57 protein-coding genes (2 of these 57 cut by a window edge) are annotated in these 56,314 nt (G+C 65.7%); 37 read left to right on the plus strand and 20 right to left on the minus strand.

From position 1 onward, the window contains the following. The 18 genes from HL666_RS12150 to HL666_RS12235 form a co-directional block, all read left to right on the plus strand. Positions 1-387, plus strand: the final stretch of a protein-coding gene (locus HL666_RS12150) for an SMP-30/gluconolactonase/LRE family protein (RefSeq protein WP_172181782.1). 495 nt of this gene lie to the left of the window's left edge; only the last 387 of its 882 coding nucleotides appear in the window; the start codon falls outside the window, past its left edge; its stop codon occupies positions 385-387. A 107-nt stretch (positions 388-494) separates the two neighbouring features. Continuing rightward, positions 495-1,565: a multiple monosaccharide ABC transporter substrate-binding protein gene (gene chvE / locus HL666_RS12155; RefSeq protein WP_172112189.1), complete on the plus strand. Its 1,071-nt coding sequence runs from the start codon at positions 495-497 to the stop codon at positions 1,563-1,565. Between the two features lie 124 nt (positions 1,566-1,689). Beyond that, entirely contained in the window at positions 1,690-3,240 is a 1,551-nt protein-coding gene (gene mmsA, locus HL666_RS12160) for a multiple monosaccharide ABC transporter ATP-binding protein (RefSeq protein ID WP_172181615.1), read from the plus strand. A gap of 21 nt (positions 3,241-3,261) precedes the next feature. Beyond that, the gene (mmsB, locus tag HL666_RS12165; protein WP_172112187.1) at positions 3,262-4,452 is read left to right on the plus strand and encodes a multiple monosaccharide ABC transporter permease; all 1,191 of its coding nucleotides are present in this window, start codon (positions 3,262-3,264) and stop codon (positions 4,450-4,452) included. A 642-nt stretch (positions 4,453-5,094) separates the two neighbouring features. Then, complete coding sequence (locus HL666_RS12170; protein ID WP_172181617.1) at positions 5,095-5,418, plus strand: STAS domain-containing protein; 324 nt, start codon at positions 5,095-5,097, stop codon at positions 5,416-5,418. Between the two features lies 1 nt (position 5,419). Then, positions 5,420-5,785 (plus strand): response regulator, encoded by a 366-nt coding sequence (locus HL666_RS12175; protein WP_172112185.1) that lies wholly within the window; start codon positions 5,420-5,422, stop codon positions 5,783-5,785. Then, positions 5,776-7,830: a chemotaxis protein CheA gene (locus tag HL666_RS12180; protein WP_172181619.1), complete on the plus strand. Its 2,055-nt coding sequence runs from the start codon at positions 5,776-5,778 to the stop codon at positions 7,828-7,830. Before HL666_RS12175 ends, HL666_RS12180 begins: the two co-directional genes overlap by 10 nt. Next, positions 7,820-8,350, plus strand: a complete 531-nt coding sequence (locus HL666_RS12185) for a chemotaxis protein CheW (RefSeq protein WP_172112183.1) — start codon at positions 7,820-7,822, stop codon at positions 8,348-8,350. Before HL666_RS12180 ends, HL666_RS12185 begins: the two co-directional genes overlap by 11 nt. A 192-nt stretch (positions 8,351-8,542) precedes the next feature. Beyond that, positions 8,543-10,948 (plus strand): methyl-accepting chemotaxis protein, encoded by a 2,406-nt coding sequence (locus HL666_RS34410; protein ID WP_376698591.1) that lies wholly within the window; start codon positions 8,543-8,545, stop codon positions 10,946-10,948. Between the two features lie 45 nt (positions 10,949-10,993). Beyond that, the gene (locus HL666_RS12195; RefSeq protein ID WP_172181621.1) at positions 10,994-11,818 is read left to right on the plus strand and encodes a CheR family methyltransferase; all 825 of its coding nucleotides are present in this window, start codon (positions 10,994-10,996) and stop codon (positions 11,816-11,818) included. After that, the gene (gene cheD / locus HL666_RS12200) at positions 11,815-12,456 is read left to right on the plus strand and encodes a chemoreceptor glutamine deamidase CheD (RefSeq protein WP_172133510.1); all 642 of its coding nucleotides are present in this window, start codon (positions 11,815-11,817) and stop codon (positions 12,454-12,456) included. Before HL666_RS12195 ends, cheD begins: the two co-directional genes overlap by 4 nt. Positions 12,457-12,465: 9 nt before the next feature. After that, complete coding sequence (locus HL666_RS12205; protein WP_172133511.1) at positions 12,466-13,524, plus strand: protein-glutamate methylesterase/protein-glutamine glutaminase; 1,059 nt, start codon at positions 12,466-12,468, stop codon at positions 13,522-13,524. A gap of 3 nt (positions 13,525-13,527) precedes the next feature. Then, positions 13,528-14,652: a methyl-accepting chemotaxis protein gene (locus tag HL666_RS12210; RefSeq protein ID WP_246741524.1), complete on the plus strand. Its 1,125-nt coding sequence runs from the start codon at positions 13,528-13,530 to the stop codon at positions 14,650-14,652. 9 nt (positions 14,653-14,661) lie between these two features. Then, the gene (locus HL666_RS12215) at positions 14,662-14,961 is read left to right on the plus strand and encodes an STAS domain-containing protein (protein WP_172181623.1); all 300 of its coding nucleotides are present in this window, start codon (positions 14,662-14,664) and stop codon (positions 14,959-14,961) included. Positions 14,962-14,967: 6 nt separating this feature from the next. Then, the gene (locus HL666_RS12220; RefSeq protein ID WP_172181625.1) at positions 14,968-15,606 is read left to right on the plus strand and encodes an ATP-binding protein; all 639 of its coding nucleotides are present in this window, start codon (positions 14,968-14,970) and stop codon (positions 15,604-15,606) included. Further along, entirely contained in the window at positions 15,603-16,892 is a 1,290-nt protein-coding gene (locus HL666_RS12225; protein ID WP_210261849.1) for a PP2C family protein-serine/threonine phosphatase, read from the plus strand. Before HL666_RS12220 ends, HL666_RS12225 begins: the two co-directional genes overlap by 4 nt. Before the next feature lies 1 nt (position 16,893). After that, entirely contained in the window at positions 16,894-17,250 is a 357-nt protein-coding gene (locus HL666_RS12230; RefSeq protein ID WP_172114065.1) for an Hpt domain-containing protein, read from the plus strand. Further along, complete coding sequence (locus tag HL666_RS12235) at positions 17,232-19,613, plus strand: ATP-binding protein (protein WP_246741525.1); 2,382 nt, start codon at positions 17,232-17,234, stop codon at positions 19,611-19,613. The genes HL666_RS12230 and HL666_RS12235 overlap by 19 nt, the downstream gene beginning before the upstream one ends. A gap of 85 nt (positions 19,614-19,698) precedes the next feature. Here the strand turns inward: HL666_RS12235 and HL666_RS12240 are convergent, their stop codons facing one another. The 5 genes from HL666_RS12240 to HL666_RS12260 form a co-directional block, all read right to left on the minus strand. Then, complete coding sequence (locus HL666_RS12240) at positions 19,699-21,315, minus strand: rhodanese-like domain-containing protein (RefSeq protein ID WP_172181627.1); 1,617 nt, start codon at positions 21,313-21,315, stop codon at positions 19,699-19,701. Positions 21,316-21,506: 191 nt separating this feature from the next. Beyond that, entirely contained in the window at positions 21,507-21,761 is a 255-nt protein-coding gene (locus HL666_RS12245) for a hypothetical protein (RefSeq protein WP_172181001.1), read from the minus strand. Position 21,762: 1 nt separating this feature from the next. Continuing rightward, positions 21,763-22,281 carry a hypothetical protein gene (locus tag HL666_RS12250; protein WP_172181802.1) on the minus strand — a complete coding sequence of 173 codons (519 nt, stop codon included), beginning with the start codon at positions 22,279-22,281 and terminating at the stop codon, positions 21,763-21,765. Positions 22,282-22,283: 2 nt separating this feature from the next. Beyond that, entirely contained in the window at positions 22,284-22,664 is a 381-nt protein-coding gene (locus HL666_RS12255) for a hypothetical protein (RefSeq protein WP_172181629.1), read from the minus strand. Positions 22,665-22,829: 165 nt separating this feature from the next. After that, complete coding sequence (locus tag HL666_RS12260; RefSeq protein ID WP_172114197.1) at positions 22,830-23,234, minus strand: nuclear transport factor 2 family protein; 405 nt, start codon at positions 23,232-23,234, stop codon at positions 22,830-22,832. 174 nt (positions 23,235-23,408) lie between these two features. Between HL666_RS12260 and HL666_RS12265 the strand changes: the two genes are divergently transcribed. Both HL666_RS12265 and HL666_RS12270 read left to right on the plus strand, forming a co-directional pair. Continuing rightward, positions 23,409-24,983 carry a flavin monoamine oxidase family protein gene (locus tag HL666_RS12265; protein WP_246741526.1) on the plus strand — a complete coding sequence of 525 codons (1,575 nt, stop codon included), beginning with the start codon at positions 23,409-23,411 and terminating at the stop codon, positions 24,981-24,983. Between the two features lie 25 nt (positions 24,984-25,008). Then, complete coding sequence (locus HL666_RS12270; RefSeq protein ID WP_172181633.1) at positions 25,009-26,724, plus strand: ATP-binding protein; 1,716 nt, start codon at positions 25,009-25,011, stop codon at positions 26,722-26,724. A gap of 225 nt (positions 26,725-26,949) precedes the next feature. Here HL666_RS12270 and HL666_RS12275 read toward each other — a convergent pair whose 3' ends face one another. Continuing rightward, complete coding sequence (locus HL666_RS12275) at positions 26,950-27,591, minus strand: glutathione S-transferase family protein (protein ID WP_172114198.1); 642 nt, start codon at positions 27,589-27,591, stop codon at positions 26,950-26,952. A gap of 194 nt (positions 27,592-27,785) precedes the next feature. Here HL666_RS12275 and HL666_RS12280 point away from each other — a divergent pair, with 194 nt between their 5' ends. Beyond that, complete coding sequence (locus HL666_RS12280) at positions 27,786-28,235, plus strand: Rieske (2Fe-2S) protein (protein ID WP_172181635.1); 450 nt, start codon at positions 27,786-27,788, stop codon at positions 28,233-28,235. 385 nt (positions 28,236-28,620) lie between these two features. On the opposite strand, the gene HL666_RS12285 is transcribed toward HL666_RS12280, so the two are convergent. From HL666_RS12285 to HL666_RS12310, 6 genes are all read right to left on the minus strand, one after another. Further along, positions 28,621-28,860 (minus strand): hypothetical protein, encoded by a 240-nt coding sequence (locus tag HL666_RS12285; protein ID WP_172181637.1) that lies wholly within the window; start codon positions 28,858-28,860, stop codon positions 28,621-28,623. Positions 28,861-28,880: 20 nt separating this feature from the next. Beyond that, on the minus strand, positions 28,881-29,198 hold the full coding sequence (locus HL666_RS12290; RefSeq protein WP_172181639.1) for a hypothetical protein: 318 nt from the start codon (positions 29,196-29,198) through the stop codon (positions 28,881-28,883). Next, positions 29,195-29,932, minus strand: coding sequence for an ankyrin repeat domain-containing protein (locus HL666_RS12295; protein ID WP_311975757.1), 738 nt, complete (start codon positions 29,930-29,932; stop codon positions 29,195-29,197). The genes HL666_RS12290 and HL666_RS12295 overlap by 4 nt, the downstream gene beginning before the upstream one ends. 79 nt (positions 29,933-30,011) lie before the next feature. Further along, entirely contained in the window at positions 30,012-31,658 is a 1,647-nt protein-coding gene (locus tag HL666_RS12300; protein ID WP_172181643.1) for a nitroreductase family protein, read from the minus strand. Between the two features lie 319 nt (positions 31,659-31,977). Further along, positions 31,978-32,181 (minus strand): hypothetical protein, encoded by a 204-nt coding sequence (locus HL666_RS12305; protein ID WP_172181645.1) that lies wholly within the window; start codon positions 32,179-32,181, stop codon positions 31,978-31,980. Between the two features lie 4 nt (positions 32,182-32,185). Continuing rightward, positions 32,186-33,148, minus strand: a complete 963-nt coding sequence (locus HL666_RS12310; RefSeq protein WP_172181647.1) for a PDR/VanB family oxidoreductase — start codon at positions 33,146-33,148, stop codon at positions 32,186-32,188. 255 nt (positions 33,149-33,403) lie between these two features. On the opposite strand from HL666_RS12310, the gene HL666_RS12315 reads away from it, so the two are divergent. Continuing rightward, complete coding sequence (locus tag HL666_RS12315) at positions 33,404-34,564, plus strand: PcfJ domain-containing protein (RefSeq protein ID WP_172181649.1); 1,161 nt, start codon at positions 33,404-33,406, stop codon at positions 34,562-34,564. Between the two features lie 40 nt (positions 34,565-34,604). Here the strand turns inward: HL666_RS12315 and HL666_RS12320 are convergent, their stop codons facing one another. Continuing rightward, a complete protein-coding gene (locus tag HL666_RS12320; RefSeq protein WP_172181651.1) occupies positions 34,605-35,885 on the minus strand; it encodes a gallate dioxygenase in 1,281 nt (426 codons plus the stop codon). A gap of 132 nt (positions 35,886-36,017) precedes the next feature. On the opposite strand from HL666_RS12320, the gene HL666_RS12325 reads away from it, so the two are divergent. Next, a complete protein-coding gene (locus tag HL666_RS12325; RefSeq protein ID WP_172133525.1) occupies positions 36,018-36,974 on the plus strand; it encodes a LysR family transcriptional regulator in 957 nt (318 codons plus the stop codon). Positions 36,975-37,015: 41 nt separating this feature from the next. Then, positions 37,016-37,735 (plus strand): class I SAM-dependent methyltransferase, encoded by a 720-nt coding sequence (locus HL666_RS12330; RefSeq protein WP_172114081.1) that lies wholly within the window; start codon positions 37,016-37,018, stop codon positions 37,733-37,735. Between the two features lie 35 nt (positions 37,736-37,770). On the opposite strand, the gene HL666_RS12335 is transcribed toward HL666_RS12330, so the two are convergent. Continuing rightward, positions 37,771-38,250 (minus strand): VOC family protein, encoded by a 480-nt coding sequence (locus HL666_RS12335; protein WP_172114082.1) that lies wholly within the window; start codon positions 38,248-38,250, stop codon positions 37,771-37,773. 383 nt (positions 38,251-38,633) lie between these two features. Here HL666_RS12335 and HL666_RS12340 point away from each other — a divergent pair, with 383 nt between their 5' ends. Beyond that, positions 38,634-39,530, plus strand: a complete 897-nt coding sequence (locus HL666_RS12340) for a peptidoglycan-binding protein (RefSeq protein ID WP_172114083.1) — start codon at positions 38,634-38,636, stop codon at positions 39,528-39,530. 120 nt (positions 39,531-39,650) lie between these two features. Next, the gene (locus HL666_RS12345) at positions 39,651-40,352 is read left to right on the plus strand and encodes a peptidoglycan-binding domain-containing protein (protein WP_172114084.1); all 702 of its coding nucleotides are present in this window, start codon (positions 39,651-39,653) and stop codon (positions 40,350-40,352) included. Between the two features lie 148 nt (positions 40,353-40,500). Here HL666_RS12345 and HL666_RS12350 read toward each other — a convergent pair whose 3' ends face one another. Further along, the gene (locus HL666_RS12350; RefSeq protein ID WP_172181002.1) at positions 40,501-40,893 is read right to left on the minus strand and encodes a hypothetical protein; all 393 of its coding nucleotides are present in this window, start codon (positions 40,891-40,893) and stop codon (positions 40,501-40,503) included. 415 nt (positions 40,894-41,308) lie between these two features. Here HL666_RS12350 and HL666_RS12355 point away from each other — a divergent pair, with 415 nt between their 5' ends. From HL666_RS12355 to HL666_RS12375, 5 genes are all read left to right on the plus strand, one after another. Next, positions 41,309-41,917 carry a nuclear transport factor 2 family protein gene (locus HL666_RS12355; protein WP_172114085.1) on the plus strand — a complete coding sequence of 203 codons (609 nt, stop codon included), beginning with the start codon at positions 41,309-41,311 and terminating at the stop codon, positions 41,915-41,917. 165 nt (positions 41,918-42,082) lie between these two features. After that, positions 42,083-42,646, plus strand: a complete 564-nt coding sequence (locus tag HL666_RS12360) for a hypothetical protein (RefSeq protein ID WP_172181653.1) — start codon at positions 42,083-42,085, stop codon at positions 42,644-42,646. A gap of 236 nt (positions 42,647-42,882) precedes the next feature. Beyond that, complete coding sequence (locus HL666_RS12365; protein WP_172181655.1) at positions 42,883-43,926, plus strand: aromatic ring-hydroxylating dioxygenase subunit alpha; 1,044 nt, start codon at positions 42,883-42,885, stop codon at positions 43,924-43,926. Positions 43,927-43,931: 5 nt separating this feature from the next. Beyond that, positions 43,932-44,687 carry a GntR family transcriptional regulator gene (locus HL666_RS12370; protein WP_172114088.1) on the plus strand — a complete coding sequence of 252 codons (756 nt, stop codon included), beginning with the start codon at positions 43,932-43,934 and terminating at the stop codon, positions 44,685-44,687. A gap of 11 nt (positions 44,688-44,698) precedes the next feature. Further along, the gene (locus tag HL666_RS12375) at positions 44,699-45,679 is read left to right on the plus strand and encodes a PDR/VanB family oxidoreductase (RefSeq protein ID WP_172181657.1); all 981 of its coding nucleotides are present in this window, start codon (positions 44,699-44,701) and stop codon (positions 45,677-45,679) included. A 12-nt stretch (positions 45,680-45,691) separates the two neighbouring features. Here HL666_RS12375 and HL666_RS12380 read toward each other — a convergent pair whose 3' ends face one another. Together HL666_RS12380 and HL666_RS12385 are read right to left on the minus strand one after the other, a co-directional pair. Next, entirely contained in the window at positions 45,692-46,345 is a 654-nt protein-coding gene (locus tag HL666_RS12380; RefSeq protein WP_172114090.1) for a hypothetical protein, read from the minus strand. Positions 46,346-46,480: 135 nt separating this feature from the next. Further along, entirely contained in the window at positions 46,481-47,515 is a 1,035-nt protein-coding gene (locus HL666_RS12385) for a uroporphyrinogen decarboxylase family protein (RefSeq protein WP_172181804.1), read from the minus strand. 153 nt (positions 47,516-47,668) lie between these two features. Here HL666_RS12385 and HL666_RS12390 point away from each other — a divergent pair, with 153 nt between their 5' ends. The 3 genes from HL666_RS12390 (at position 47,669) to hemC (ending at position 51,574) form a co-directional block, all read left to right on the plus strand. Further along, positions 47,669-48,862, plus strand: a complete 1,194-nt coding sequence (locus HL666_RS12390) for an acetate/propionate family kinase (RefSeq protein ID WP_172181659.1) — start codon at positions 47,669-47,671, stop codon at positions 48,860-48,862. Positions 48,863-48,955: 93 nt separating this feature from the next. Continuing rightward, a complete protein-coding gene (locus HL666_RS12395) occupies positions 48,956-50,581 on the plus strand; it encodes a GMC family oxidoreductase (RefSeq protein ID WP_172181662.1) in 1,626 nt (541 codons plus the stop codon). Positions 50,582-50,596: 15 nt separating this feature from the next. Further along, positions 50,597-51,574 (plus strand): hydroxymethylbilane synthase, encoded by a 978-nt coding sequence (gene hemC / locus HL666_RS12400; RefSeq protein ID WP_172181664.1) that lies wholly within the window; start codon positions 50,597-50,599, stop codon positions 51,572-51,574. A 4-nt stretch (positions 51,575-51,578) separates the two neighbouring features. On the opposite strand, the gene hemE is transcribed toward hemC, so the two are convergent. Continuing rightward, positions 51,579-52,610: a uroporphyrinogen decarboxylase gene (gene hemE / locus HL666_RS12405; RefSeq protein ID WP_172181806.1), complete on the minus strand. Its 1,032-nt coding sequence runs from the start codon at positions 52,608-52,610 to the stop codon at positions 51,579-51,581. A 199-nt stretch (positions 52,611-52,809) separates the two neighbouring features. Here hemE and HL666_RS12410 point away from each other — a divergent pair, with 199 nt between their 5' ends. Together HL666_RS12410 and HL666_RS12415 are read left to right on the plus strand one after the other, a co-directional pair. Beyond that, positions 52,810-53,052, plus strand: a complete 243-nt coding sequence (locus HL666_RS12410) for a hypothetical protein (protein WP_172114094.1) — start codon at positions 52,810-52,812, stop codon at positions 53,050-53,052. A 170-nt stretch (positions 53,053-53,222) separates the two neighbouring features. Then, positions 53,223-55,133 (plus strand): diguanylate cyclase, encoded by a 1,911-nt coding sequence (locus tag HL666_RS12415; RefSeq protein ID WP_172181666.1) that lies wholly within the window; start codon positions 53,223-53,225, stop codon positions 55,131-55,133. A gap of 13 nt (positions 55,134-55,146) precedes the next feature. Here HL666_RS12415 and HL666_RS12420 read toward each other — a convergent pair whose 3' ends face one another. Together HL666_RS12420 and trhO are read right to left on the minus strand one after the other, a co-directional pair. Next, positions 55,147-55,380 (minus strand): SlyX family protein, encoded by a 234-nt coding sequence (locus HL666_RS12420; protein WP_172114096.1) that lies wholly within the window; start codon positions 55,378-55,380, stop codon positions 55,147-55,149. Next, on the minus strand, positions 55,377-56,144 hold the full coding sequence (gene trhO, locus HL666_RS12425) for an oxygen-dependent tRNA uridine(34) hydroxylase TrhO (protein ID WP_172133540.1): 768 nt from the start codon (positions 56,142-56,144) through the stop codon (positions 55,377-55,379). Before trhO ends, HL666_RS12420 begins: the two co-directional genes overlap by 4 nt. A gap of 132 nt (positions 56,145-56,276) precedes the next feature. On the opposite strand from trhO, the gene ggt reads away from it, so the two are divergent. Then, positions 56,277-56,314, plus strand: the beginning of a protein-coding gene (gene ggt / locus HL666_RS12430) for a gamma-glutamyltransferase (RefSeq protein ID WP_172114098.1). The gene runs 1,549 nt beyond the window's last position; only the first 38 of its 1,587 coding nucleotides appear in the window; its start codon is at positions 56,277-56,279; its stop codon lies off the right edge, out of view.

Here is a 56,314-nt window from a genome sequence, read left to right on the forward strand (position 1 = left end):
GAGAACGTGCTCTACCGCGTCGCGCTCGATCCGCACACCGGCCTGCCGCGCGGCGAGCCGGAGGTGCTGCTGCGCCATACCGGCGTTGGCGGCCTCGACGGCGCCGTCGTCGATGCCGAGGGCCGCATCTGGAACGCGCGCTGGGGCGGTGGTTGTGTCGACGTCTATAGCCCGCAAGGCGAGCATCTGCACTGCATCGCAGTTCCGGCCAGCCAAGCGAGTTGTCCCGCTTTCGTCGGCCCCGATCTGTCACGCCTGCTGGTCACCTCGGCCTGGCAGGACATGGACTCCGCGGCCAAGGCGGCCGACCCCGGCCATGGCCAGACGTTTCTGCTCGACGTCGGCGCCCGCGGTCGCGCCGAGCCCGACGTCGTGCTGTCGATCTGAGAGGAGGAACATTCAGTCAAGCGTCGTTCAGCCTAACAGCTAACTGGTATCAAGATACGCAATCGCCTAGTCTTGTCGAAATTCGAAAATCCAAGAGGGAGTGAAGCATGCTGAATTTCAAGACCATCATGGCCGCCGCACTGGCCGGCCTCGGCGCCCTGGCGCTGTCGAGCGCCGCCATGGCCCAGAGCAAGGGGACCGTTGGCATCGCGATGCCGACCAAGTCGTCCGCGCGCTGGATCGACGACGGCAACAACATCGTGAAGGTGCTGAAGGAGCGCGGCTACGCCACCGACCTGCAATATGCCGAGGACGACATCCCGAACCAGCTCTCGCAGATCGAGAACATGGTGACCAAGGGCGCCAAGGTGCTGGTCATCGCCGCGATCGACGGCACCACGCTGTCGGACGTGCTGAAGCAGGCCAAGGCCAAGGGCATCACCGTGATCGCCTATGACCGCCTGATCCGCGACACGCCGAACCTCGACTATTACGCGACCTTCGACAACTTCCAGGTCGGCGTGCTGCAGGCGCAGTCGATCGTCGACAAGCTCGGCCTGAAGGACGGCAAGGGTCCGTTCAACATCGAGCTGTTCGGCGGCTCGCCGGACGACAACAACGCCTACTTCTTCTACAACGGCGCGATGTCGGTGCTGCAGCCCTACCTCGACTCCGGCAAGCTCGTGATCGGTTCCGGCCAGAAGGGCATGGACAAGGTCGCGACCCTGCGCTGGGACGGCGCCACCGCCCAGGCCCGCATGGACAACCTGCTGAGCGCCTTCTACGGCAAGAAGCGTGTCGACGCGGTGCTGTCGCCCTATGACGGTCTCTCGATCGGCATCATCTCCTCGCTGAAGGGCGTGGGCTATGGCAGCGCCGACCAGCCGATGCCGGTGATCTCGGGCCAGGACGCCGAGGTGCCGTCGATCAAGGCGATGCTGCGCGGCGATCAGTACTCGACCATCTTCAAGGACACCCGCGATCTCGCCAAGGTGACCGCCGACATGGTCGATGCCTCGCTGGCCGGCAAGGAAGTCCCGGTCAACGACACCAAGACCTACAACAACGGCGTCAAGGTCGTGCCGTCCTATCTGCTCAAGCCGGTCGTGGTCGACAAGAGCAACTGGGAGAAGGTCCTGGTCGACAGCGGCTACTACAAGAAGTCGCAGTTCCAGTGATCCCGGTCTAACAATCGAACAACCCCCTCCCCGGTCTCCGGGGAGGGGGATATCTTATTGGAGCTCGCGCGGCGGGGGCGAGCGGCGTCACAACAGAGTGGCGTCAGAACAGAGACATGAGACGATGACCGCAATCCTGGAAATGCGCAACGTCAGCAAGAGCTTTGGCAACGTCCAGGCCCTGCGCGACGTCAGCTTCACCGTCGAGCCCGGCGAGATCCACGCGCTGGTCGGCGAGAACGGCGCCGGCAAGTCGACCCTGATGAAGGTGCTGAGCGGCGTGTATCCGCACGGCCGCTACGAAGGCCAGATCATCTTCGAGGGCGAGGAGCGAAAGTTTCGCGACATCAATGATTCCGAGGCGCTCGGCATCATCATCATCCACCAGGAGCTCGCGCTGATCCCGCTGATGTCGATCGCCGAGAACATCTTCCTGTCGCACGCCCCGTCGCGCTTCGGCGTCATCGACCGCGACGAGGTCTACCGCCGTACCCAGCAATTGCTGGCCCAGGTCGGCTTGAAGGAATCGCCGGACACGCTGATCACCGATCTCGGCGTCGGCAAGCAGCAACTGGTCGAGATCGCAAAGGCGCTGTCCAAGCGCGTCAAGCTTTTGATCCTGGACGAGCCGACCGCCAGCCTCAACGAGGCCGACAGCGCCGCGCTGCTCGACCGCCTCGTCGCCTTCCGCGAGCAGGGCATCTCCTCGATCCTGATCACGCACAAGCTCAACGAGGTCTCCCGCGTCGCCGACCGCATCACCGTGCTGCGCGACGGCCGCAGCGTCGACGGCATCGACTGCCGCGCCGAGCCGGTGCTGGAGGACCGGATCATCAAGAGCATGGTCAACCGCGACATGGCGCACCGCTTTCCCGAGCGCCAGCCGAAGATCGGCGAGCCGGTGTTCACCGTCGAGAATTGGTCGGTGTTCCATCCGCAGCATCCTGAGCGCCGCGTCATCAAGAACGTCGATTTCCAGGTCCGCCGCGGCGAGATCGTCGGCATCGCCGGGCTGATGGGCGCCGGCCGCACCGAATTCGCAATGAGCCTGTTCGGTCGTTCCTGGGGCGTCAACATCAGCGGCCGCGCCCGTCTGGAAGGCCACGACGTCAATCTCACCAGCGTGCCGGCCGCGATCGATGCCGGCCTCGCTTATGTCACCGAGGACCGCAAGCAGCTCGGCCTGATCCTGGCCGACGACGTTCGCAAGAACATCACGCTGGCCAGTCTCGCCCAGGTCGCGCCGAAGGGCGTGATCGACGACATCGCCGAGCTCAAGGCCGCCTCAGGCTACCGCGGCCGCATGCGCATCCGCTGCTCTGACGTCTACCAGGAGGCCGGCCAGCTCTCCGGCGGCAACCAGCAGAAGGTCGTGCTGTCGAAATGGCTGATGACCGATCCCAAGGTGTTGATCCTGGACGAGCCGACCCGCGGTATCGACGTCGGCGCCAAATATGAGATCTACTGTATCATCCAGGAGCTTGCGGATGCCGGCCGGGGTGTGGTGGTGATCTCGTCGGAAATGCCGGAGCTGCTCGGAATCTGCGACCGGATCTGCGTCGTGAATGACGGCGCCTTCGTCGGCGAGTTCGCAGGCCCGGACGCGACGCAGGAAAAGATCATGCGCGCCATCATGCGCAACGAAGCCCTTACGAACCAGGAGACGGCCGCCTGAGCGGCCGGGAGGACACCAGCCATGACCGACAAGACGGTTTCACTCCCGGAAGAGAAGCCCCATAGCGGCTTTCTGAAGAACAATCTGCGCAGCTACGGCATGCTGATGTCGCTGTTCGTCATCATGCTGTTCTTCCAGATCATGACCGACGGCACGTTGCTGCAGCCGCTCAACTTGACCAACCTGGTGCTGCAGAACAGTTACATCGTCATCATGGCGCTGGGCATGCTGCTGGTCATCGTGACCGGGCATATCGACCTCTCGGTCGGCTCGGTCGCAGGCTTCGTCGGCGCGGTCGCGGCCGTGCTGATGGTGCGCTATCACATCGACTTTCCGCTTGCCATCATCGCCTGCCTGATTGTCGGCGCCGCGATCGGCGCGGCGCAGGGCTATTGGGTGGCCTATTTCGGCATTCCCTCGTTCATCGTCACGCTTGCCGGCATGCTCGTGTTCAAGGGCCTGGCACTGGCGCTGCTGCAGGGCCAATCGGTCGGCCCGTTCCCGGCAACGTTTCAGAAGCTGTCGTCGGGCTTCATCCCGGAGCTGTTTCCCGGCGCTGCCCATCTCAATCCGACGTCGCTCGCGATCGGCGCGGTGCTGACGCTGATCCTGGTCTATGCCAGCGTGAAGGGCCGGGCGCGCGAGGTCGAGCATGGCATCGAGGTCGAGCCGTTCGGCGTGTTCGCCGCCAAGAACATCGTGCTGGCCGGCGTGCTGATGTACTTCACCTACCTGATCGCCTCGCATCGTGGCCTGCCCAATGTGCTGGTCATCATGACCGCGCTGATCGCGCTGTACGGCTTCATGACGCGGCGTACCGTGGTCGGCCGGCAGATCTACGCGGTCGGCGGCAACGCCAAGGCGGCCAAGCTGTCGGGCATCAAGACCGAGCGGCTGGTGTTCCTGACCTTCGTCAACATGGGCGTGCTCGCGGCGCTGGCGGGCCTGATCTTCGCGGCCCGCCTCAACACCGCGACCCCGAAGGCGGGCCTCGGCTTCGAGCTCGACGTCATCGCGGCCTGCTTCATCGGCGGCGCCTCGGCCTATGGCGGCGTCGGCCGGGTCGGCGGCGCCGTCATCGGCGCCATGATCATGGGCGTGATGAACAACGGCATGTCGATCCTCGGCATCGGCATCGACTATCAGCAGGTCATCAAGGGCCTGGTGCTGCTCGGCGCCGTCTGCATCGACGTCTACAACCAGCGCCGCTAGCAACTACGAAACTCCTTCCCGGCGCGTCGACGGTTTGCAGCTGCGGGGAGGGGGAGCCACGACCGCGACGCGCGGCGTATCGCCGCGGGTCATCTGCTAGTCATCTCTGCTGATCGTTGAAGCGCCCGCATGAGGGCCGTTCGGGAATGGAGCGGCCGGGCAATTGCGCCGGACCGTAGTCTTCCGGCCCGCCAGTGCGGCAGTTCGCGTGAATTCCTTTAACTGACGCATTGATATCAGCTGCGGCAACTGGCCGAGCTGAAATGCATGTGCACGACGATCACCTTACTGCCGCGCGCGGGATCAACCTTGAAGCGACGCCCACAGGACCACCGGCGATCGCCGTGGCTCGTGTGCGTTGCTGTCGCCCAGCCCGGCGAAGCGGGCCGAGCAGCCTTTCAAGTAGATAAGAAGGCTTCGCACTCGCATGGATGCGGCAAGCGCCGGTCGCGAACAGCTCCAGGTAGAGGCGCCGTAATATTACGGCTCTCATATTTAACTCTCCAACAATCGAGTTCCACGCAATTTGACCGAGTTACGGCGAGCAATGCGGCCCCGTCGGTCGGGTGAATCCAAATCAGGTGTTGCCAGCGGCGTATCGGCGCCGCGGCCGGAGTTCGGCGGACCACGGATGCTTCAAAAATGACGGACACGATCCCGACGACAGAGCCTGACGACGCCGGCGACATGCAGCGGGCGCCCCATGCGCTTCCTCAGATGCTGGATCTGACGCAGGCGGCGCAGCTGCGTGAGGAGATGATCCGGATCGCAGCCGACAGCAGCATCGTGCTCGATGCCAGTGGGGTCGAACGGATGTCGACGCCCTGTGCTCAGATTCTGCTTGCCGCTGCCCGCAGCGCGCAGGCTGCCAACAAGCCCTTCAGGATCACGCAGGCCTCCGAACTGTTCAGGACGGCGATCACCGACCTCGGACTTCGGTACGAACTCGATAAGTGGATGGAGTGACATGACCAAGCGAATTCTCGCAGTCGACGACTCGAAGACCATGCGCGACATGGTGTCCTTCACGTTGAAGAAGGCCGGCTTCGACGTTGCAGAGGCCGAGGATGGCAAGGCCGCGCTGAACGTGCTGACCGGCGGCAAGTTCGATCTGATCATCACCGATCTGAACATGCCGAATATGGATGGCATTTCGCTGATCAAGAACGTCCGGGCCGGCAGTCAGCACCGCGCGGTGCCGATCCTGATCCTGACGACCGAGAGCGATGGCGCCAAGAAGGCCGACGGCAAGGCGGCTGGTGCAACCGGATGGCTGGTCAAGCCATTCAATCCCGAGCAGCTGATCGCGACGGTCAACCGCGTATGCCCGTAAGCTCCGAGCAGGAATCCTATCCGGTCGCGCAGTTCCGCAAGACCTATTTCGAGGAATGTGCGGAGCTGCTGGACGCCCTGCAGTCCAACCTGGAGCTGTTGTCTTCCGGGCAGGAGGACGACGAGACGCTGCATGCGATCTTCCGATCCGTGCACTCCATCAAGGGCGGAGCGGGGGCCTTCGGCTGCACCGATCTGGTGGCCTTCTCTCACACCTTCGAGAGTCTGCTGGACGCCTTGCGCGACCACAAGATCGCCGCGAGCCAGGAGATCAAGCAGCTTCTGCTGCGCGCCAGCGACGCGCTTGCGGACATCGTCAACGCAGCGCGGCTCGAGCACCAGCTGCCGCCCAATTTTGCCGCCGATACCAGCGCCGCGATGCTGGATGCGCTGCAAGGCGCCGGGCAGGCGTTCGAGGTGCCGGCTGGCTCTGCCGCGGTGGAGACGAAGTCGCTCAGCGAGCAGAGATATCGCATCAGGTTTCGGCCGCACACGGAGATGCTGAAGAAGGCGAATGAGCCGCTGCTGCTGATCCGGCAGCTGCGCAAGCTCGGCGTGCTCAGCACCGAGGTGGACAGCTCCAGCCTGCCGGCGCTCGCCGCGCTGGATCCCGAGGCGGCCTACCTCAATTGGACATTCACCTTGGACACGGCGGTGCCGCGCGGGGCCGTCCAGGACGTGTTCGAGTTCGTCGAGGACGATTGCGATCTCGACATCGAGCTGGTCGAGGTGGCCGCCGGTCCGGTGGAGGCGGCTCCCAGTGATGCCGGCGGCGCAGTCGCGACGGCCGTCGCCGCGGTCAGCGTCGCACAATCCATTCGCGTCGACGTCGACAAGGTGGACCGGCTGGTCAATCTGGTCGGCGAGCTGGTGATCAGCCAGGCGATGCTGACCGAGCAGGGTCTGTCGTTACCGGCCGACAAATATCCGCAGCTCATTCAGGGCATCGAGGCGCTGGCCCAGAGCGCCCGCGAGCTGCAGGAGAGCGTGATGGCGATCCGCGCCCAGCCGGTGAAATCGGTGTTTGCGCGGATGCCGCGGATCGTGCGCGAGCTTGCCGCCACCCTGGGCAAGGAGGTGCGCATCGTCACCTCCGGTGAGATGACCGAAATCGACAAGACCGTCATCGAGCAGCTTAACGATCCTCTGACGCACATGATCCGGAACGCGCTGGACCACGGCATCGAGCCGCCGGCCGAACGAGCCGCTGCCGGCAAGCCGCGCCAGGGCACGATCCATCTCTCGGCCGCGCAGCGCAGCGGCCGCATCGTCATCGAGGTGTCGGACGACGGCCGCGGCATCAATCGCGAAAAGATCCTTGCCAAGGCGAGAGCCCGCGGCCTGGTGCCCGCCGGCGCCAATCTCAGCGACGACGAGGTCGACGATCTGATCTTCCTGCCGGCGTTTTCCACCGCCGACGTGATCTCGAACATTTCCGGCCGCGGGGTCGGAATGGACGTCGTCAAGCGCAACGTACAGGCGCTGGGTGGGCGGATTTCGGTGCGCTCTCGTTTTGGGCAGGGCTCCTCTTTCTCGCTGTCGTTGCCGCTCACGCTCGCGGTCGTGGATGGCATGGTGGTGTCGGTTGGCGGCGAGACGTTCATCATCCCGCTCGTTGCCATCGTCGAGAACCTGCGTCCGCAGGTGTCTGAAATTCATCCTGTGGTCGGGCGCGGGCATGTCCTGGCGCTGCGTGGCGAATATCTTCCCCTTGTCTACCTGCACCGCGTGTTCTCGATCAGCGATGCGATCGGCGATCCCTGCCGCGGCATCGTCATCATCGTGCAGAGCGAGAACGCCGGCCGTGTCGGCATCGTCGTCGACGAGCTCCTCGGCCAGCAGCAGGTCGTGGTGAAGAGCCTCGAGGCGAACTACGAGCCCGTCGACGGCATCAGCGGTGCGACGATCCTGGGCAATGGCCGCGTCGCGCTGATCCTCGACGTCGCGCGCCTGCACGAGATCGACATTCGCGGGACGGCCGGCCGGTTGCCCGCGTCGGAGGATTCGAGAACTGAACCCGCAAAGGACATGATCCATGCAGCCTGACAACAAGCCGGCCGCGCATTTCGGCCAGGATGCGGCCGTCAGCGAGAACGTGCAGCAGTTCATCACCTTCACACTGGGCGAGGAGGAGTACGGCATCGACATCATGGTGGTGCGCGAGATCAAGGGCTGGACCGAGACGACGATGATTCCGAATTCACCGGCGCACGTGCGAGGCGTGATCAACTTGCGCGGCATCATCGTGCCGATCTTCGATCTGCGGGCTCGATTTGGCGTCGGCGTGACCATCCCGACCAACATGCATGTCGTGATCATCGTCGCTGCGGGAACACGCACCGTGGGCCTGCTGGTCGACACCGTATCCGACATCATCTCAGTCGATCCGAAGGAGATCCGCGAGGTGCCGGACATGGGCATGCCGGTCGAGGACCAGTTCCTCGAAGGCCTGGTTGCGATCGAAAACCGGATGGTGACGCTGGTGTCGCTGTCCGGGTTGTTCGGAATATCAGCGGATTCAGCCAATCGTACGGTCCCCCAGGCCGATGCGGCCGTGGCCGCCTAAACCCCCAAGCAGATTTGCGAGATCGTCATGAGCGACACTTTCGAGGACAACATCATGCAGGACTTCACCGCTGACGGCGCCCCCGGCGAGGACAACGCGGCAACCAAGAAGGCCCGGTCGCGGAGCAGCCGGCCGCGGCCTGCCGCCAAGGCGGCGCCTGCCTCGGACCGGACACCGGCGCGGGACGGTCAGATGGCGGACATCGCTGCACAGCTTGCGGCCATCAAGCGCTCCCAGGCGGTGATCACCTTTGCGCTCGACGGCACGATTCTCGATGCCAACGACAATTTCCTGAATACGCTGGGCTATACGCTGGCCGAGATCAAGGGGCAGCATCACTCGATGTTCGTCGATCCGGCCTATCGGGCCAGTCACGAGTATCGGCTGTTCTGGGACAAGCTTGGCCGCGGTGAATACGATGCGGGCCAGTACAAGCGGATCGGCAAGGGCGGCCGCGAGGTCTGGATCCAGGCCAGCTACAATCCGATGATGGACTCCAAGGGGAAGCCGTATCGGGTGGTGAAATGCGCCACCGACATCACCGAGCAGGTGATGCGCAATGCCGATTTCAGCGGCCAGATCAGCGCCATCAACAAGGCCCAGGCGGTCATCGAGTTCACGATGGACGGCAAGGTGCTCAATGCCAACGAGAACTTCCTGAACACGCTCGGCTATACGCTGGGCGAGATCAAGGGCCAGCATCATTCGATGTTCGTCGACGGTGCCTATCGCAACTCGCCCGAGTACCGCGTGTTCTGGGACAAGCTCGGTCGCGGCGAATACGACGCCGGCCAGTACAAGCGCATCGGCAAGGGCGGCAAGGAGGTCTGGATCCAGGCCAGCTACAACCCGATCACGGGACCGGACGGCAGGCCGTTCAAGGTCGTGAAGTATGCGACCGACATCACCGAGGACGTGATCCGGAACTCCGATTTCAGCGGTCAGATCGCGGCGATCAGCAAGGCCCAGGCGGTCATCGAGTTCACGATGGACGGCAAGGTGCTCAATGCCAACGAGAACTTCCTGAATACGCTTGGCTATACGCTGGGCGAGATCAAGGGCCAGCATCATTCGATGTTCGTCGAGGGCGGCTATCGAAGCTCCAACGAGTATCGCATGTTCTGGGACAAGCTCGGCCGCGGCGAATACGATGCCGGCCAGTACAAGCGGATCGGCAAGGGCGGCCGCGAGGTCTGGATCCAGGCCAGCTACAATCCGATCGTGGGCCCCGACGGCAAGCCGTTCAAGGTCGTGAAATACGCCACCGACGTGACCGAGCAGGTGAAGGCTGCACAGGCGCTCGAGGCGACGGTCGGCCAGATCCAGAGCGTAGTTGCCTCGGCAAAGGCGAATGATCTGGAGCCGCGGATCTCGATGGCCGGAAAGTCGGGCGATCTCGGCGAGCTCTGTTCCGGCGTCAACGGCCTGCTCGACACGATGGCGGCACAGGTCAGGGCTGCGGAGGCGCTGCGGGCTGCCGCCGGGCAGATCCAGGACGCGGTGGCCGCGGCCAAGCAGAACGATCTGCGTCCGCGTATCCCGATGGATGACAAGGCGGGCGAGATTCAGGAGCTGTGCGGAGGCGTCAACGGCCTTCTCGACACCATGTCCTCGATCATCAGCGACGTCGCGGACAGCTCGCACACGCTGTCGAGCGCCGCCCGTGAGATCGCCACCGGCAATACCGACCTGTCGCAACGCACCGAGGAGCAGGCCGCCAGTCTCGAGGAGACCGCGGCGAGCATGGAGGAGCTGACCTCGACCGTACGGCAGAACGCCGAGAACGCGCAGCAGGCCAACAAGCTTGCTTCCTCCGCATCCGACGTTGCGATCAAGGGCGGCTCGGTCGTGGCCGAGGTCGTGCAGACGATGGATGGCATCACGCAGGCCAGCCGCAAGATCGCCGACATCATCGGCGTGATCGATGAGATCGCGTTCCAGACCAACATCCTGGCGCTGAACGCCGCGGTCGAAGCCGCGCGCGCCGGCGATCAGGGTCGCGGCTTCGCCGTCGTAGCGGCCGAGGTGCGCAACCTCGCGCAGCGCAGCGCCAACGCCGCCAAGGAGATCAAGGGGCTGATCTCCGACTCGGTGTCGAAGGTGGAGTCGGGCTCGCGCCTGGTCGACACGGCCGGCAAGACGATGGAAGAGATCGTGCAGTCGGTGAAGCGCGTGACGGATATCATGGCGGAAATTTCGGCGGCCTCGCAGGAGCAGCGCGGCGGCATCGAGCAGGTCAACAACGCCGTCACGCAGATGGACAAGGTGACGCAGCAGAACGCTGCGCTCGTCGAGGAAGCGGCGGCCGCCGCCAAATCGATGGAAGAGCAGACCGCGACCATGGCCGAGATGGTCGGCCGGTTCATGGTGCTGCCGGAATTCGAGCAGAGCCGGCCTCATCCGGCGCGGACTGGAAACCCGGTGGTCGACCGATCGCTGGGCGCAAGCAAGGAGAAGCTCGCTGCGATGCGCAACGCGGCTGCCAAGCCCGCGCCGGCATCCCCCCGGCACTCCGCTCCGGCAGCCAGATACTCCGAGACCGAGCCGACGCGTCGCCGCGTCGTCGGTGCGGGAGATGCGGATTGGAAGGAGTTCTGACGCTCGCGGGGCGCCTCTGTGGCGCCCCGCAGGGTCTGGGAGGTGATGGTGGAAGAAGAGTTCGCGCTACACGACACGGACTTTCGCAAGCTCTCGAAGCTTGTGATGAGCAACGCCGGTATCGTGCTGAGCGAGCGCAAGCGCGCGTTCATTCATGGCCGGCTTGGCCGTCGCCTGCGCGCGCTTGGGCTGACCAATTTCTCACAATATTGCCGACTGCTGGAGGGGCGCGATGGCGACGACGAGCTGCGCAACTTCATCAATGCGGTCACGACGAACCATACGAGCTTCTTTCGCGAGCCCCACCACTTCGACTACCTGACGAAGGAGATCGTTCCCGGACTGCTCGATTCAAACCGCGATACCCGGCGCATGCGCATCTGGTCGGCGGGCTGTTCGAGCGGGGAGGAGCCATACAGCATTGCGATGACACTGCTGAGCGGTCCGCAATCATTGGCCGGCTGGAACGTCAAGATTCTCGCGACCGACCTCGACACCAACGTCATAGCGCATGCCGCACGCGGCATCTACGATTCGGAGCGTGCCGAAAGCATTCCTGCCCCCCTTCGCAAGCGTTTCACCACGATGCAGGAGGGGCAGGTCGCCATGAATGATGAGACCTGCGATCTCATTACCTTCGCTCATCTCAATCTGCTCGAATCCTGGCCGATGTCGGGACCGTTCGACGTGATCTTCTGCCGCAACGTGGTGATCTACTTCGACAAGCCGACCCAGCGCAGGCTGTTCGATCGCTATGCCGACATGCTCAAGCCGGATGGTTGGCTCATCGTCGGTCATTCCGAGAACCTGCTTGGCATCACCGACCGTCTCGAACTGGTCGGGCGCACGATCTACCGGAGGTGCAGATGACGGCCAGGACGAAGCGGCACCATTCGCACCCCCCTCACGTCAGCCATGAGCTTCCGGCCCGCGCGCGCCGGTACCTAGACAAGCGGTTCGACGCGATGGTCGTCAAGGTGCTGCCCGGTGAGCACTACGTCAGCGGCGAACGGCAGGAGATGCTGGTCACGATTCTCGGCTCTTGCGTGGCCGCCTGCATCCACGATCCGGTCGCGAAGGTCGGCGGCATGAACCATTTCATGCTGCCGGAGGCCTTCGACGACGAATGGGGCCACGCATCGGCGGGCATGCGCTATGGCAACGTTGCGATGGAGCGGCTGATCAACGACGTGCTCACGCGCGGAGGCACGCGCCGCCGGCTCGAGGTCAAGGTGTTCGGCGGAGCCAACGTGCTCAAGGGCCTGTCGAATATCGGTCACCGCAATGCCGATTTCGTCGAGGCATATCTGACGGCGGAAAATCTCCCGATCGCGGCCCATCATCTGCGCGGCTCGCAGCCGCGCCGCATCCACTATTTTCCCTTCAGCGGCAGGGTCATGCTGCTCGAGTTGCCGCGAAGCGACAGGTACGCCGTGGCGCGCGAAGAGACGTCATACAACTCCAAAATCCAGGCCAAACCCGTCGACGGATCGGTCGAGCTATTTTGAGGCAGCAGCATGAGTGTCATCCGCGTTCTGATCGTCGACGACTCTGCGTTCGTGCGCCAGGTTCTGACCGAGATCATGTCCAGTGATCCGGACATCGAGGTCATTGGTGCCGCGCCCAATCCGATCGTGGCGCGCGACATGATCAAGACTCTCAATCCGGACGTCCTCACGCTCGACATCGAGATGCCGCGCATGGACGGTCTGGCGTTTCTCGACAAGATCATGTCGCTGCGGCCGATGCCCGTGCTGATGATCTCGTCGCTGACCCAGAAGGGAGCGGACACCGCCGTCCGCGCGCTGGAGATGGGCGCATTCGATTGCGTCGCAAAGCCGGTGGTGGGGCTCGTCGAGGGGCTGCCGGCTCTGCGCAGCGAGATCGTCGGCAAGGTCAAGGCTGCGGCTGCGGCGAAGATCCGCCCGCGGGCGGGGGAGCCGGTCCGGCCCGCGCACCGACCTGGCGTGTCCTACAATTCGTCCGAGAAGATCATCGCGATCGGCGCCTCAACGGGCGGCGTCGAAGCGCTGCAGCAGCTGTTGACCGCTCTGCCGTCCGACGCGCCCGCAGCCGTGATCACGCAGCATATGCCGGCGACCTTCACCGCATCCTTCGCCAGTCGGCTGAATCAGCTTTGCGCGGTGACCGTCAAGCAGGCCGAGAGCGGCGAGCGCGTGCTGCCCGGCCACGCCTATATCGCGCCGGGCGGCTTCCATCTCGAACTCGCGCGCAACGGCGCGAACTACGTGTGCCGCGTTCATGACGAGCCGGCCGTCTCGGGCCATCGGCCGTCGGTGGACGTCCTGTTCCGTTCGGTTGCGCATGCGGCCGGCGCCAATGCGATCGGCGTCATCCTGACCGGCATGGGCCGCGATGGGGCGGTCGGACTGCTGGAGATGCGATCGGCGGGGGCGCCGACGATCGGGCAGGACGAGGCGAGCTGCGTGGTTTACGGCATGCCGAAGGCGGCCCGCGACTGCGGCGCCGTCGAGATCGAGCTACCGCTCGGCAAGATCGCCGATCACGTGCTCAAGCGGTGTGAAGCGCTCGCTGCGCGCGGGGTCAGGGTGTAGCTCATGTTCGGTTGGAAAAACAGCAATGCGGCTGCAGCGAAGCTGCCAAGCCCCGAGCCGTCCGACGTGCCGGCGCCCGAGGGGCCGCAACGACAGGACGAACTGATGCGGCGGTGGATTGCGTTCGCCGACATGCAGCAGCGCGTCATCAGAACACTGGTCCACGAGATTCAGCAGACGTCCGCCGTCGTCGAGACGGAAGCCGACAACCTCAGCAGCCGGTTTCAGAATCTTGCGATCTGCGCCGGACAGCAGACGGAGCGCGTCGAAAGCCTGAGCCGACTTGCAATCGGCATCGAGGTGGACGGAGAGGCCGTGGCGATCGACCGCATAGCGGTGCTGCTCGAGGAGACCTTGAGCGACGTCGTCGAGAAGATTCTCATGCTGTCGAAGGACGCCATGTCGATGGTCTACGCGCTGAGCGAGCTCAGCGCCAACGTTGATCGCGTCGACAGCTGCATGGAGGAGCTCAACAAGATCAATCGTGTCACCAACATGCTGGCATTGAATGCGCGGATCGAGGCGGAACGGGCCGGCACGGCCGGAGCCGCCTTCAGGGTCGTCGCCGGCGAAGTGCGTGAGCTATCCGGGGCGACACAGCGCCTGTCGGTCGACATGGCGACCGAACTCAAGGCGGTCACCGAAGGCATCGCCGACGGCCATGCGACGCTGCAGCGTGTCGCCACCATCGATCTGTCGCAGAACCTCATGGCCAAGGATCGGCTTCAGGTTCTGATGGAAGCCCTGATCCGGCGCAGCGGCAACCTGACGGAGGTCGTCGCCGACGCCATGAAGGAGGCCGAGGTGATCTCGGCCGACGTCGCCGGCATGGTGACGGGCATCCAGTTCCAGGATCGAACACGTCAACGGCTCGAGCACGTGGTGGATACGTTGCGCGTGGTCGACGAAGCGCTCGACGAATTGAAGACCACGACGGCGGAAACGCTCGATGTGCCGGTCGCGGAGACGCCGGGCGACAACGAGTGGGTCAAGACGATGCTCGATCGCTTCACGCTCGGCGATATGAGGTCGCGGTTCGTTGCGCAGATTCTCGAGGGCAGGCAGCCGGCGGATCACGTCGAAGCCGTCGCCGCTCCATCGACGACCGGCACGGTCGAGCTGTTCTAGGAGACATGCATGCAGATTCAGATTGACCGCACGAGCGGGCAGATTGCGATGAGCGGCGAGTTCACCTTCACCGACCACATCCCGTTCAAGCAGATGGTCACGGAGATCTTCGCGGCGCCGGGGAAAGCGGTGGTGATCGATCTTTCCAGGCTCGATTTCATCGACTCCGCGGGCTTGGGCATGCTGCTGCTGGCGCGTGACGAAGCCAAGAAGACCCATCGCGAGCTGATCCTGCGCGGGCCGATCGGGCAGGTGAAGCGAATGTTCACGGTGACCAAGTTCAACACGCTCTTCAAGGTGGAGGAGTGATCCTGGATGTGCGTGTCGTTCGATGAACGGGTCGAGGTGGATGTGCTCGTATCGTCCTGGAACGGCGTCTCCGAAGAGACGCTGGCGGCGGCGCTTGCGCAACCCGTCCGGCAGTGCATCGAAGCCGTGCTGATCGGGAGCCCCAGCAATGGTGCGGAGCGCGAGCAGCTCTCTGGAGACGGCCTGAGCCTGGTGGTCACGACGCGTTCGGCGTATCGCCATTCGATCGTGAGGACCTTCGTCGAGGCGCTGCGGAGCCGGCTGCCGCTGACCGAGGATCTGAAAATCAGGATTCACAGCGCCGCGCAGGAGGCGTTGATGAATGCCGTGCTGCACGGCAATCTGCGCATCGACGGCGCGCTGCGCGGCGGCCTCGACGGCCTGATCGCGGCTCAGGCGATCATCGAAGCCCGGCTGGATGCGCCCGATATCGGCGGCGCCATGATCCGCCTCGATGCCGCGTGGACCGCGTCGGACGTCGAGATCACGGTCCGCGACAGCGGCGACGGCTATGATTGCAGCGATGTCCGTCCCGCGGCCGAGGATGGCGCGTCGGGGCGCGGCCTCGAGATATTGCAGGTCTTTTCCGATCGCGTCACGGTGCTGAACGGCGGCACGACGGTGCGGCTGGAGTTTCGCCGATGAGCCCGGTGATGGCGACGGTCGACACCGCGGTCGACGAGAGGGCCGTGCCGGAAGGTCTTGCGGATGCCCGGATCCTGATCGCCGACGACGATCCCCTGTGCCGGCGTCTGGTCGCCGGCGTGCTGCGCGCGCAGAAGTTCACCAACATCGAATTTGCCGAGGGTGGGCTGTCGGCGATGGAGCAGGTCCGGCGCTTCCGGCCCGACCTGCTGCTGCTGGACATGCAGATGCCGGATATGAGCGGACTGGACGTCTGTCGGCAGATTCGCGCCCAGCCCGATTTCGCCGATGCGCCGATCCTGGTGCAGACTGCGACGGTCGACCGCAAGAAGATGGGCGAGCTGTTCGCCGCAGGTGCCTCGGATTTCCTGTCCAAGCCGATCAATCCGTCCGAGCTGATTGCCCGCGTCGTGGTGCATCTCGAACGCTGGAACTCGCTGCGCGCCCTGCGTGACTATCGCGAGCGCATCTCGCGGGAGGTCGAAGCCGCCCGTCGCATGCAGGTCGAGCTGCTGCCGGATCCCATCACCCTGCAATGGGCGGCGCGAACGGCGGATTTGCGGATCGCCAGCTACAACAGGCCGTCCTCGGAGCTCGGCGGCGATCTCTGGGGCATGCTCCCGATCAGCAATGGCGCGTTCGGAATCTTTCTCGCCGACTTCACCGGCCACGGCATCAATGCGGCCCTGAACACGTTCCGCCTGCACGCGTTGATCCACGAATACAAGGCGCTGCACCACGATCCCGGTGCCTTGCTGTCGATGCTCAACGAACGGCTGGTCCGCCTGCTGCGCATCGGACAATTCGCGACTTTCATGTACGTCGTCGTCGACCATCGCGCCGGGGTGCTGAAATCCGCCTCCGCAGGCGCGCCCCCGGCGCTGCTCGTGCAGGGGATGAAAGGCCGCGCGCGCCTGTGCGACAGCAGTGGATTTCCGCTGGGCGTCGAGCGCGGCGTGCGCTATCGCACCTCGCGCCGAAAGTTTCCGCTGGGCTCGCTGCTGCTGTTGTTCAGCGACGGTCTCTCGGAGTTTCCGGATGCGGACGGAAAGCGGATCGGCGACGACGGGCTGCTGGCGACGCTCGATACGTGCGGGCCCGCGCTGACGCCGCAGGAGGTGATCGACCGGCTCTGCGCTGCTGCCGGAATGACCGAGGGCAGCCCGCTGCCCGACGACACCACGATCGTCTGCATCGATCGTCGCGCGGGCCACCGACCGAACGATGGATTGCGTGATCGCGCCACGACGCAGCCGGTGGCGAGTTCGTCCTGCGGAGGCCGATGAAGTGACGACCGCCGCCGACGTTCCCCTGATCGACCACGATCAACTGGAGCTGCTGCAAGCCGCGCTCGACCCGGGCGAGCTGCGCGCGATGCTGGTTCAGCTTCCCTCCGCGGCCGACCAGGCGCTCTCCGCCATCAACGCAGCGCTTGCCGCCGGCGATCTGCCGCAGGCCCGCAAGGCGGCCCATGTCCTTAAAGGATCCGCGTCCAGCCTCGGCGCGGCGCGGCTTGCGGAGGTCGCGCGCACGATCGAGCTGGAACTGATGACGGCCGGCGAGATCGAGGCCTGCCTGCCGGACCTCGCCGACATCATCGTCGCCACCTCCGACGAGCTGGCAAGATGGGCCGAGCGCGCATGAAGCCGGCGGCTCCGGACCCGATGTCGTCGCCTTCGGCTCCGGACGTCCGGGCCGCCGCGCAGCCATCGCCGCGCATTGCCGAGCCCCGAAAGTTGTCATACCCGGCGATCATCGCCTCGGTTCTGGCCGCGGCGCTCTCGACTGCGCTCGTCGAATTGCTGACCGGCCTGCAGCAGGATCGTATCACGTCGCTGCTGATGCTCGCGGTCGCGGCCGTCATGGTCATGATCGTCCTGACATCGATGCTGATCCGGAAGAACCGGCACGCTCTGTCGCTGGCGCATGTGCTGGCGCGGCAGAACGCGCAGCTCGCGCAGACGACGCGGCTGCTCAACGATGCGCAGCGGATCGGCCGCCTTGGCCATTGGATGTCGGACGAGACCGGGGAGTTCGCGGTCTGGTCCGAGGAGCTGTTCGACATCTTCGGGCTCCCGCCGGCATCCCGCGTGTCCTTTGCCAAGATTCTCGAGATCGTTCATCCGGAGGATGTCGGCACCTATGTGCGCGCCCGCGATCGCTCCCGCGCCACCGGCTGTGCGTTCATCCAGGAGCTGCGTATCATTCGCCCGGACGGCCAGGTTCGCTGGCTGAGGATCGAAGCCGATGCCAACGATCCATCGGAAGGAACGCAGTCGCGCTTCGGCATCGTCCAGGACATCACCGAACGGAAGCTTGCCGAGATCGCAGCGGAGCAGGCGCGGCTGCTGCTGATGGATGCGATCGAATCGCTCACCAACGGCTTCGTGCTGTTCGACAAGGACGACCGGTTCGTGATGTCGAACACGACATTCCGCGAGATGTTTCCGTCATGGACCGTCCTGATGAGGCCGGGCGTCTCGTTCAGCGACCTGATGCGGCAGGCTTATGATCACGGCCTGATCCGGCCGAAGGGCGACCGGTTCGAGGAATGGCTCGAGCGCAAGCGCGCCTGGCACCTCGGCGGCAGCCGCATGATCGAGCGCCGCGAGCTCAACGGACGCTGGATCCAGAGCGTCGACCATCGGATCTCGGACGGCGGCACGGTCTGTCTCGTCACCGACATCACCGCCTTCAAGACGGTTCAGGCCGAGCTCGAGCAGAAGCTCGCTTACGTCGAGGCGATCCGCTCCGACCTCGAGAGGCAGAAGCAGGAGCTGGAGGCGACCGGGGCCGAGCTGCGCGCCGCGCGTGACGCGGCGGAGGCGGCCAATCGCGCCAAGTCCGACTTCCTCGCGATCATGAGCCACGAGATCAGGACGCCGCTCAGCGGGATGGTCGGCATGGTCGATCTGTTGCGCGGCACCTCGCTGACCGGGGAGCAGAAGCGCTACACCGCGCTCGCCAAGGAATCCGCGGACCTGCTGCTCGAGGTGATCAACGACATTCTCGACTTCTCTAAGCTCGAGGCCGGACGTCTGCAGTCGGAATGCATCGACTTCGACGTTCCGAACTTGATCCAGAGCGCGGTCTCGTTCATGGGGGAGAAGGCCAGGAAGAGGGGCCTCGATCTCGAGGTGACGCTCGCGCCGGGGCTGCCGCAATATCTGGAGGGCGATCCGACGCGCATCCGCCAAGTGTTGCTCAACCTCGTCGGCAACGCGATCAAGTTTACCGAGCAGGGCTCGATCCATGTGCGCGCCTCGCATCGCGTGCGAGCCGACGGCGCGATCGATCTCACGATCGAGGTCGTCGACAGCGGCATCGGCATGTCGCCGGAGATCCAGGCCCAGATCTTCGATCCGTTCGTCCAGGCCGATACGTCGATCTCGCGCAAGTATGGCGGCAGCGGTCTCGGGCTTGCGATCTGCAAGCAGCTCTGCACCATCATGGGCGGCAGCATCGGCGTCGACAGCGAGCTGGGCCGCGGCAGCCGGTTCTGGTTCGAGGCCAAGTGCCGGCAGGGCGACGCTTTGGTGCTTCCGGCCGAGCCGGTGGTATCGGCCATCGATCGCCCGCTCGAGATCCTGGTCGCCGAGGACAGCCCGATCATTGCAACGCTGATCCACAGCCTGCTGGTCAAGCAGGGATTCAAGCCGACCAGGGTCGTCAACGGCGCCGAGGCTGTCGCGGCGGTCCTGAAGAAACCTTACGATATCATCCTCATGGACGTGCAGATGCCCGAGATGGACGGCATCTCCGCGACACGGGCGATCCGGCAATTGCCCGGCCCGGAGGGCCACGTTCCGATCATTGCGCTGACCGCGAATGCGCTGGTCGGTCAGCGCGAGGCCTATCTCGCCGCCGGCATGAACGACTACGTCACCAAGCCGATCCAGCCGCCGCTGTTGTTTGCCGCGATCCGGCGCTGCGCGCTGCCGCAATATGCCGACGCGCCGCCGCTGCAACCTGGCAGTCACGGTCAGCTCGAAATGTTCGTGTCGTAGAAAGCTACGTGCGGCAGCGCGTGTCGCGACGCCGGGTGGGCAAAGCGACGCTGCAGACGGCGCGTGCCCACCTCCCGGATCTCAACTACACCACATGGAAGTTCGACACGGAGTCGTTCGCGAGCTGGGCGACCAGCCGAAGCTCCCAGTCGATATAGGCCTGCATCGCCTCGGCGGCGTTGTCGGTGCCCTCATAGGGACGCTTGTAGACGTCGTCCGCGGTCGAGATCCATGAATGTCGGTCGCTCTCGAGCGCGTGCCCGGCCGCGGTCCAGGCCTGCGTGCCGCCGGTGAGCACGCGAAGCTCGCGGCCCGTCGCGGCGTGTGCGTCTGCCAGCGCAAACACGGCCTCGGCGCCGTCGCTGCTGGTCAGCACCAGCGGCCCGTCGCCCGGCAGCTTCGCAAGATCCGATGAAAAGCGCGATGCCAGCACGAAATGTGCTCCCGGGATGTGCCCGGCCTTGTAGCTCGGGCTGCGCGCGAGATCGACGACCGTCCACCCTGCGGCGTCAACCGCAAGCGCTGCGGGGCTGATTGCTGCGCCCGCAACATCCGGCAGCGGCGGTCGGCGGCCTATCGGCATGTCCGTTTCCGTCGGCGCCACCACGTCCGCTCCAACGATCGACGCGTCCCAGCCCATCTGCTTCAGCCACGATGCGGTCATGCGCGCACGCACGCCGTCGTCGTCGAACAGCACCAGCCGCGCGCCGCGCACGCCGACCCATTCGTCGGTCGCCTGCACGAGTTGGCCGCCCGGCGCCGACGCGAAGCCGGCGGGATGGCCCGCGGCATATTCCTCCGGCGTGCGGACATCGAGACAATGGAGCGTGCGCGTCGTGGCCTCGGACCGATAGCGTGCGAATGTCGCTGCATCGAGCACCGCGACGCCGACGCGCTCCGCCCAGACCTTGGCATCGGCCAGCGCCGCTGCGTGGCTTGCTTGCGGCCACTCCAGGAAGCGGGCCGTCCGGCCGCGCTCGACCTGATGGCCGGCCAGCGTCCAGCCGATGGTGCCGTTACGCAGCGCATAGATCCTGTTGCGCAGTCCCGCATTGATCAGCGACTGCGTGCCGATGATCGAGCGCGTGCGGCCGGCGCAATTGACGATGATCGTGGTGTCGGGCGACGGCGCGATCTCGCGCGCCCGGAACGCGAGTTCGCCGCCAGGGACGCTGACGCCACGCGGAATGCTCATGGTGCGATATTCCTCGAAACGGCGGGCATCGAGCACCACGAGATTGGTCTCGCGCTCGATCAGCGCCTTGGCCTCGTCGGCCGACAGCGACGGCGTATGCCTGATGGCCTCGACCAGCTCGCCGAACGCCTTGCTCGGCACGTTGACGTCGCGAAACACCTCGCCCGCACGGGCATAGCCCGACAGCCCGCCTTCGAGGACCGAGACGTCGGTGTAGCCCAAGGCGCGGATGCGCGGCACGGCGCGGACGGCATAGCCCTCGCCATCATCGTAGACGACGACGGGCGCAGTCAGCCGCGGGATCAGGTCGAGGATGCGCAGCTCGATCTGCGACAGCGGCAGCGACACCGCGAAGAACGGATGCGACAGCGAGTAGGGGCCTTCCTCGCGGACATCGAGCAGCGCCACCTCGTCGCCGGCGCGCCAGCGCCGCCGCAGCTCGGTGGGGCTCGTCAGGCGAGGTTGACCGGATGAAGCGGGCGGGCGAGGGGGCGTCGGCGACGTCATTCGAGGTTCCGCAAGTGAGGTCCGGCGCGGTCCCCGGTCCCGTGCATGCGCGTGTTGCAGACCTGCGGCATGGAAGGTTGTGCACGGTGCGCAGTCCCGGGCCGGGACGCATGGAATGTCGTCCCTCTGTGGCGGCATGGCGGCCGTTTGTCCAGCCCATCGTCTCCGATCGCGCGCGGCGGCAGCGCCGGTCAGACGTGCGGGCCCAGCATGGCGATATAGAACAGGTCCTCGCTCGAGAGCTCGGCCGATCGGCGCGGCGCGACCGCGCTTCTGCGGCTTCTCTTCTCGGCCGACACGCGCTCGGGCAGCAAGTGATCAAGCCAACCTTCAATCCACGAGACGTAACGCACGACACCCTCCGCAGTTGCTGTGGCAAGAGGAAAGATCACGCAGCAGAACAGTCCCGGCAAGAGCTGCGCATGGCGCCGCGCAAAGTTTGACACATCATGCTCGTTGCAACGCCTCGACGGAAAATTCCTTTTCCGCATCGTGCGGATCGCATGGCTCCGCCTCCCCGGTGGATCCGTCCACATCGCCATTTCGACCCATCAGGCTGTCGTGCCAATAACTGCGGAACGCCATCCACGAAGCGTGATCCTGGAATGCGACCTCGGCGAACCACTCGACCGTCACCGCGCCGCTTGGCCAATAGCGTTCCCGGTCATGCCAGCACACGACCGGCCAGCGCGGGTTGCGATAGGAGCGGCCGCTGTCATCGTGCAGCGAGGGCCGGCCGAGATGATCGATCAGCCAGGACATCACCTCCGGCAGGAACGTTGCGGCAAACGACACGCCGTGGCGGCCGAGCCGCTGCGGCATCCGCATGATCCGCTGATCGATGATCGCGAAGGCCGGCGGCACCGCGCCGACGTTGAACTGCCGGATCATCAGCACCCGGAAGCCGCAATCGCAGAGCTCGGCGGGTACGGCGTGGATCGCCGTCGGCTGCAACGGAGCCGTCATATTCATACCAGTGCTCCTTTCGCCTGCGCGAGCATGTCGTCGGATGAAAGCGGCGCGCCGTCGCGCTCGACGACGGCACCGAAATCCTTTGCGAGCGCGGCGCAGACGGCGAGTGCGGCGGCCTCCTCGCGCGGATCTCCCGTCCATTTGAAGGTCATCATGGCGTCGCGCGCATCCTCGCGCATCTCGGAGATGTCGGCGAAGCGCAGATCAAATCCCGTATCCTCGCCGTCGAGCGTGCAGGGCAGATAGCCGGAACTCCGAAGCGGAACGTAGCTCTCATCGAGCGTCAGCGCGAAAGGGAGCCGGTCGATCGCCTGCTGTAGCGCTGCACGCATCGGCACATCGCTGCGCGTCAGATAGGCGGTCAGTAGGCGTGCCATCCCGTATCTCCCCGTCGACCTCTGCACGATGCTGGTCGCAGCGTGCAGATGGCTTGGCGCGGAGACGGAGATTTGGCCCGAATCCGACGCGACGAAAATCAACAATCCCCGACATTGCGGCCGGTCAGGGAGAGCAGATCAAGTTTCGTGCCAGACGTAGGGAGGTCAGTGCAGGCTGTAGCCGTCCGGATCATCGTCCGGTGTCGCAAGTTGCGCGATGGGGCTGGACTGGTGATGGATCATCCGCCAAGCGCGGCCAATTCGCGTGAAGTGATTGGCGGCCGCCAGTGCCGCGCCGTCCACCAGCTCGATGCACAGCACGTGGCCGTGGTCTCCGTCGACGATGGCGTGCGGATCGGCGCAGACGATGTTCGGCCGGCTTGCGTTGCCGAGGATGTCGCGCCAGCTGCCGATCACGGCGGCGCGACCAACAATCGCCGGCCATCCCGGATGAATGCAGGAGATGCCGTCGCCATCGGCCCAGAGCGCCGCGAGTGCGCCGAAGTCGCCGGCCGTGAAGGCTGCGTAGAAGGCCGCGTTGGCGGCCAGGATCTCGCTCTCGTCGCTCATTGCAATGAGGTGGGCCAATCGTCTGCGAAAATCAAGCCATGTCTGGAAACGTACACCCCGCGCCGGAAAAAACTTGCAAGCTTCTTGCAAGACCCCGGCGAGACGCGATCGCAACGCATCAGCCGAGGTCCTGCCATGCTCGAAACGGCCATTGTCGGAGGTGGATTGTGCGGAATGGCACTCGCACGCAGCCTGCAACAGCGCGGCGGCTCGTTCGCTGTGTTCGAAGCCCGACATCGCCTCGGCGGCCGGGTGCTGTCAGCCAGGAGCAAAGCGGGGCTGGCGCTGGATCTCGGCCCGACCTGGTTCTGGCCTGACACCCAGCCGCTGTTGGTCGGCCTGATCACGGAGCTTGGCCTGTCCGACTTTGCCCAGCACGATGATGGCACGGTCCTTCATCTGAAAGAGGCGGACAAGCCGGCCGAGCAGATCAGCGGGCCGCCGATTCATCAGGGCGCGCGTCGGCTGTCCGGCGGCATGACGCAACTGATCACGGCGCTGTCGCGCGACCTGCCGCAATCCTGCATCCATCTCGGCCATGAGCTGATGCGCATCGTCGATTGCGGCACGCATGTGCGGCTGATCTTCGCCACCGAGGCGGAGTCGGTTGCGATCGAGGCCAGGCGCGCCGTGCTGGCGCTGCCGCCGCGGCTCCTGATCGACCACGTCGGCTTCTTCCCGACGCTCGACGATGCGACCTTCGAGGCGATGCGCAGCGCCGAGACCTGGATGGCGGCGCAGGCCAAGGTCGTGGTCGCTTACGACCAGGCGCATTGGCGCGACAAGGGCCAGTCCGGCAACGCCTTCGTCAGTCACGAGCAGGCCGTCGTCGGAGAGATCTTCGATGCCTGCGACGAAGGCGGCGATCGCGCCGCGCTCGGCGGCTTCCTCGCCTTCCCGCCCGATCTGCGCGAAGCCTTCAATGTCGGTCTGCCCATGCTGATGGACAGCCAGATGGTGCAACTGTTCGGATCGGCGCTTGAAGGCGGCGAGCAGCACTATCAGGACTGGGCGAGCGAGCGCTTCACCTGCAGCGCCCTCGACCGCACCACCCCGCGCGGCGAGCACAGCGAGATCGCAAATCCGATGCTGCGGCGGGCCCTGTGGGAGGGACGGCTGCATCTCGGAGGCGCGGAGACGGCGAGCCACGCGGCCGGCTATCTCGAGGGTGCGCTCAATGCCGCCAAGCGCATCGAGCGTGCGATCGCGCGTATCGGTGCCGCGTCCCCGAGCGGGCGCGCTCCTGCGGCGGGCGATGGTCTGTCCGGCAATGCTGCGAGCCTCGCCTGGTTTACCGCCTGGGTCGCCGCGCAGCGCGATGCGGCGTTCGACGACTATCGGCAGCGGCTCGCCCGCAGTCTCGCCACGCAGCAGCGCGAGCAGCTCACGCAGCTCGCCGTTCTCGGCGCCATCGAGCAGGTGTTCGCCGCGGCCCTGCAGGTGCTGGATGCACTGACCCTCGACATGCGCGAGGTCGCGGTCGAGCGCGGGCGCTCGGCCCTGATGCCGGAGATCCAGAAGCCGTTCCGCGACGTCATGCAGTCGCTGCTCGACGACGCCGTCGCCTTCAATCGCACCTCCTGCGCGCTGTCGAACTTCCCGTTCGAGCACAAGCCGTCGAAGGACTACGTGCAGACGATCCTGCGCGACATCGCGGCGGCCTGGCAGGAGTTCTCGCTGGCAGCGAACCGCCTGCTGCTGGCCAAGGCGGAGGCGGTGCGGCGGCAGCCGACGGGCGTGTCGTCGTGATCAGGCTGGATGTGAGTGGCAAGCGATGAAGTTGCAGATCGAACGCCCGGCCATCGAGGCGATGGCGGCCGCCTTCCCGAAGCTGGCGTCGCTCATGGAGCAACTGCGCTTCGGCGACAAGGTCGAGGTCAACCTCGCCCAGCTCGCGAGCGCCGAGCTCGACTTCCTGCGCGAGCTCTATCAGGAGGCCGGCCCCGAATGGCACGCCCGCGCTGCGCATATCGCGACGTTGCAGCGCGCGTTCAGCGATTCCGGCAGCCGCTTCTCGGAGCACGAGCTCGAGCAGGTGCTGCCGGCGATCGCGCGCTATCTGATCTCGGGGGCCATCCGCGGCTGGATGTTCGCCGCCAACGTCGCCAGCCGGCCGCTGCCCTATGTCGTCACGCGGCTCGACTACACGGCGCCGTCGAACGACGAGGCCGGGCGTGTCTTCATCGAGCTGAAGGCCAACGCCAAGGGCGCGATCACGACATCGACCCTGCGCATTTCCGTCGGGGACATCGTCGGCAGGACGGTGGCCGAGATCTTCGCCGCCAAGGGCTTTCTGAGGGAAACGCCCGAGCTGATCGCGGCCTATGACGAGACGGCGCAGCGCTATTTCGCCTGGCGCGGCCGCTATGGCGCGCAGTTCTCTGGCCGTGGCGTCGGCTTCTTTGCCGATGATCCCAATTCCTCGCATCGCGACATGGACTGGTCGCGCAAGGATGTCATCGTGCTGTCGTCGGGCGGCGGCAGCGCGCGCCTCGTCAATGACGAGGGCATCCTGACCGAGCGTGCGCTGACGCTCGAGGTGACCGGCGACATTCTCGGGCAATATCTGCGCAAGGCGGCCAAGAGCAACCTCTATGACGCCGAGCAGGAGGTGGAGGAATCCAAGGCGGCGATCCCGAAGGGCGTCTTCTGCAAGATCCCCGTCCATCCCTATATGCTGATGTTCCATCTCGACCTGCACCATTATCTGTGGGTGCACGCCGACGACATGACGCCTTACGCCTACCAGCCCGAGTTGAAGCAGAAGCTCGTGCTGCCGGAGGAGCAGACCGATCTGATCGACATCCTCACGGCCGAGATGGATCTGTTGATGGACGACATCGTCGCCGGCAAATCCGGCGGCACCACGGTGCTGTGCGCCGGCCCACCCGGCGTGGGCAAGACGCTGACCGCGGAGGTCTATGCGGAGATCATCGGCCGGCCGCTGTATCGCGTGCACTCCGGCCAGCTTGGCCTCAACGTCGCGGCGATGGAAGGCGCGCTGAAGGATGCGCTGACGCGCGCGCAGCGTTGGGGCGCGGTCATGCTGATCGACGAGGCCGACGTCTACATCAAGCGGCGCGAAGACGACATGACGATGAACGCCGTCGTCGGCGTATTCCTGCGGGTGTTGGAGTATTTCAACGGGCTCTTGTTCCTTACCACCAATCGCATCGACGACATCGATGAAGCGATCGTGTCGCGCTGCATCGCGCTGATCAAGTTCCAGGCGCCCGACGCCGATGCGCGCGGGCGGATCTGGCGGGTGATGTGCGAGCAGTTCGGGCTGACCATCGACGCCGGCCTGGTCGCGCTGCTGGTGGAGACCTTCCCCGGCGCCTCGGGCCGCGACATCAAGGGGCTGGCCAAGCTGGTCGCCAAATACTGCCACCACAAGAGCGCGCGTCCGACCATCGACGTGTTCCGCCGCTGCGCCATCTTCCGCGGCATCGACCTCGGCGACCATGAGCAGCTGGAGGCGGCGGAGTAGGGGGCTGGAATGCCGGCGGCAGTTCTCTCGGCAGATGCATGCGTCAGTGATCGCCGCCGGATCTCTCCACACGTCATTCCGGGGCGCGCGCAGCGCGAGCCCGGAATCCATCACCACAGTCAGTCGTGACACGGGAGAGATGGATTCCGGGTTCGCGCTGCGCGCGCCCCGGAATGACGAGAGGAGAGAATCCGCTTCAACGCAAACAGTACGATGGGGACAAGCCTACTCGCTCACCTTCCCCAGCGCCGCCGGATTGTAGCCCTCTTCCCGCAGCACCCGCTGAACCACCGGTCGCGTCAGCATTCGCCGGTAGTGTGCGAGCAGGTTGGCGGGCAGCGCGATGCCGGTCTTGTCGGCCCAGAATTCCACATAGAACAGGATCGGATCGGCCACGGAGAAGTCGCCGCCGAGATAGGGCCGCTCGCCGAGCATCCTGCTCAGGATGGCGAAGCCCTTCACCACGATGTTGCGCCCGAGCGCGCGGACCGACTCCTGATCAGCTTCGTTGCGGCTGAAGGTCGGGGTGGCGAAGATGCGGGCGAAGCCGTGGCCGTGCACGGTGCCGGCGATGTAGGTCATGGCCTCGAGCAGGCGCGTTTCGGTCTCGATGTCCGAGGGCCACAGCCTGGCGCGCGGCCGCGACCGGCCGAGCCAGTAGGCGATCGCCGGCACCTCGGTCAGCACGCTGCCGTCGCCGCGTACCAGGGCGGGAATCGTGGATTTCGGATTGATCGCGACGTAGTCGGGCTTGAAATTGTCGCCGGCCGGAAGGTTGACGATGTAGGCCTCGAACACCTCCTCCAGCTCTTCGAGAATGATGTGGATGCCGGTCGAGCACGAGCCCGGCGTCATGTAGAACTTCATCGCGGCCATCATCGTCTCCTCACCGACATCGTCCGTACGACATCGCGGCATGCGGCACGCTTCATGCAAAGATCGGGACAGTTTCGACGATGATGCGCCGTGGTCCGACGATCCGGGCCACCGCCGTCAGGTTTGCGACAGGAGACGTCATCACGATCCAGGGCTCCCGTCGCGCCGTTCAGGGAGATCCGCGCATGACGGAACGCGAGCCGGAAGTCTTCGTGATCTGTCCGACCACGAGCATCGCGCGGGGCGAAGCCAAGGCATTCAGCCTGTCGCGGATCGGCGACAATGGCGAGGCGCGGCCGTTCCCGATCGTGATCGTCCACACGGCAGCCGGCGGCTTCGTCGGCTACGTCAACGCCTGCCCGCATGAGGGCAAATGGCTGAACATCGGCAGCGGCCAGTTCTTCAACGCGGAGCACACGCTGCTGCGCTGTGGTCGGCACGGTGCGACCTTCGAGATCGACACCGGCCTGTGCAACACAGGGGCGTGCGCAGGTCAGAGCCTCGAGCCGATCGCCCTTGCCGTGATCGACGGCGACATCTGCCTGTGTGGTGTCGTCCTGGTGGAGGATCTCAGCTTCCCCGATCCGTTCGACGATCTCGACGAGACCATGGAGATCATGATCCATCCGGATTGAAGGGGATGAGTCTGATTTTGAAGGATCACTCCTCCTCTTGGCCGATTGGGACGTAAGCTCTTGAGGCGAGGGCGGTCCGCTCCCTCTCCCCGTTCTTCACGGGGAGAGGGTTGGGGTGAGGGGCAGCCACACGGTCAGACTTTCTTGTCATCTGACACCTTGTAGGTCGCATCGAAGATGCGATGGCGCTCCCTCGATCCTCTGTCATGAGGCCGTATGTCGTTGGATGGTGTTGACACCGCCCGTGCCGCTGCCCCTCACCCCAGCCCTCTCCCCGTGAAGGACGGGGAGAGGGAGCGCGGCGTCGCTTGGGGTGGTCGCACGGCTTGATTCATCAAGTCCGGCAGGAGGACGTCGCTACCCGCGAAATACGCACTCCTTGCCGTCAGAACCCATCTGCCTTCTTGCCCCAGGGATGGCTGCCCGGCACCAGGGGCGCCTTAATGCCGGCCTTTTCGACATCGGCCTGCGTCTTGAAGAAGGTCGCCTCGTGCACCAGCGTGCCGTTCTTGGTGGTGACGGCGACATAGCGCGCCACCGTATCGATGTCGCACAGATAGCCGCCGCCGGGATCGGCGGCGCTGCGCAGATTGCCATCCCAGTCCACGAAGAAGCCGTCACTCATGTCGTTCTCCACCTCGAAAGTCATTCGGTTTGCGGTTGATCGGCGACCAGCCGCGCATAGGCGCGCGCGACGATCGCCTGGCATTGCAGCAGGCGCGCATGCTCGGCCTTGCCGATGCTGATCGTCTCGCTGCCTTCGTCGGTGGACGCGGTCGCCGCCTGCAGCGCCTCGAACAACGCTTTTTCGAGCTGGTAGATGCGCTCGCTGGCGCGCTCCAGATAGGGGATCGGGTTGGCACGGACATTCGCCTCATGCAGCGCATCGAGGCTGAGCAGCGTCCGGAAGCGGCGTTCGACCTGTCGCTGCTGGATCCCGAAATCGTGCTCGATGACGGTCATGGCCGAACCTCGGCTGTCGGTGCCTTGGCTGCTCTGGCCGCATTTCGCAGCAAGGTCAGGCATTCCAACGACGCGGCCATGTCGAGCGCGGAAAAGCCGTCGAGCGTCTCGGTGCCGATATTGGCGCCCTTGGCCAGCAGATGCGCGACCACATCGGCTCTGCCGGAGGAGGACGCATACATCAGCGCGGTGGCCCCGTTGTCGTTGCTGTTGTCGACATCGATGCCGGCCTCGACCAGTGCGTCGATGGCGTCGAGATGCCGGCCGACACAGGCGAGCCACAGCGCATTGTTGCCGTCGGCATTTTTCGCGGAGATGTCGGCGCCCGCAGCAAGCAGCTCGCGGATGACGGCGACGTTGCCGAGATGCGCGGCCTTCATCAGCGGCGTGGTCCGATTGGCAATGATGGCGTCGACGTCGTCGGCCGGAAATCCCTGCGCTGACAGCCATGCCGCCAGGCTCGGGCCGACCTGTGCGGCGCCGCTGCGCGCCGGGCGATGCTGCCGCCACGCCTCGTAGCCGCCGTCGAGGCTGTAGACCTCCGTGAAGCCGAAATCGGAGAAGGTCTGCGCGTACTCCTGGCTGGCATGGCCGTGATAGCAGTAGATCAGGATCGGCGTGCGCCGCGTCGTGCCGGCGATCAGCTCCGACAGATTGCGCTGTGTGAGGTGTTGCGCCCCCGCGAGGTGTCCGGCAGCGAACGCGGCCTGGTCGCGGACGTCGAAGCGCAGCACGTCGTCGCGCTGCAGCAGCTCGGCCGCCTGGCCGATGTCGATGCGCTGGAACGGAACACGCGGTTTCATGGCCATCCTTTCATGGCAGGACTCCCACCTCATTGCGCGTGCGGCCTGGATAGGCCGGCAGCGTCGTGATGCGATCGTCGGTCAGGGGACGGCCGACGGTGAAGTGATAGAGGGTCTGGAACTGAGAGCCGACGATGCCGAGCATCTCGTGCACGGCGTCGTCGAAGTAGCACCCGATGCCGGTGCCGCGCAGGCCGGCCGCCTCGGCTTCGAGATAGAGCGCGTGACCGATCAGCCCGGCTTCCCAATGCAGTTGGCGATAGCGCCACGGATTGTCGGCGACCAGCGGCGTGAACTCGGCGAGCATCGCCACCGTCAGGCAACTGTCGCCGGCAATGGCTTGGTGACAGCTCGCGGTGCGGATCACGCCGCGGCTGTCTGTCGGCAGCAGATGAAACAGCGGCAGGTGATCGGGGGCGCCCTCGACGCGGTGCCAGTCGAAATCGGGGCGCAGCGCGCGGCGCAGCCGGCTGTCCGCACCCTCGCTGCGCGGCAGCGCATAGAGCCCCGGCGTCATGCCTTCGACGCGATGCACGAACAGCAGCGGATGCAGCCGCGGCGCGTAAGGCCAGGCGTTCCACGGCGGCCTGGCATGCGGCAGCAGCGCATCGAGCAGCTCATGGAGCGCGCCTGCTGTCATCGTGAACCTGGCGTCGAAGCGTTGCGCGCTGCGGCGATTGAGGATGAGCTCGGCCGCGCGCGTTGCTGGTCGCGGTGTCCGCGGCGGGCAGGGTGGAGGGGCCGCGACGGCGTCCTGCGCCGCGCCGGCCGTCGCCGCGCTCACCTCGGGGATGATGGGCCAGCGATAGAGCGGATGCCGGTCGAGCCGGTTGGCCGTGCCCTTCCAGACATCGGCGACCGCGTCGGCGGCGAGGGGAAGGGCATCATGCGTCGGCGGACCGGCGTCGCGCGGCGTGATCGCAATCAGCACGTCCGCATCCTCGGCCTCGACGCCGGCGAAATCGCTGGCACGATCGAGACCCAGGATGGCGGCAAGCTGCGTGCCGCCGACGCCTTCGATTACATGCGCATGCCAGCCGAGCGCGGCCGCCGCGTAGCTGATGGCGCCGAGCGCGTGGCCGAGGTCGAGCTGGCAATAGCGGAAGGCGCGCTCGCCGTATTTCCACGCCTCGCGCCAATGGATCGAGGACAGGCCGAGCCACAGCCGAGGGGCGCCTGACGATGCGGCGCCGTGCCAGCTTCGCTGCTCCAGCACATGATCGCGGCTCACATAGTGATGCAGGCCGTCGCTGATCCCTGCGATGGCTTCGCTGATCACATAGGCCTCGGTCGGATGCAGATTGCCGCTCGAGGGATTGCAGCGCAGCGCCCAGCGGTCGGGACCATGCTCCTTCCAGGCCGCGAGCCCGAACGACAATTCCAGCAGCAGCGCGACGCTGTCGACGGTGAGCGGTTGGATCGCCGCCGTGCCCTCGCAGGCTTCGGCAAAACTCGCGGCGAGACGATCGGAGGTCAGAGGCAGATGGGTGCGCGGACTGCCGGCGAATTCGCGAAACGGATTGGGCTGTGCGTCCCAGTCCAGCGTCTCCGGTCCCGCTGCATAGCGCTTCAGATGATGCTTGGTGCGGGCGTGATAGGCGAGCGCGATGTCGGCGGCGGCAGGCAGCCTGGCCGCGCTGGACGGTGACACGGACATGGTTCCTCACAAGGCGCGATGTCGGAAGTCGCGCATGCTGGATGGTCGATGGGCGACCAGATGTGGCTGAGCAAATTTCGTTCCGGAAGACCGACCTTTCTCCGCTCGTCATTCCGGGATGCGCCCGCTTGGGCGCAGGCCCGGAATCCATAACCACGGCTGGTGGATATGGATTCCGGGCTCGCCGCTTGCGCGTCGCCCCGGAATGACGATGGGGAAGCAGGTCGCATATGATCGGCAGATCGGTGGATACTGTAACGACCGCGATCGTGTGCGAATCCGGACAGAGCGCCTTGCGGGCTCTGTCCGTTTTTCGACATCAATGCCGATGCGCGCTGCGCGACGCAGTGGTCTCGATCAGCACGGCGACCTTGGCCGCGATCGACAGCCACGCCTGATGCGCGTCGATCTTGTGGCCCAGTTTGAAACTGTCAGCCATGCGGGTCGCAAAGGCCGGCCCGTCGCTGCCGTGTTGTTCCGCGATGATCCACGCGGTCTGCCAGAGATCCGTTTCGGTGATCACGGTGCTAGAGATCCAGCACCACCCTGTCGCCCTTGCCGCGCGACACGCAGGGCAGGAAGTAGCCCTCGGCGCGCTGCGCCGCCGACAGCCGCTTGTCGCGATGATCGATCTCGCCCTCGACGACCCTTGTCTTGCAGGTGCCGCACATCCCCTGCTCGCAGGAGGTCGCGATCTTGACGCCGTTCTCCTCGAGGAAGGCGGTGACGGTCTTGTCGCCCGGGATCTTGAAGGTTGCGCCGGTGCTCTTGATGGTGACGTCGAACACCTTGTCGAGCAGCGCGGCCGCAGCCTTTGCGGTGAAGCGCTCGACATGGATGCGCTCCTCGGCAAAGCCCTTCTGCTTGGCCTGGGCGATGATCGGATCCATCCACCAGTCCACGCCGCAGATGAACAGCTGGGTGTCGTCGGGACGGTCGGCCAGCAGCTCTGCCGCCTTCAGCAGCTGATTATCCTCGGTCGCTTCCTTGTAATATTTGGTATCGGCGGCAAACGCCGAGGCGTCGATCCGGCCGCGGAAGGAATCCGGCGACATCAGCGCGAACACGTAGTGCAGCTCGAACGGAATGGCCTTGGCCTTCAGCGTGTCGGCGATCGACAGGATCGGCGTCACGCCGATGCCGCGCGCGACGAGCAGCGCGCGCTTGGTGTCCTTCGGGATCTTGAACCGGTTGCGCGGGCGGCTGACCTGCAGCCGGTCGCCCTCGTTGATGTCGAGGTGCAGCGCCTTGGAGCCGCCGCGGCTGTTCGCATCCTTCCAGACGCCGATGCAGTAGCGGTTGCGTTCGGACGCGCTGTTCAGCAACGAATATTGCCGCGTCACGCCGTTCGGCAGGGTGACGTCGATATGGCTTCCCGGAGTGAAGCCGGGCAGTGGCTGATCGTCGGCCGGGACGAGCTCGAACGAGGCCATGTTGTGCGCCTCGATGGCTTTCTTTGCCACGACGACGGTGTGCAGACTGTCGGACATCTGACAACTCCATGGAGCAACCCGGCTGACAAGGAGACGATGCAAGGAGAAGGCCAATTGGCCGCGCCCGCCGCGTGCCGCAGCTTTTGCGCTTGCGCTCCTAGCTGATGAGATGTATGAGCGTCGCCCGTTTCAACTCCAGATGCGTTCAACGCGAGAGGCCACCAGCCATGTCAAGTCCACTGTGCGCGACACGATCCGTGCCGACGCTCGCAGTGCGTCCGGCTGATAGTCCCTCTTTGATGTTGAACGACAATGGCCAGGTCATTGATCGCGCGCCGGCAGGAGGCCGAGCGCGCACGGGTTGAAGCCTATGAGCTGACGCTGCGCCGTGTGGCGCGGCCGACGCGTCCGCCGCCGGACCTGCACAATGCGATCCGTGAGGCGGAACGTGGCTTCGCTGCCGACACCATCCGCGACCCTGCGAGCTGGAAGCCGAAGCTGAAGACGCGCGATCCCGCGCGTCTGCGGCTGGCGGCCGCACGGCATCTGTTCGCGCTCTATCCGGTCGCTCCGCACCTGGAGCAGGTCTGGATCGACGCGACCGGGCTCGACCGCGCCGAGACGGAGTTGCGTAAGCGCTGGTACGTCGTTGCCGCCGGCGGCGGCTCGCTGTACAAGGCGGGCGCGTCGACGTTGTTGTCGCGCAAGGAGGTTCACGCCTTCCTCAACCCGCTCGGCACGGTCGGCTTCGACGAGGCGATCTGGCAGGCGATCGCGCGCTCCACCACCGATGATCCCGCCCTGGTGTCGCGGATCACGCGGTCCAGGATCGTGCGGACGCCGCGCGGCGAGCTCGCCTTCTGGCGCGAGGCAGCGCAGTTCTTCTGCGCGCAGCCGACGACTGTCGAGGAGATCGACGATCTCTGCGACTACATTGCCGACCGCCGCCGGCGCGAGCGCAAGTTCAGCCTGAAGGGGCGCTCGCTTGCGGCGTTGCGTCGTCTGATGCAGGCCTGGCATCGCGACCTCGCGGTGGTCGCACGCATCGAGGCGGCGCGGCGCCGCGCGGAGCTGGCGCGTCATCGCTCGGCCGGAGAGGCGGATCTCACCGTGCATTGGCCGGGCGCCCAGCTGGCGGACTGGTCGTGGAGCCTGTCAGCCAAGGCATCCGCCAAGCGCGACGAGTATGTGATCACGCAGCTGCGCACGGCGGAGTCGTTGGTCGCGGAGTCCCGAGCCATGCGGCACTGCGTCTCGAGCTACGCGGCGAAGTGCATCGCCGGATTCGCCTCGATCTGGTCGCTGCGTTACCGCCGTCCCGGCAACGTCGATCGGCTGCTGACGATCGAGCTCGATCGGCAGCACCGCGCGGTGCAGGTGCGCGGCTTCGCCAACCGCCCGGCGCATCCGGACGAGCGCAAGGTGCTGGAGCGCTGGGCCAAGGCGCGCGGCATCATCCTGCTCGAGACATGACCTGCGTCGCTCCTCGTGGGCGGCGCAGGCCGTGCGTGTCTCAATGCGCGTCGATCGCGTCGGCCTTGGCGCCGCCGGCGACCGAATAGCGCATTGGCACCTTGCGCGTCTTGAGGAAGGCCTCCAGGGTCTCGCCGCGAAAGGCGGCATAGACCTCCGGGTTGGAGACGCCGATCACGGCGGCCATCTTCTCCAGCACGAAGAAGCTCACGCCACGTCTGATCATCTCGATCCATCTGCGGTTCCTGATCAGCTCGCGCTCCTCTGCCGTCAGCTCATATTGGTCCGCGAGCGCGTCGAATTCCTCAACAAATCTCTCGCGGTGCGCGGGGATGACGAGGCGGTGCAGGAAGTCGTTGATGCGGAAATTGCCCTGGCTGCGGCCATGCGTGAACGGATAGGTGCCCGCCAGCGTCTCGGCGCCCTGCAGCTCGTGGCCGATATGCGCGCGATAGGCCGCGATCTCCTGCGCATCGGGCGCGTCGCCGAGATCCTCGAACACCAGCGTTGCGATGTTGGTAACCGACGGCGCATAGGTCTGCTTGTGCACGAGCCTGACCTGGTCGGAAAGCGCGCCGCGCATGATCAGCCACATGATCACCTCGGCGCCCTCCATGCCGCCCTTGATCACGTAGTCGGCGATCCGCATCGCGGTCAGCTTCGCCGGGTCCTTCTCCAGCAGATCGAGGAATTCGCGGTCCCAGTCTTCGTTGAGGAAACCGGCGCGCTCGCCATGCACCTGGTGCGACAGCCCGCCGGTGGCGAAGATCGCGACGTTGAGATCCTCCGGATAGCTCTCGATCGCCTTGCGCAACGTCCTGCCCAGCTTCCACATGCGCTTCGCGTTGGGGATCGGCAGCTGCAGCACGCCGACCTGCAGCGGGACCACGCTGCCCGGCCACGGGCCGCTCGCGTCGCCCATCATCGACAGCGGCGAGAGCAGGCCGTGATCGACCGGCTTGCCCTGGAAGAACGACATGTCGAACTCATCGGCCACCATCGCCATGGCGATGTGCTGCGACAGGCCGAGATGCCCCTTGGCGGGCGGCACGTCACGCGGCCCGCCGCCTTCGTCGGCCGCGACGTAGCGATCGTCGATGCCGAGCGCGAAGGCCGAATAGTGGTCGAAGAAGAACGAGGTGATGTGGTCGTTGTAGATCATGAACAGGACGTCGATGTCCTTGCGCTTGACCCAGTCGCGCACGGCGTCGAAACCGTCGAAGATCGGCTTCCACGCCGGATCTTTCTGCTTGTGGGTGTCGAGCGCGAAGCCGATCGTTGGCGAGTGCGACGCGCCGATGCCGCCGATGATCCGGGCCATGTGTCCCTCCTCGAATGCGGGCCGCATCAGGCAATGACGCGCGGCCGCGCCTCGACCTTACGAAGTTTCCCCTGTTAGACAACAATGCTAGTGTGCACGGATCGTTTCTCCCAATGAACGAGCGGGCGCGAGATGAAGTGGCGGATCGAGGACATTCCGGTTTTCCATGCCGTGGTGGCGACCGGAGGCATGACCGGCGCCGCGCGCTCTCTCGGCATGCCGAAATCCTCGGTCAGCAAATCGGTCGCACGGCTCGAGCAGGATCTCGGCATTCGCCTGTTCGACCGCAACTCGCGGCGCGTTCGCGTCACCCGCGAGGGCGAGCTGTTCTTCCAGCAATGTCAGAAGATCCTCGACCAGGTCTTGGAAGCCGATGCCGTCATGACCGGGCTGGTCGGCGTGCCCAGCGGCCGGCTGTCGGTGGCGCTGCCGCCGGCGTTCTGCGAGGAGATCCTGGCGCCCAAGCTCGCCGAATTCCATCGCCGCTATCCGCGCATCGAGCTCGACGTCGAGGCGACCACGCGGGCCATCGACATGCTCGCGGATCGTTTCGACATCGCGGTCGTCGTTGGCGTGCAGGAGGATTCGGAGCTGGCGCAGAAGGTGCTGATCGGCGGCCGCCTGATCTGGGTGACGAGCCCTGTTTATCTTGCCGCGCATGACATCGGCGACGACGTCCGCGCCCTCGAGCGCCATCTCATGATCTGCGAGCGGCGCTATGGCGACCGCACCCTGATGATCAAGCAGCACGGTCATCTCGTCCGCTTCGACGTTGGACCGCATGTCGCGCGCATCAACAACCCTCTCGCCGTGCGCCGCGCCGTCGCCCATGGCGCCGGCGTCTCGTTCCTGCCGGAGCATTATTGCGTCGAGCTGCTCGGCGAGGGCCGCCTCGTCGAGATCGGCAGGGAGGTCGTGTTCGATACCCGTGCCGCCCAGCTCACCGCGATCTTCCCGAGCCGGAAGCTGATCTCCTCGCGCGCCCGGGCCTTCCTCGATTTCCTCGAGGAGATCTGCGCCGAGCCCGCGCGCGGCGGCGCGGCGCCTGCAATGAAATCGTCACATGACTTCCCTCGCGAAGGCGTCTAAGACGCGCGGCTCTTGAAGCGATCCGTCCGACGAGGGCTGTCATGACCATGCGTGAGCGATGGGAAGATCAGGCCGGCCAGTGGCTCGCCTGGGCGAGGGCGCCGGGGCACGACAGCTTCTGGCGTCACCATGGCGAGCAGTTCAGCCGCCTGCTGCCACCGCCCGGAGAACTCACGCTCGACATCGGTTGCGGCGAGGGCCGGCTGTCCCGGCAGCTCAAGTCCGGAGGGCACCGGGTCATCGGCCTCGATGCCTCGCCATCTCTGATCGCCGCGGCCAGACAGAGCGATCCAACCATTGCCGTCATCCGCGCCGATGCGGCTTCGCTGCCGCTGGCGGATGCCTGCGCCGACCTCGCGATCGCGTTCATGTCGCTGCAGGACGTCGACGCCATGCCGGCGGCCGTCCACGAAGCGGCGCGGGTGCTGCAGCCGGGCGGCCGGCTCTGCATGGCGATCGTCCATCCGCTCAATTCGGCCGGACGATTTGCGGGCCTGGCGGCGGACGCACCGTTCGTCATCCAGGGAAGCTATCTGGACTCTTTCACCTACAGCGATCCGGTCGAGCGCGACGGTCTCAGCATGACCTTCCACAGCGCGCATCGCCCGCTGCAGAGCTACTTTGCGGCGCTGGAGCAGGCAGGCTTCCTGATCGAGGCCCTGCGCGAGCCGTCGACGCCCGAGGCGATCATCACCCGCGACAGTAGCCGGCGTTGGCTGCGCGTGCCCCTGTTCCTGCATCTGCGCTGCCTGCGCCCGTGAGACGGAGCGCCGCGGCGCTCCGTCTCACCACGTACTCATCCCCGCCGCGCCGCCTCGATCGCGGCGACGTCGATCTTGTGCATCGTCATCATCGCGGCGAAGACGCGCTTGGCCACCTCGCCGCCTTCGGCCATGGCGTTGGTCAGCACGTGCGGGGTGATCTGCCAGGAGAGGCCCCATTTGTCCTTGCACCAGCCGCAGGCGCTTTCCTGGCCGCCATTGCCGACGATGGCGTTCCAGTAGCGATCGGTCTCGGCCTGGTCGTCCGTCGCGATCTGGAACGAGAAGGACTCATTGTGGGTGAACATCGGGCCGCCATTGAGGCCGATGCAAGGGATGCCGCACACGGTGAATTCCACGGTCAGCACGTCGCCCGCCTTGCCGGAGGGATAGTCGCCGGGCGCGCGGTGCACGGCGCTCACATGGCTGTCGGGAAAGACTTCGGCATAGAAGCGCGCGGCCGCCTCTGCGTCCTTGTCGTACCACAGACAGATCGTGTTCTTGTGCTTTGCCATTGTGAGTTCCCTTCAATTCCCGGTGCAGGCCGCGCATCGCGCGATGCGGGGCGGTGTGCTGTGCTCAGGCCAGCGCGTCGTCGATCTGGCTGATCCAAGGACGGTGTCGGGCTGCACCATCCGACACGCACGGCCGGCGGTTGGGAAAAATAAATTCTCAAGATCCCCGACCGAACATCACCTTGGCGCGACCAAAGGTTGAAGCCGGCTCGAAACGCCCCCGGCGCGATCGTCGCCATCGGCCGATCAGCCGGTCTGCGTCGATCGGAGAGCCGGAAGTGTCGCGCTGCAGCAATCGCCTGCAGCGGCACCCCATGCCGGCGTCGGGTGTGACTGTTTCGAAGATCGTTTCTCGTGTGACATTCTTTTCGGGAGTGTTTGCGATGCGCATCGTCTCTGTTGTCCGCAAGGTTGCTCCACGTTGCTATCCCAACTACTTGAAGGCGTTCGAAGCCGGCGACGAGCTGTTCGAGCGCTTCAAGATCGACACGCCGCTGCGCATCGCGCACTTCCTGGCCCAGGCGCTGTACGAGACCGGGCGGGGCACCGTTCTGTTCGAAAGCCTCAAATACAAGACCGCGGCGCGGCTGCTGGAGATCTTCGGCGTCGGACACCACAGCGCGGCGATTCGGCCCGACGAGGTCGATCAGTACCTCAACAATGACCGCGCCTTGGCCGAACGGGTCTACGGCCTGGGCAATCCGAAGAAGGCGAAGGAGCTCGGCAATACCAAGCCGGGAGACGGCTACAAATATCGCGGCGGCGGCCTGCTGCAGACCACGGGCGGGGCCAACTACGCCAGAATGGGCAAGCTCACCGGCGTCGACTTCTACGCCGATCCCGATCTGATCGTGTCTCCCGAGGCAGCGTTGCTGCCGGCGCTGCACGAATGGGACGAGGGCGGCCTCAACCGCTACGCCGACCAGAACGATATCCGCAGGATCACGCGCATCATCAATGGCGGCTACAATGGCCTGAGCGGGCGAACCGATCTGTTCGAGACCATCTGGGCCATCGTCGGCAAGGCCGGAGCCCTCGATGTGGCCTGGAAGGCGGCCACAGCCTCCGATGAGACCCGAGAGCTTCAGGAGGCGCTGAATGATCTCGGAGCTACGCCGGCGCTGGTGGTCGACGGACGCTATGGCCCGGCCACGGCGCAGGCGGTCGAGTGGTTCCAGGCGCATGCCAAGATTCCGGTGGACGGCAATGCCGGTGTGGTGACGCAGGCGGCACTCGGACTTCGCTTGAATGCGCGGCCGACGTCGGATCGCGCCGCCTAGCGCGGCGCTGGATCCGAGGTTCGATCCCACGCGTCGCGTTTCTTTTTTTGGCCGCGCTCGCGTCTCGACGCGACGCGCGCAGCTTTCATGACGCGGTTTTCAGAGGCAGGAGGGATATCGATGACCGACGGCGAGAAGATGCTGCAATTGGCAAAGACGCGGATTGGCGAGAAGTACGTCAATGTATGCGTGCCGAAGAACAACAGGAACTGGCATGGTCCGTGGGACTGCGCCGAGTTCATGTCGTGGCTGGTCTATCAGGTCGGGGGATTTCTCTATGGCTGCGTCGATGACAAGGCCAATCCCGCGACGGTCGAGGCCTATACCGGCGCCTGGAAGACGGACTCGGAGCGGCTCGGCAAACGCATTCCGTGGCAGCAGGCCGCGTCGACCGTCGGCGCCGTCCTGCTTCGCTATCCGCCCGGTCCAGGCATGATGGGGCACATCGTGGTGTGCGACGGCAAGGGCGGCACGGTCGAGGCCATGGGCACGGCCTATGGCGTCCGCGCGGGCAAGGTCTCCGGCCGGCATTGGGACACGGGTGTCCTGCTGCCGAACTTCACCTATCGCGAGGCGGGAGATGAGCTGGAGCTGGAGGAGCCGACCAAGCTCTATGCGATCGGCCGGCCCGACATGAAGGCCTCCGTCATCAAGGATATCCAGCGCGCCTTGCGCGATCTCGGCTTCAATCCGGGCCCGATCAACGGCGAGTACAACGATCTCACCGTGGCCGCCGTCGCAGCCTTCCAGGCGACCAAGGGCCTCATCGTCGATGGCCAGGTTGGTCCGCAGACGGCCAAGCGACTGAAGATCGACCTCTAGCATGCGGCGGCCGCTTGTGCGGCCCCTTGCGCGCATCGGCTGATCAGGGGCAGGGCGTCGAGCCCTGAACGCGTCGGGCGTCCCGTTTTCTTCGGAGCCGAAGCGCGTCCGGGTGATCTCGACCATGGAGAGCCGTCGCGCACCGCCATCAGTGCGCGTCGGCCCCGCTGGCCTGTCGTCGCCTCGTGCGACTTTGTTGTTGCGTTTTTTCAGAAATCATGCTTTTCTCCCCGCAACCCGCCTCGAGCAGAGGGACGTACGCGTCGTCACGAACGTTGAGGTGGGTGGCGATGGACGTGACGGCCGTGCCAGACGAGCGCGAGCCGTTGCGGACGGCGAAGTCGTGTGGTCCTGGCCTCTCGACGCTGAGGTCAAGTTCGCGGTCGTTGCTGTGACGGCACGCGCGGGCGATGGGGGCAAGAGAGCCGATCCCCAGGGAGAGCACGAAGGACACCGTAACACCATCGCGCGGGGAAGGCCGGGATGTTCCGGCCAAACCTGTGGTGACTGCCGCCTGCTTTCTTTTCTGCAGGCGGGCCATGGGGGCGGCAGGCTCCCGGCCTTCTCCGCGCCCTCTCACATTCTGGAGGGACAACATCGATGCATCACTCGGGCACGCCGTGCCGCGAGAGGGCGATGACGTGCCGTCAAAGACTCGTCTCGATATTTGTCTCCACTCGATATTTGTCTTCATGAGCCGTGTAATGAAAGGCGCCAGCCAAAGCCTCCGCCGTCGTCCCGGCCTTGAGCCGGGACCCATAACCCCAGGGAGAGGTTTGAGGCACGATAGTCGATCGATCCCGCCAGGCCTCGACGGGCCGGTGGCTATGGGTCCCGGCTCAGGGCCGGGACGACACCGATGATGATGCGCGGTCCGGGCAGCCATGAGCTGCCGTGACTTTGCAGAGCTGCTGCGATCCCGTATTCAGCAGCGATAACGCAAAGAGGAAACCGTCATGACCAAGACCGCCGCCGAGATCGAGGACGACCGTCAGATCCGCGAGCTGCTGCAGAACTGGGCGATCTGGCGCGATGCGGGAGATTGGGAGCGCTTTCGCTCCGTGTGGCATCCGGACGGACGGATGATGGCGACGTGGACGCAGGGCACAGGCGACGAGTTCATCGAGATCAGCAAGGCGGCCTGGGCGAAGGGCGTCAACATCCTGCACTTCCTCGGCGGCATCTCGGTCGATCTCGCAGGAGCCCGCGCGATTGCGCAGACCAAGATGACGATCTCGCAGCGCGCCGAGGTCGAGGGCGTCGCGTGCGACGTGCTCTGCACCGGCCGCTTCTACGACTTTCTCGAAAAGCGCGCGGGGAGATGGGGCATCGTGCTGCGCCAGCCGATCTACGAGAAGGACCGCATGGACCCGGTCACTCCGGGCGCGGTGCCGGCGCTCGATCGCGCGCTGCTGGAGCAGTTTCCGGTCGGCTATCGGCATCTTGCTTATTTGCAGACCCGCATCGGCTACACGGTCAAGCGCGACATGCCGGGATTGAAGGGACCGGAGGTCGAGGCGCTGTATGCGCGCGGCGCGGCATGGCTGGAGGGTGCTCCGCTGTGAGCACTGAACCGCTCATCACCTCGCCGCGACGGATGGGGTTCAGCCGGGGCCGTGGCGCCCGGGCGGCGGGTGGTGAAGGGGGTCTGCATGTCGAAGACGATGGTGGCGGTGGCGTGTCTTGGTGTTCTTTCCTCCCTCCCTTCGTCATTCGCGCAAGCTTCGTCGATGCCGGCGCCGACACGGCGCCAGTCGAATGCACGGAAGGACAACGTCGAGGATGCCGCCTGCCGCACGCGTCTGAACGGGCTGTTCGCGCGCAAGGCGGATACCCTGACCTTGATGCCGGAGGGCGGCAAGGCCGAGGCCTATCGCGGCAGCCGCGCGGCCTGCGATGGCGACGATATCGAGAAGTGCGGCGTCTACGACCTGCTGCGGGACTTCCCGGCGATCGATGCCTTCGTCGTCTCCAAGTCGCTCTACGAGTGCGGCGAGTATCAGTTGGTCAGCCGGCGCAGCGGCAACGTTACCGTCACGTCCGAGGTGCCCCGGCTGTCGCCGTCAGGACGATGTCTGCTCTCGATCGACAACAGCGACGTCTGCGAGCGCAAATACGACGTCGCGATCTGGTCGGCGCAGTCTGATCCGCCGAAGCTCGAGTTCCGTTACAAGGCCAAGCCATACGAAAACTGGGAGGTGGCGGGGTGGGACGCCGATGACCGGCTGAGGCCGCGCGCCGAGGTGAGCACCGACAAAGGCGCTTACATCAGGACGCCGAGTGCTCCGCCATGATGGCAACTGGAAGCTCGTGCCCGGGAAGCGGGTGAGCCAGCCGAAATGATGGGTTCCCATCAGTTTTTCGACTGGGAACGGCCGAGGAGATGTTCCATGTTGGTATGCCAGAGGGGGTTTGTATACCAAAATGAGCGTCAAGCCGCAAATTAACGCGTGTTCTTGTCAGATGCGGGCGCTCGCTGTATACAATGATCTGCAGAGAGTATACTAAAATACCAGCAGAGGACACGCCCATGGTCGCTTCCTTCCCCATGAATGCCTGGTACGCCGCTGCCTGGGACGCCGAGGTGAAGCAAGCGCTGCTGCCGCGGACGATCTGCGGCAAGCACGTCGTGATGTACCGCAAGGCCGACGGCTCCATCGCCGCGCTCGAGGATGCGTGCTGGCATCGGCTGGTGCCGTTGTCGAAGGGCCGGCTCGAAGGCGATACCGTCGTCTGCGGCTACCACGGACTGAAGTTCAGCCCGCAGGGGCGCTGCACCTTCATGCCGTCGCAGGAGACGATCAATCCTTCCGCTTGCGTGCGGGCCTATCCGGCCGTCGAGCGCCATCGCTTCATCTGGCTGTGGATGGGGGATCCGGCGCAGGCCGATCCCGCTGATATCCCCGACATGCACTGGAATCACGATCCCGCCTGGGCGGGCGACGGCAAGACCATCCAGGTCAAATGCGATTACCGCCTGGTGGTCGACAATCTGATGGACCTGACGCACGAGACCTTCGTGCACGGCTCGTCGATCGGCAACGACGCGGTGGCGGAAGCGCCGTTCGACGTCACCCATGGCGAGCGCACCGCGACGGTGACGCGCTGGATGCGGGGCATCGAGCCGCCGCCGTTCTGGGCCAAGCAGCTCGGCAAGCCTGGGCTCGTCGATCGCTGGCAGATCATCCGTTTCGAGGCGCCTTGCACGGTGACCATCGATGTCGGCGTGGCGCCGGCCGGGACGGGCGCGCCGGACGGCGATCGCTCGCAGGGCGTCAACGGCATGGTGCTCAACACCATCACGCCGGAGACCGACAAGACATGTCACTATTTCTGGGCGTTCGCCCGTAACTATCGGCTCACCGAGCAGCGACTGACCACCGAGATCCGCGAGGGCGTGTCGGGCATCTTCCGAGAGGACGAGCTGATTCTGGAAGCGCAGCAGCGCGCGATGGATGAGAACCCGGGGCGCGTCTTCTACAATCTCAACATCGATGCAGGCGCAATGTGGGCGCGGCGGATCATCGACCGGATGATCGCACGTGAGACTCCACTGCGCGAAGCCGCGGAGTGAATGGAATGGCAGAGCGTGAGAACGAGCGCTCGATCTCGCAGACCGTCCGGGCCCAGCTCACGCTGCGCGACCTGATCCTGACCGGCGGCTTGCGGCCTGGCGAACGGATCTCGGAGCTGCAGGCGGTGGAAGCCGCCGGCGTCTCGCGCACGCCGGTGCGGATGGCCCTGGTTCGGCTGGAGGAGGAGGGGCTGCTCGAGGCCATTCCGTCCGGCGGCTTCATGGTCAAATCGTTCTCCGAGCGTGACGTCCTCGATTCGATCGAGGTCCGCGGCACGATGGAAGGCCTCGCCGCGCGGCTGGCCGCCGAGCGCGGCGTGTCCGTGCGCGACACCGAGCCGATGCGTGAGTGCCTCGCCCAGATCGACGAGCTGATCGCGCCGCAGGAGATCTCCTTCGATGCGTTCTCTGCCTATGTCGCGCTGAATGCGCGTTTTCATGCGCTGCTGGCCGAGCTCTCGCGCAGCCCGCCGGTGATCCGCCAGGTCGACCGCGCCAGCGCGCTGCCGTTCGCCTCGCCGAGCGGCTTCGTGATGGCGCAGTCGGCGTTGCCGGAAGCGCGCCACATCCTGGTGGTCGCGCAGGAACATCATCGCATCGTCATCGACGCGATCGAGAATCGCGAGGGCGCGCGCGCCGAGGCCGTCATGCGCGAGCACGCCCGTCTCGCCGCCCGCAATCTGCGGCTGGCGGTCAAGGCCCGCGGCCCGATGGATCTGGTGCCGGCCGCCGTTCTGATCAAGGCATCGAACCCGAGCTGACGGAGACGATCATGCGCTTCCAGGACAATTGGTCGCCGGCAACCCTGGTCTCGACGCGGGACCTCGCGGCCGGAATTCGCGAGTTCATCCTGCGGCCCGACGACTACGCCTGCGCACCCTATCCGGTCGGCAGCCACATCAAGGTCAGCGTCCTCGTCGGCGGCCAGCCGGATGTGCGCTCCTATTCGCTGGTCGGCGATGCCGATCCGCGGGGCTACCGGATCGCGGTGCGCTTTGCCGAGGATTCGCGTGGCGGCTCGCGCTATCTGTGGTCGCTGCAGCAGGGCGCGCGGCTGGAGGTGACGAGCCCCACCTCGCTGCTGCAGGTCGACTGGCAGCGGCCGCATTATTGTCTCGTCGCCGGTGGCATCGGCATCACGCCGCTGGTCGGTGCGGCGCAGGCGCTTATCCGCAAGACGCCGAACGTATCGCTGCACTACGCGGTGAGATCGCAGGACGATGCGGCGTATCTCGAGGAGCTCTCTTCGTTGCTCGGCGACAGGCTTGCCGTCTATGCGGCCGACCAGTCGCAGCGGCTGGACCTGTCCGGCCTGTTTGCGGGTCTGCCGGCCGGCGCCGCGGTGCTGTTCTGCGGCCCGATGCGAATGCTGGATGCGGCGCGCAGCGCCTGGGCGGCGTGCGGCCGTCAGCCTGCCGATCTCAGCTACGAGACGTTCGGATCATCAGGGCGGCTTTCGACCGAGCCGTTCAAGGTTCGCCTGCGCGATAGCGGCGAGGAGATCGTCGTGCCGCGTGACCGCTCGATGCTGGATGTGCTGAACGCCGCTGGCCACGAGGTCATGGCGGATTGCCGGCGCGGCGAATGCGGCGTCTGCGCCGTCGACGTGGTCGAGGTCGAGGGCGAGATCGATCATCGCGACGTGTTCTTCAGCGCCGAGCAGAAGCACGAGAGCCGCAAGCTGTGCGCCTGCGTCTCGCGCGCCCATGGCGTGGTGACGATCGATACGCTGGAGCGCGCCGACGCGCTGTGAGCGTTCGGCGGGCTATTTGTCGGTCAGGCTGACCGGCATTGCGGGCTGTGGCCTGGCGGTTTGCTTCCGGCCGGCCTGTTCCGCGGCAAGCGCCTCGCGCGCCGACTTGAGGCGCGCATCGGTATCCTTGTCGGCGAGCAGCGCGTCGGTGAGATTCGCCTCTGCGACATGGGCGGCCTCGGCAGCCGCCTTCGCCGCAGCGATGTTGGCGGGCGTGGGATTGGCCTTCGCCAGCGCATCGGCCGCGTTGCGCTCGGCCACCGCCTTCTCGTTGGCCGCCAGGGCGGCGTCGAGATTGGCGTCGGCGATCGTCTCTGCGGCATCGGCGGCGGCGAATGCCGCGGCGGCAGGGCTGGGCGCTGGAGGACGTGTCCTTGCCGTCCGCTCAGGAACAGGCGGCGGCTTGCTCACCGCCTGCGGAGCGGGCGGTGGCGGCGGCTGCACGGCAACGGGCGGCGGGCCGGGTTGCTGGATCGGAGGAGGCTGCAACGAGGGCATCGTCGGCACGAGCTCGAGCGGCACCATGCGCGCGAACGAGCTGCGCGCGTCGCGCAGCAGCCCGCCCATGACGTCGTCGATCGAATCGGCGCTTGCAGTCCCGCTGCAGGCGCAGCCGAGCAAGGCGATCGCACCGGCGACATGTCTCGACGTGATGCAGACGGCCATCGGAGCCTCCATTCCGACAGGATCGGCTCAGCCGACCCGGGGCATTCGTCGCCTGCCTTATTCCGGCAATGGGGTCGCAGGGTGGCGCCACCGTGGACGGCGCTGCCCGACATGCGTCACGTCGCCACATTGGCGTCAGGCGAGCTCCTCTCGCACCCGCGCCGCCGCGGCGCTCATCGCCTTCAATTTACCGAGGGCGGTCGCGCGCGGCAGATACTTCATGCCGCAATCCGGCGCCACGACGAGCCGCTCGGGGGCCACGACCTTGAGTCCGTTGCGGATGCGCTCGGTGATCACCGCCACCGGCTCGACCTCGGGATCGCCAAGATCGAGCACGCCGAGCACGATCGTTTTGGCCGAGAGATCCTTGAGAACGCCAAGGTCGAGCCGCGGCTGCGCCGCCTCGATCGCGATCTGCGTTGCGCAGCAGTCGGCCAGCTCGGTCAGAAAGGCGTATCCGCTCGGCTTGCTCGAGCCCGGCACGATGGCGGCATAGCCGAAGCAGACATGAACGATGGTCGGCACCGTGATCTGATCCAGCGCGCGGTTGATCGCCTTCACGGCGTAACGCCGCGCCCCCTGCGGATTGTTGCGCACCCACGGCTCGTCGAGCTGGATGACGTCCGCGCCGGCTCGCTGCAGATCGCGGGCCTCGGCATTGACGACATCGGCAAAGGCCATCGCGAGCGCCTCGTCGTCGCGATAGAAATCGTCTTGCGCCTGCTGACTCAAAGTGAACGGTCCGGGCAGAGTGATCTTGGCGGCGCGGGCGGTGCTGCGGCGGAGAAACTCCATGTCGCGCAGCTCGACGGGATATTTCCGCCGGATCGGGCCGGCGACGCGCGGTACCGGCGTCTTGATCCCGGATGGCGAGATGATGATCGCGGGATTGTCGGCATCGATGCCGTCGAGCGCGGTGGCGAAGCGATTGGAATAGCTCTCGCGGCGGATCTCACCGTCCGACACGATGTCGATCCCGGCCTGCTCCATGTCATGGATCGCGACGATCGTGGCGTCGTCCTGCGCTTCGTCGAGCAGCGGCCGCTGAATCCGCCACATGCCCTGCAACCGAATGCGGGGAACGGATTTGGAGAGCATGGCCCGATCGACCAGCCAGTCCGGCTGCGGGTAGCTTCCGACCACGGTGGTCGGCAGGAGATGTCGAGGCATGGTCACCGCAATGGTCCTCCTAAGTCTCGCCAAGCGAGCATCGGGCCATGATAATGCAACCTAGCGTTTTGTTTGTCTTTGGATCGTCATGAAAATGGGTCGTATTCTCTGCAATTTGACCGCTGGCGGCAGGCCGCCGAGAGACCGGGCGGGGTGACGATGCGACACGTCCTGACCCTCAATGCGGGCTCGTCCTCGATCAAGTTTGCATTGTTCGAGCAGGATGCCGAGCTGGTCGAAATCCTGCGCGGCCAGATCGAGGGACTGGGCAGCGCGGCGGCGAAGCTGACTGCGAAGTTGAATGACGGCATGGTTGTCGACGAACGGATCGGTGACGTCGACGCTGCCGATCATGAGGCGGCTCTCAGTCGCGTGCTCGACGTTCTGCAGCGCGCCATCGGTCGTGCCGCGGTCGACGCAGTCGGGCATCGCATCGTCCACGGCGGCCTTGCATTCACCGGACCGGTCGTCATCGAGAACGATGTCCTGCAACGGCTGGAGACGCTCGCCCCGCTGGCGCCGCTGCATCAGCCTCATAATCTCTCCGCCGTGCGAGCCGCGCAGCGTGCATTTCCCGATGCGCTGCAGGTCGGTTGCTTCGACACCGCGTTCCATCGCGCCCACCCCTGGGTGAACGATACCTATGCGTTGCCGCGCGATTTCTACGATCAAGGTATCCGGCGCTACGGCTTCCACGGCCTGTCCTACGAGTACGTGGTGTCGCGGTTGAAGGAGATTGCGCCGCAGGACGAGAAGGGCCGGGTGGTCGTGATGCATCTCGGCAATGGCGCCTCGATGTGTGCCATCCGCGACGGACGGAGCATCGGCTCGTCGATGGGCTTCACCGCTCTGGACGGCCTGCCGATGGGCACGCGCTGCGGGCAGCTGGATCCGGGCGTCGTGCTCTATCTGCTGCAGGAGCAGCGGATGACGGCCGAGGCGGTCGCCGATCTGCTCTACCATCATTCGGGTCTCAAGGGCTTGTCCGGACTGTCTCAGGACATGCGTGAGCTGGAGACGGCCGGAACGGCCGAGGCTCTTCAGGCGATCGAGTATTTCGTCGACCGGATCAGGCGCGAGCTTGGCGCAATGGCTGCGATCCTCTCCGGCCTCGACACGATCGTCTTCTGTGGTGGCATCGGCGAGCACGCATGGCGGATCCGGGCACGCATCTGCCAGAACTTCGAATGGCTCGGGATCGAGCTGGACGAGGGCAGGAATCGCGCGGGCGAAACCGTGATCTCCTCGGATCGCTCGCGCATCCGCGCGTTCGTGATCAACACCAATGAGGAGATGATGCTGGCACGGCATGCGGCGGGGTTGCTCGCCGAGCGCCGTAGCGGCTGACGGGGCCGGCCTGGCCTGCGGATTTGCCGCTTGCATGTCCTGGAATTTTGGTATCTCCAGGATGAAAGAATAAAAGAACCGGGTGGGGAAGCGATGGAAGGCAGCGTGGCGTTGCGTGAGGCGGACCTGGAGTTCGACTATGTCGTGGTCGGGGCCGGCTCGGCCGGCTGCGTTCTCGCCAACCGGCTCAGTGGCGATGGCAGGCACAAGGTGCTTCTGCTGGAAGCGGGTCCGAAGGACACCAACATCTGGATTCATGTCCCGCTCGGCTACGGCAAGCTGTTCAAGGAAAAGACCGTCAACTGGATGTACCAGACCGAGCCGGAGCCTGGGCTCGACGGCCGATCGGTGTTCCAGCCGCGGGGCAAGGTGCTCGGCGGCTCCAGCTCGATCAACGGCCTGCTCTATGTCCGCGGCCAGCACGAGGACTACGACCGCTGGCGGCAGCGCGGCAATGTCGGCTGGGGCTATGATGACGTGCTGCCCTATTTCAAGCGCGCCGAAAATCAATCGCGTGGTCGCGATGATTATCACGGCGTCGGCGGCCCGTTGCCGGTTTCGGATTGGCGACACGAGGATCCCTTGTCGGAGGCCTTCGTGAAGGCGGCGGTCGAAACCGGTCTACCGTTCAATGCCGACTTCAACGGCGCGACCCAGGAGGGCGCGGGCTTCTTCCAGACCACGACAAGGCGCGGCCGCCGCGCCAGCAGCGCCGTCTCCTATCTCCGGCCGGCGCTCGGCCGCAGCAATCTCCACGTGGAGACGGACGCGTTGGCCCAGCGCATCCTGTTTGAAGGACGGAGAGCATGCGGTGTGACGTTCAGCCAGCGCGGCCGGCTGCGGACAGCACGCGCTCGCAAAGAGATCCTCGTGTCGAGCGGCGCCTATAATTCGCCGCAGCTGCTGCAACTGTCCGGTGTCGGCGCCGGTGACCTGCTGAAGCAGCATGGCATCGACGTCGTGCTCGATGCGCCCGGCGTGGGGAGCGATCTGCAGGACCATCTTCAGGTGCGCATCGTGATGCGCTGCAGCCAGCGCATCACGCTCAACGACATCGTCAATCATCCCGTGCGCAAGGTACTGGCCGGTGCGCGCTATGCGGCCTTCCGCAAGGGGCCGCTGACGATCGCAGCCGGTACCGCCGGCGCCTTCTTCAAGACCGATCCGCGGCTCGCGAGTCCGGACATCCAGATCCACTTCATCCCGTTCTCGACCGACAAGATGGGCGAGAAGCTGCACACCTTCTCCGGCTTCACCGCCTCGGTCTGCCAGCTCCGGCCGGAAAGCCGGGGATCGCTGCGGATCAGGAGCGCCGACCCGGCGGTGCCGCCGGAAATCCGCATCAATTATCTCGCCAGCGAGACCGATCGCCGCGCCAATGTCGACGGGCTCCGGATCCTGCGGAAAATTCTGGCGGCTCCCGCCCTGAAGCCGTATGTCTCGGATGAAGCCTATCCGGGGTCCAAGATCGTGAGCGACGACGACATCCTGGCCTATTGTCGGCAGACCGGCAGCACGATCTATCATCCGACCTCGACCTGCCGGATGGGAACGGACGCGCTGGCCGTGGTCGATCAGCGCCTGCGCGTGCGCGGCATCGACGGCCTGCGCGTCGTCGATGCCTCGATCATGCCGGACCTGGTTTCGGGCAACACCAATGCGCCGGTCATCATGATCGCGGAGAAGGCCTCCGACATGATCTTGCAGGACGCGCGCTGACGCAGGAATGAGTTCGTGACACGTTTCCGGATCGGCACCCGCAAGAGTACGATGGCCCTGGCGCAGACGGAGGAGATCGCGCGCCGGCTGCAGGCAGCCATTCCGTCGCTCGACATCGAGATCGTCAAATTCGAGACGACCGGCGACTCGGACCAGACCAGCAAGCTCTTGACCCACGGCGGCAAGGGTGGCGCATTCGTGGCCGAGATCCGCCGGGCCATGCTGGACGGCAGGCTGAACGCGGCGATGCACTCTCTGAAGGACATGCCCGGCAACGAGGAGACGCCGGGTCTCGTGATTGCGGCGTTGCTGTCGCGCGATCCGCCGGGTGACGTGCTGGTGTTGCGCAAAGGGCTTTCGCTGGAGGACTTCCGCAAGGATGGCGGCCGGGGCTGCAAGATTGGCACCAATGCGGTGCGCCGGGCGGCCTATGCGCGGCGGCTGTTTCCACATGCCGAGCTGATCCATTTCCGCGGCGCCGCTGACACCCGCATCCGCAAGCTCGACAATGGCGAGCTGCAGCGGCTGCCGGATGGCGGTGCGGTGGGACCGGCGGATGCGCTGATCATGGCGCGCTCCGGGCTTGAGCGGGTCGGCCTTGCCGACCGCGCCTCCTACGAATTTCCGGTCGCCGACATGCTGCCGGCCGCCGGGCAGGGCATCGTCGCGGTCGAATGCCCCGCGGCCGACTTCGAGACACGCCGCATCCTGGCGACCATTGACGATGCGGCGGCGCGGGCTTGCGCGGATGCCGAGCGCGAGGTGCTGTGGGTGCTGAACGGCCACTGCAACTCGCCGATCGCCGGCTTTTCGACCATCGAGGCCGGCCAGATGACCTTGACCGCCTCGGTGCTCGACGAGGACGGCGGCCGCTTCATCGAGGCGCAGCGGACCGGCCCCGCTGATCGTCCGCGCGAGCTCGGCCGTGCGGTCGGGCTCGAACTGCTCGGCAATGGCGCGGCTGAGCTGATCGAGCGCAGCCGGCCGCGTTAGTCGGTCACGCCTTGTAGGCGCGCACGCGCTTGAGCATCTGCTCGACATGGGCGATCGGGGTTTCCGGCGTGATGCCGTGGCCGAGATTGAAGATGTGGCGGCCGCCTGAATAGCTCGTCAGCACGTCGTCGACCGCCTGGTCGAGCGCGGCGCCGCCGGTGATCAGCGCCAGCGGATCGAGGTTGCCCTGCACGGCGACCTTGCTCTGCACCCGCTCGCGCACCTGCCCGGGCTCCGCCGTCCAGTCGATGCTGACCGCATCGATGCCGGTCTCGGTGACATAGCCAGGCAGCAGCGCGCCGGCGCCGCGCGGAAAGCCGATGATCTTTGCATCGGGCCGCACCTTGCGCACGCCCGCGACGATGCGGCGGGTCGGTGCGACCGACCAGCGGGCGAACTCGCGGGGGGACAGCACACCGGCCCAGGTGTCGAAGATCTGCAGCGCGTCGGCGCCGGCCTCGAGCTGCTTCAAGAGATAGGCGATCGAGCTGTCCACCAGCGCGTCGATGATTTTCTGGAAGGCATCGGGATGACGATAGGCGAGCAGCCGCGCCGGCGCCTGGTCGGGCGTGCCATGGCCGGCGACCATGTAGGTCGCGACCGTCCACGGTGCGCCGCAGAAACCGATCAGCGCGGTGCTCTGCGGCAGCTCCGCACGAACGCGGCGCAAGGCCTCGAACACCGCATCCAGCTTGGAAAGGTCGGCCTGCGCGGACAGCGTCGCAATCTTCTCCGGCGTATCGAGCGGATCGAGCCGCGGCCCCTCGCCGACCTCGAAGCGGACGCTGCGGCCGAGAGCGTGCGGAATTACCAGAATGTCGGAGAAGATGATCGCCGCATCGAAGCCGAAGCGTCGGATCGGCTGTAGCGTGACCTCCGCCGCGAGCTCCGGGTTGAAGCAGAGGTCGAGGAAGCCGCCCGCCTTGGCACGGACCTCGCGATATTCCGGCAGATAGCGGCCGGCCTGCCGCATCATCCAGATCGGAGGTACGCTTTTGCGCTGACCGGCCAGCACGTCGATGAAAGGCTTGTTCACGGCAGTCTCACTCACGCTCGGGGCTCCGCAACCTCGGGGGAACGGCTTACCGTCCGTGATACATGGCCGGGCGGTTCCGGCCAAGCTTATATCGGTCCGCCGGCGCCGGGGTGCGGCGGCCACTGCGGCAGCTGGATGCCTTGTTGATCGGGGAACACGCGTTTCGCGGCCGCGTTGTCGTCTCACAGGGAGATCGATCATGGCCGAGAAATTCAATCCCGCTCCGCACGACAAGCACGCCGTCGATCCGCGCGAGGCCGTTCGCCTCGACAGCGAAGCCAAGACGCAGCTCGACAAGGGACTGATGGACACGTTCCCAGCGTCAGATCCGATCAGCGTGCAGCAGCCGTCGACGACACGCATGAAGGACGACGATGCCAATGGGCGCGAACACCAGGAACCTTCATTGTGGGACAAGGTGCGCTCGGTGTTCGCGCGCTGAACTAACAAGCGCGACGGCGCCGAACTGCGCGTGTTGGATGCGAGAATTCCGTAATTGTACGGTGATTGCCGTAGTCTTACGGTGCGCCTCAATCGGCTTCGGATGGGGCGCATTTCAGAGTTAAATAAGATGTCCATGGGACTCTCCCGCCGTCCGGAGAGTCCCGCGGAATGGACGTTGTTGCGACCAAAGTCGATCGAAGCCGCTTGCCAGTGTGGGCGGCCGGCGTCCTCACGCTCGTTTGCGGCGCCATCCTCGCCTTCAGTGGCTGGAGCGAATGGGCCTCGCGAAATGCGGAGATGCACAATGCGGAGATTGATCTCGGCAACCTTGCGCGCTCGCTGACCCAGCATGTCGAGGACACCGTCGAGCTTGCGGATTCGCTGCTGCGCGGCGTCGTCACTGCGCTCGAGACCGATGACGGCAAGCCGGGCGCGATCACTCGGCTGCAGACGATCCTGAAGTCGAGAAAACCGGGCCTCGGCCGCATCCGCGGCATCTTCGCCTACGGCGAAAATGGCGACTGGCTCGCCACGACAGAGGACGTCACGCTCACCAACTACAACAATTCGGATCGCGACTACTTCGTCCATCACCGCACGTCGGCCGACCGCTCCCTGCTGATCGGTCGCCCGGTGCAGAGCAAGTCCGGCGGGCAATGGGTCATCACCCTGTCGCGGCGTTGGAACCACGCCGACGGCCGGTTCGGCGGTGTCGTGCTGGCGACCATCGACGTGGCCTATTTCGCTCAGTACTACCGACAGTTCGACGTCGGGCCGCACGGCACGATCAGTCTGATGAGCCGCGATGGAGCCGTGCTCGCGGACAACGCCGAGCCGGACCCGAAAAGTCTCGGTCGACCGGTCGACGAGGCGATCCCCTATCATCCCGCATCCGGCGTCTTGTCCTTCCGTCGCTCGGGCGAGATTTCCGGGCGCATCGGCTTCTATCAGCACGCGCAGCGTTACCCCTTCCTTGTTCTTGCCACGCGCTTGGAAGCGGAAGTCCTGACCTCGTGGAGACGCGGGGCTTTCGTCCGTCTCGCGGTGCTGGTCTCCCTGGTCGCGCTCGTGATCGCGATCGGTATTTTCCTGGTGAAGCAGCTGTTGCAGCGCCAGCAACTCGCTTCGGCGCTGGCCGCCAAGGAGGAGAACTTCCGGCTGCTTGCCGAAGGCTCCAGCGACATCGTGACGCGCATCGAGCTCGACGAGTGCATCGGCTACGTCTCGCCCTCCACCTCGCGCGTTCTCGGCTGGCATCCGTCGCAGCTCCTGGGCAAGCGCGCAATCTCGGGGGTCAACCCGCTCGATCGTCCGCAACTCCAGGAGATTCTCGATCAGCTCCGGAAGGGCGTTGCCGACGAGGCGCGCGCGACCTACCGGATGCGTCGGCGTGACAAATCGGAGATTTGGGTCGAGGCCACCATCCGCGCCACCCGCCGTCCTGATGGCGAGCTTGACGGCTTCGTCGCGGTGACCCGCGACGTGACGCAGCAGAAGACGCTGCAAGGCCGGCTGGAGACGCTCGCGATCGAGGACGGCCTCACCGGGCTCGCCAACCGTCGCCGCTTCGACGAGCGGCTGTTGGAGGAATGGGGCAGGGCCTACCGCGAAAGGACTTCGCTGGCGTTGTTGATGATCGATATCGATCACTTCAAGGCCTACAACGACACCTATGGCCATCCAGCGGGGGACGAATGCCTGCACACCGTCGCCGGCATCCTGGCCGACGAGGCGCAGCGCAGCTCGGACCTCGTGGCCCGCTATGGCGGCGAGGAGTTCGCCATCCTGCTGCCGAACACCGATGCCGTCGGATGCGCCCGACTCGGCGAGCGCATCCGGCGCGCGCTGCACGCCGCCGGCCTCGTCCACGAGCACAACGTCGCGGGCATCGTGACGGCCAGCCTCGGCGGCGCGGTCTGCCGGCCGGGTTTCGAGCGCTCCGCCGGCCCGGCCTCGCTGATCGAAGCCGCCGACCGCGCGCTCTATGCTGCCAAAGACGGCGGCCGGGACCGCTTGGTCATGGCCGGCGAGGTCGTCGATCTGCCGTCGAGCAGAGCCCCGGCGACCGTCCCGGCCTGAGCTTCCGTTGCCGTCAGTAGTGCGGCGGCGGCTCATGGCGCGGCCCCTCGGCGGTGCTCTGGGCCTCGGCCAGGCGCTCCACCAGCAATGCGATCTGCCGCTTGAGCGCATCGATCTCGCGCCATTGCGCCGTGATGGTCTGGTTCAGCGTCTCGATCGTGTCGTCCTGGAAGGTCAGGCGCATCTCCAGCGCATCGATCCGCTCGCTGAGCTCCTGGCTCGACTGCGGCTGCTCAGAGTGGCTCATGGCACGCGCCCTCCGGGTGTATCGGGGGCAGCGTGGCCGAGCTCGCGCAGGCCGTGACCGAGCGCCACCCGCTCGTCGAACACGAAGCAGCCGCCACGCCAGCGGCTTTCGGCCTCCGGAACCTCCTCGAGATATTTGAGGATGCCGCCCTTGAGATGGTAGACCTCGGAAAAGCCGCGGGCCAGCAGCAGCGCGCTCGCCTTCTCGCAGCGGATGCCGCCGGTGCAGAACATCGCCACCCGCCTGTGCCTCGCCGGATCGAGCGAACCCGCCACGAAATCCTTGAACTGCCCGAAGCTGTGCAGGCCGGGATCGACCGCGCCTTCGAACGTCCCCATCGCCACCTCGAACGCGTTCCTGGTGTCGAGCACGACCATGCCGGGTGCGGCGATCAGCGCGTTCCAATCCGCGGGACTGACATAGGTGCCGACCTGGCGGGTCGGATCGGCGGCGGGATCGCCGAGCGTCACGATCTCCCGCTTCAGCCGGACCTTCAGGCGCTGGAACGGCATGGAAGCGGCGCGCGAATATTTCAGCTCGAGGTGATCGAGGCGGCCAGCGAACAGCGTTCCCTGGCAAAGCTCGTCGACCAGCGCGGCGATCGCCTCGGCCGACCCGGCGACTGTCCCGTTGATGCCCTCCTCGGCCAAGAGGATGCTGCCCTTGATGCCGCGCGCGGCGCAGAAGGTCTGGAGCGGCGGTCGCAGATCGCGGACATCCGGCAGGGCGACGAACTGATAGAAAGCGGCGACGGTCAGAGGCATGCGGCCGTTTACCAGCAGACCTGACCATAGAAAAGCTGGTATCCCCGGCCATTGCCGAGGCTGGAAAGAATGTGCCATGTAGCTGGCCGGGACTGGCATTACGGCCACCACGAGATCACGCAGCGAGCAACGATGAGAAGCTTCCACTTTCCCGGCAGGTCCACGGTCCA

The sequence above is a fragment of the Bradyrhizobium aeschynomenes genome (assembly GCF_013178945.1).
GTDB lineage: Bacteria > Pseudomonadota > Alphaproteobacteria > Rhizobiales > Xanthobacteraceae > Bradyrhizobium > Bradyrhizobium aeschynomenes.

Bases quoted from the DNA above. Each gene is read 5' to 3' on its own strand.
- trhO (WP_172133540.1), bottom strand. From the start codon at position 56,144: ATGCCTCTGACCGTCGCCGCTTTCTATCAGTTCGTCGCCCTGCCGGAT.
- HL666_RS12350 (WP_172181002.1), bottom strand. From the start codon at position 40,893: ATGGCCCGCCTGCAGAAAAGAAAGCAGGCGGCAGTCACCACAGGTTTG.
- HL666_RS12370 (WP_172114088.1), top strand. From the start codon at position 43,932: ATGGCAGAGCGTGAGAACGAGCGCTCGATCTCGCAGACCGTCCGGGCC.
- HL666_RS12290 (WP_172181639.1), bottom strand. From the start codon at position 29,198: ATGACCGTCATCGAGCACGATTTCGGGATCCAGCAGCGACAGGTCGAA.
- HL666_RS12240 (WP_172181627.1), bottom strand. From the start codon at position 21,315: ATGACGTCGCCGACGCCCCCTCGCCCGCCCGCTTCATCCGGTCAACCT.
- HL666_RS12225 (WP_210261849.1), top strand. From the start codon at position 15,603: ATGAGCCCGGTGATGGCGACGGTCGACACCGCGGTCGACGAGAGGGCC.
- HL666_RS12380 (WP_172114090.1), bottom strand. From the start codon at position 46,345: ATGGCCGTCTGCATCACGTCGAGACATGTCGCCGGTGCGATCGCCTTG.
- HL666_RS12300 (WP_172181643.1), bottom strand. From the start codon at position 31,658: ATGTCCGTGTCACCGTCCAGCGCGGCCAGGCTGCCTGCCGCCGCCGAC.
- HL666_RS12395 (WP_172181662.1), top strand. From the start codon at position 48,956: ATGGAAGGCAGCGTGGCGTTGCGTGAGGCGGACCTGGAGTTCGACTAT.
- HL666_RS12345 (WP_172114084.1), top strand. From the start codon at position 39,651: ATGACCGACGGCGAGAAGATGCTGCAATTGGCAAAGACGCGGATTGGC.
- HL666_RS12415 (WP_172181666.1), top strand. From the start codon at position 53,223: ATGGACGTTGTTGCGACCAAAGTCGATCGAAGCCGCTTGCCAGTGTGG.
- HL666_RS12270 (WP_172181633.1), top strand. From the start codon at position 25,009: ATGAAGTTGCAGATCGAACGCCCGGCCATCGAGGCGATGGCGGCCGCC.
- HL666_RS12325 (WP_172133525.1), top strand. From the start codon at position 36,018: ATGAAGTGGCGGATCGAGGACATTCCGGTTTTCCATGCCGTGGTGGCG.
- HL666_RS34410 (WP_376698591.1), top strand. From the start codon at position 8,543: ATGGCGGACATCGCTGCACAGCTTGCGGCCATCAAGCGCTCCCAGGCG.
- HL666_RS12235 (WP_246741525.1), top strand. From the start codon at position 17,232: ATGGGCCGAGCGCGCATGAAGCCGGCGGCTCCGGACCCGATGTCGTCG.
- HL666_RS12195 (WP_172181621.1), top strand. From the start codon at position 10,994: ATGGTGGAAGAAGAGTTCGCGCTACACGACACGGACTTTCGCAAGCTC.
- HL666_RS12375 (WP_172181657.1), top strand. From the start codon at position 44,699: ATGCGCTTCCAGGACAATTGGTCGCCGGCAACCCTGGTCTCGACGCGG.
- HL666_RS12330 (WP_172114081.1), top strand. From the start codon at position 37,016: ATGACCATGCGTGAGCGATGGGAAGATCAGGCCGGCCAGTGGCTCGCC.
- HL666_RS12365 (WP_172181655.1), top strand. From the start codon at position 42,883: ATGGTCGCTTCCTTCCCCATGAATGCCTGGTACGCCGCTGCCTGGGAC.
- HL666_RS12175 (WP_172112185.1), top strand. From the start codon at position 5,420: ATGACCAAGCGAATTCTCGCAGTCGACGACTCGAAGACCATGCGCGAC.
- HL666_RS12320 (WP_172181651.1), bottom strand. From the start codon at position 35,885: ATGGCCCGGATCATCGGCGGCATCGGCGCGTCGCACTCGCCAACGATC.
- HL666_RS12275 (WP_172114198.1), bottom strand. From the start codon at position 27,591: ATGAAGTTCTACATGACGCCGGGCTCGTGCTCGACCGGCATCCACATC.
- HL666_RS12360 (WP_172181653.1), top strand. From the start codon at position 42,083: ATGCCGGCGCCGACACGGCGCCAGTCGAATGCACGGAAGGACAACGTC.
- mmsB (WP_172112187.1), top strand. From the start codon at position 3,262: ATGACCGACAAGACGGTTTCACTCCCGGAAGAGAAGCCCCATAGCGGC.
- HL666_RS12180 (WP_172181619.1), top strand. From the start codon at position 5,776: ATGCCCGTAAGCTCCGAGCAGGAATCCTATCCGGTCGCGCAGTTCCGC.
- HL666_RS12385 (WP_172181804.1), bottom strand. From the start codon at position 47,515: ATGCCTCGACATCTCCTGCCGACCACCGTGGTCGGAAGCTACCCGCAG.
- HL666_RS12260 (WP_172114197.1), bottom strand. From the start codon at position 23,234: ATGAGCGACGAGAGCGAGATCCTGGCCGCCAACGCGGCCTTCTACGCA.
- HL666_RS12215 (WP_172181623.1), top strand. From the start codon at position 14,662: ATGCAGATTCAGATTGACCGCACGAGCGGGCAGATTGCGATGAGCGGC.
- chvE (WP_172112189.1), top strand. From the start codon at position 495: ATGCTGAATTTCAAGACCATCATGGCCGCCGCACTGGCCGGCCTCGGC.
- HL666_RS12310 (WP_172181647.1), bottom strand. From the start codon at position 33,148: ATGTCCGACAGTCTGCACACCGTCGTCGTGGCAAAGAAAGCCATCGAG.
- HL666_RS12340 (WP_172114083.1), top strand. From the start codon at position 38,634: ATGCGCATCGTCTCTGTTGTCCGCAAGGTTGCTCCACGTTGCTATCCC.
- HL666_RS12410 (WP_172114094.1), top strand. From the start codon at position 52,810: ATGGCCGAGAAATTCAATCCCGCTCCGCACGACAAGCACGCCGTCGAT.
- mmsA (WP_172181615.1), top strand. From the start codon at position 1,690: ATGACCGCAATCCTGGAAATGCGCAACGTCAGCAAGAGCTTTGGCAAC.
- HL666_RS12420 (WP_172114096.1), bottom strand. From the start codon at position 55,380: ATGAGCCACTCTGAGCAGCCGCAGTCGAGCCAGGAGCTCAGCGAGCGG.
- HL666_RS12205 (WP_172133511.1), top strand. From the start codon at position 12,466: ATGAGTGTCATCCGCGTTCTGATCGTCGACGACTCTGCGTTCGTGCGC.
- HL666_RS12210 (WP_246741524.1), top strand. From the start codon at position 13,528: ATGTTCGGTTGGAAAAACAGCAATGCGGCTGCAGCGAAGCTGCCAAGC.
- HL666_RS12355 (WP_172114085.1), top strand. From the start codon at position 41,309: ATGACCAAGACCGCCGCCGAGATCGAGGACGACCGTCAGATCCGCGAG.
- HL666_RS12265 (WP_246741526.1), top strand. From the start codon at position 23,409: ATGGCACTCGCACGCAGCCTGCAACAGCGCGGCGGCTCGTTCGCTGTG.
- HL666_RS12315 (WP_172181649.1), top strand. From the start codon at position 33,404: ATGGCCAGGTCATTGATCGCGCGCCGGCAGGAGGCCGAGCGCGCACGG.
- HL666_RS12170 (WP_172181617.1), top strand. From the start codon at position 5,095: ATGACGGACACGATCCCGACGACAGAGCCTGACGACGCCGGCGACATG.
- HL666_RS12255 (WP_172181629.1), bottom strand. From the start codon at position 22,664: ATGGCACGCCTACTGACCGCCTATCTGACGCGCAGCGATGTGCCGATG.
- HL666_RS12280 (WP_172181635.1), top strand. From the start codon at position 27,786: ATGACGGAACGCGAGCCGGAAGTCTTCGTGATCTGTCCGACCACGAGC.
- cheD (WP_172133510.1), top strand. From the start codon at position 11,815: ATGACGGCCAGGACGAAGCGGCACCATTCGCACCCCCCTCACGTCAGC.
- HL666_RS12285 (WP_172181637.1), bottom strand. From the start codon at position 28,860: ATGAGTGACGGCTTCTTCGTGGACTGGGATGGCAATCTGCGCAGCGCC.
- HL666_RS12250 (WP_172181802.1), bottom strand. From the start codon at position 22,281: ATGACGGCTCCGTTGCAGCCGACGGCGATCCACGCCGTACCCGCCGAG.
- HL666_RS12185 (WP_172112183.1), top strand. From the start codon at position 7,820: ATGCAGCCTGACAACAAGCCGGCCGCGCATTTCGGCCAGGATGCGGCC.
- HL666_RS12335 (WP_172114082.1), bottom strand. From the start codon at position 38,250: ATGGCAAAGCACAAGAACACGATCTGTCTGTGGTACGACAAGGACGCA.
- HL666_RS12220 (WP_172181625.1), top strand. From the start codon at position 14,968: ATGTGCGTGTCGTTCGATGAACGGGTCGAGGTGGATGTGCTCGTATCG.